Raw genomic sequence first — 56,983 nt, 5'->3', positions numbered from 1 at the left:
GCGAAGTCCCGCACTCACACCGTCGCCGCACGGCGACCGCACAGAATCGACGATTCCTCATGACTTCTGCGCTGCAGAACCCGGCTGTGCCCGATCCGGCTCCAGGCGAGACGTTGCCGCTCGCCAGCCCGGCGAGTCTCCTGACGGCGGCCCAGCGCTGTCCGCGTCCGGCCACCATGGTGGGTAACACGCCGGTGCTCTGGATCACCGAACCGCTCGACGGCGCGACGCGACCGGACGGCCGCGGCTTCTGGGCCAAACTGGAGGGCGCCAACCCCGGCGGGATGAAGGACCGGCCCGCGCTGCACATGGTCGAGCGCGCCATCGCGCGCGGTGACCTCGCACCGGGCGCACCGATCATCGAATCCACCAGCGGCACGCTCGGTTCGGGCCTGGCGCTGGCCGGCATGGTGTACCGCCACCCGGTCACGCTGGTCACCGATCCCGGGATGGAGCCGCTCATGCACCGCATGCTCGCGGCCTACGGCGCGCGGGTGGAACTGGTCACCGAGCCGCACCCGACCGGAGGCTGGCAGCAGGCGCGCCGCGACCGCGTCGCCGAACTGCTGGCGCGCGAACCTCGGGCGTGGTGCCCGGACCAGTACCGCAACCCCGACAACAGCGACGCCTACCAGTCCCTTGCGCTCGAGCTGGTCGCCCAGCTGGGACGGATCGACGTCCTGGTCTGTTCGGTCGGCACGGGCGGCCATTCCGCGGGTATCACGCGCACGCTGCGCCGGTACTTTCCGCACCTGCGCTTGGTCGGCGTCGACACCGTGGCGTCCACGATCTTCGGACAGCCCGCGGGACCGCGGCTGATGCGCGGGCTGGGTTCGAGTATCCATCCGGACAACGTCGACTATTCGGCGTTCGACGAGGTCCACTGGGTCGCGCCCGCGGAGGCGGTGTGGGCCTGCCGCAGGCTCGCGGCGACCCACCACGCCAGCGGCGGCTGGAGCGTCGGCGCGGTCGCCCTGGTCGCGGGCTGGCTGGCCCGCACCGGCGATCCGGCCACGCGGATCGCCGCGGTCTTCCCCGACGGTCCGCTGCGCTACTTCGACACCGTGTACAACGACGACTACTGCCGCGAGCACGGCCTGCTCGGCGTCGCACCGCCCGCCGCACCGCGGCGTATCGCGCATCCCGGCGAGGCCGTCGCGGTCTCGTGGACCCGATGCACGACGGTCGTCGATCCCCGTGGCGCCGCCGGGAAGGAGCGGACGCGATGACCGGCCTGATCACCACCTTCCGCGGCTTCAACCGGCCCAGCCGCATGCTGATGGTCAATCAGTTCGCCATCAACACCGGTTTCTACATGCTGATGCCCTACCTGGCCGGTTACCTGGCCGCCTCGCTCGGACTCGCCGCGTGGGCGGTGGGGCTGGTCCTCGGCATCCGCAACTTCGCCCAGCAGGGCATGTTCCTCGTCGGCGGCACGCTGGCCGACCGGCTCGGCTACAAACCGCTCATCGTGGCCGGATGTCTGTTGCGCACGGCCGGTTTCGCGCTGCTCGCGGTCGCCGACACGCTGCCGGCGCTGCTGGTGGCCTCGGCCGCGACCGGCTTCGCGGGCGCGCTGTTCAACCCCGCGGTCCGCGCGTATCTGGCCGCGGACTCGGGTGAGCGCCGGGTGGAGGCGTTCGCCGTGTTCAACGTCTTCTACCAGGCCGGCATCCTGTTCGGACCGATCGCGGGGCTCGCGCTGATGGCCGTCGACTTCCGCGCGACCGCCACGGGCGCCGCCGTGGTGTTCGGCGTGCTGACCGTGGCCCAGTTACGCGCGCTCCCGCAACACCAGGCGGAGCCGAAAACCACCTCGGTGCTGGACGATTGGCGCGTGGTGCTGGCCAACCGCCCGTTCCTGCTGTTCGCGGGGGCGATGATCAGTTCCTCGATCCTCGCCTTCCAGGTCTATCTGGCGTTACCCGTGCACGCCGCGCGGATCGCGGCCGACTCGGCGACGATGCTGATGACGGCGGTGTTCGTGCTGTCGGGGTTGATCGCGATCGCCGGGCAACTGCGCATCACCCGCTGGTTCGGTCGGCGATGGGGCCGCGCGCACAGCCTCGCGATCGGCATGGCGATACTCGCGTCCGCGTTCGTTCCGCTGGTGTTGATCCCCGGCACCGGTATCGGTGTGTGGCCCGCGATCGGCGCACTGCTGGTGACCGCCGCCGTCCTGGGAATCGGTGCGGCAGCGGTGTTTCCGTTCGAGATGGACACCGTGGTCGCGCTGTCGGGCAACCGCCTGGTGGCGACCCACTACGGCCTGTACAACACTATTGTCGGCGTCGGCATCCTGCTCGGGAATCTCGGCATCGGAACGCTGCTGGACCGCACCAGGGAAGCCGGAATGAGTGCACTGTCGTGGGCCGCGCTCGTCGCCGTCGGCGCCGTCGCGGCGGCGGGGCTGTTCGCGCTCGCCCGGTCCGGACGGCTCGACGCGCCCGTCCCGATCGGCTGAACGCCTCCGGCCGTCCCGGACGCGCGTCATCCGGGTCGGCCGGCCTCAGGCCGGTCCGCTCGCCTGCGCCGAATACAGGCTGACCTCGCCGTCCTCACTGAGAAAGGCGTTGACCAGCATGGTGCGGGTGGTGCGCAACTCCTCCTCGTCCGGCGCGGCGGTGGTGATCGAGATCTGCGGGATGACCGCCCAGTTGACCACGTAGCGCTCCGGCGGACCGTCGTCGTCGGACAGCCGGGCGAGCCGGAACACCGAGACGGTCTTGCGGACGATCAGGTTACGCACGACCTCCGCGATTCGCTCAGGGTCTTCCAGCGCGAACATGAAGCCGAATGTCAGCTCCGGCGATGACACGTAGGCGGGCACGAATACCGAGGCTAGCCGATCGCGCACCGGCGCGCAGCGCTCGCGCCGAATCGGTTGCTGCTCATACGCTCGGCAATTCCGAGAACGCCGGCGCCCGGTTGACCGATCCGTAACGGAACATAACGATTTCCCGGCAGCTTTCGGATTCGCAGACCAGAGTGTTGCGCGGCTTCGGCTACCGCGCTTTCCTGGAAAGTGTCCTGATTTCTCGGACCGTCTTCTCTCGCATCGTCGCGGAATTCCCGGTTTCTCTGCCGTGCCGGTGGAACGTGGGATGGCAGCCGGGTGCGGGACTGCGCCGGAGCCGAGGGGCGCCCCTCCCCGAAATCCCCCTCGGCCCTGGCGTATCCAGGATTCGTCGTGTCGCAGAGGTAGGTCATGCCCACCGAATACGCTCAGCGCAGTTTCGGAGCCGAAGAGCTTCCGCCGCCCGCCGCACTCCTTCGCGCGATTCGCGAACCAGGCGACAACCAGCACCGGCACAGCGTGCTGCACGCGGCGCGGAAACTCGTCGACTGCCATGAGCGACGGCAGCGGGCGCTCGAGCGGGCACACGCCCCGGAGGCATCGAGCACCCGCGTCGCGGCGTGCACCCAGCAAGTGGAGGACATCGACGGCTGCCGCACCGAATGGATCGGGCGGATCGACGCCTGGGTGGCCGCGAACGTGCAGCACCGGGAAGGCGCTTCCCTGCATACCGAGACACTCGGCGCGGTCGTCGACCGAATCGCGGCCAAATGGGTTGCGGCTCGTCACTCTTTGGACGAGGAGATCACGACCGGGCCGCACCCGGCGCAGGCGGGCGGGGAGGCCCACCTGCAGTGGTCCAGGCTGGCCGAGCTGCTCGACGGGTATCAGGATCTGATCACCGACGTCCTCCAGCACCGGCGCAGGCTGCCGGTGTGGTGATCAGCGCGGCTCGTCCACCCCGGGCTCGACCACCTCGGCGTCCAGAAACGCCTCGGTCGCGTCCGCCCGCGGTTTCGGCACCGTGACCTCGGCCTCGTCACCGAGGTCACGATCGAGATCCCGCTGCGCCTGCGCGTCCCTGCGCGCCGCGGCCGCCGCTTCGTTCATCTCGATGGCGTCGGTGATCCACTCACCGATCTCCCTGGTGACCTCGGCGACGGTCCCCGTGATGATGTTGGCGATATTGCCGACGTGCTTGGCGCCGGAGGACGTCAATTCCTGAATGAGATCCTTGCGGCTCTCGAATTTCCCGATCATTCACACGCCCGCTTCGCTCGCCTTTCGCTGACGCATCACGATAACACCGGGGGACGGCTCGCTCTCGACCCAGCGCGGCGGAAGTGCCAGCTTGAAAATCTTCTTCCACACCGAGCCGATCTGCTTACCGAGCGGGCCGGTGTTGTACGGCAAACCGTACTTCTCACACAATGCGCGCACGGTCGGCGCCATCTCCGGATAACGGCTCGCGGGCAGGTCGGGAAACAGATGGTGTTCGATCTGATGCGACAAATTACCGGACATGATGTGGAACAGCTTGCTGCCGGTGATGTTGGCCGAGCCGAGCATCTGCCGGATGTACCACTCGCCGCGGGTCTCGTCCGCGGTCTCCTCCTCGGTGAACGTCTGTACGCCGGCCGGGAAGTGACCGCAGAAGATGATGGCGAAGGCCCACACGTTGCGCACCAGGTTGGCGGTGGCGTTACCGGCCAAGGTGTGGAAGAACAGCGGCCCGGTCAGCGCGGGGAACACCAGGTAGTCCTTGAGCACCTGCTTGCCGGCCTTGCGCCACTGGCCGAGCAGCAGCCGCTTGACCTCCGGCCACTTCTTCTTCCCCGCCAGGATGTTCTCGACCTCGAGGTCGTGGCCCATGACACCCCACTCGAACAGCATCATGAGCACGAAGGCGTACAGCGGCTGACCGAGCCGCAGCACGTTCCACTCCTGCGCCTCGTCCATGCGCAGGATGGAGTAGCCGATGTCGCGGTCCTTGTTGTGGATGTTGGTGTAGGTGTGGTGCAGATAGTTGTGCGAGTGCTTCCACTGGTCGGCCGGGCAGACGGTGTCCCATTCGAAGACACGGGAATTCAGGCCCGGCTCACGCATCCAGTCGTACTGGCCGTGCATCACGTTGTGGCCGATCTCCATGTTGTCCAGGATCTTCGACACACTCAGCGCCGCCACCGCGGCCAGCCAGAAGGGCGGAAGGAAGCCCAGGTACATCAGGCCGCGCCCGGCGATCTCGAATCCGCGCTGCGCCTTGATGATCGAGTACAGGTATTCCCGGTCGCGTTCGCCGAGGTCGGCGACGATCGCGGCGCGCAGCTCGTCGAGTTCGCGGCCGAGCTCTTCGATCTGGTCCGGGCTCAGGACCAGCGGTCCGTTCTCGGTTTCGGTCAGGATGGTCATGATTCGTTCCCCTTCGTGAATCAGATGTCGATGTCGACGTCGCCGACCGGTGCGCTGATGCACAGCTGGATCGGCTGGTCGGGGTCGGTGTCGGTTTCGCCGGTGCGCAGATTGCGCGTGCAGCCCGAGCGGCGCACCGCGGTGCAGGAAAAGCAGATCCCCATGCGGCAGCCGTACTCGGGACTCAGGCCGGCGGCTTCGGCCTGCTCGAGCAGCGTGGCGCCGTTGTTCGGCGCGCTCACGCCGCTGGCCGAGAAGCTGACGGTGCCGTGCGCGTCGGCGGCGTCCACCGGCGCGAGCGACAGTGTGAACTCCTCGGAGTGCAGCCGGTCGGCGAGTTGCTCGGCCTCGTAGATGGTGCGCACCGCGTCCATCAGCGCCGGCGGGCCGCAGACGAAGGTCTGCGCGTCGGCGAACCACGGCGCGACGCGCTCGAGTTCGTCGTAGCCGAAATATCCGTCGCCCTTCGGCTGGGCGAGGTCCACCCACGGCGCATCGGGATCCACCTTCGGCGGCAGGTCCCGCGTGCGGCGCGGGTAGCGCAGTTCGATGCGGAAGTTCGGGTGCCGTCGCGCGATCGCGTCCAGCTCCGCTCGATGCGGCAGCGCGGCGGGCGATTTCGCGTAGTGCAGGAAGACGACCTCGCCCGGATGCTCCTCCGCGGCGAGCGTGCGCAGCATGGACAGCACCGGCGTGATGCCGCTGCCGCCGCTGATCAGCAGCACACGCCGCGGCCGCGGCTCGGGCAGCCGGAACACGCCGTCGGCGGGTGTCAAGTCGACCACCATGCCGGGGGCGGCGTTGCGGTAGAGGTACTGCGACACCAAGCCGTCCGGATGCGCTTTCACGGTCAGCTGGATGCGGCGATCCCGATCGCCTTCCGGGTTCACCGGCGAATAGCACCGCGTGTGCCGCACACCATCGATCACCACGCCGATCTGGACGTACTGTCCGGCGACGTGGCCCTTCCACTGCCGGGTCGGGCGCAGCGTGAGCGTGACCGAACCCGGCGCCGAGCGGCGCACGTGAGTGATTTCGGCCCGCATGTCCCGCACCGTGAGGGTGGGGCGGACCAGCTCCAGATAGCGGTCCAGCGGGTGTGGCGAGGTCAGGGTCTGCACCAGGTTGATGAGATCCACCATTAGTTCTCCGTGCCTCTTGTCGGGCTGACGACGTGCGACCGAATTTCAGTGCACGTCTGTACACTCAACTAGTGTGACCGATGACCGGGGCTAGGTGTCAACCGGCGAAACATGTGACTCGAACTACATCTGGGGATAGGTCGAATGGTGAACGGATGTATGCTCACCGGGATGAATGAGCAGGCAGCGACCCGAGGCGAACGCAAGGAGCGGACCAGGCAGGCACTCCTGGACGGCACCCTCGCGCTGGCCGCCGAGCGCGGATTCGCCGCGCTCAGCCTGCGGGAGATCGCCCGCTCGGCGGGCATCGTGCCCACGGCGTTCTACCGGCACTTCGCGTCGTTGGAGGACCTGGGCGCCACTCTGGTCGACGACGGCGTCACGGCGCTGCGGCTGGCGCTGCGGGAAGTCCGCCGCAACGCCGACGCGGGGCTGTCGGACACGGTGCGCTTCGTCTTCGCGCAAGTGGGCCCCAAACGGGAACTGTTCGGCTTCCTCACCAGGGAGCGCCACGGCGGGTCCGCCGCGCTGCGCACGGCCATCGCCAGGGAGATCCAACTGATCGTGCGCGAACTGGTCGCCGATCTGTCCCGGATCCGGGCCCTTGACTCCTGGACGCCGCGAGACCTGGAGATCGCCGCCGACCTGATGGTCACCACGGTGACCGACGGGATCGCCGCCTACGTGTCGGCCGCACCGCGCGACGAGCAGGCGATCATCGACCGCACCGTCCAGCAGATGCGGTTGATCGCGCTCGGCATGGGCGGCTGGCGGCCACCGAAGCGGCGCTAGCTCACTCGACGGGCCGCGCGTCCTCGACGCCGTCGCGCGCCACGGCGACCGGATCGGGCGACCGCACCGGCAGCAGCACCGCGAGCCCGGCCGCGAGCACCACCAGCAGGCCGACGATGCCCGCCCGGTCCGTGCCGAACAGCCAGACGAACAGTCCGAACAGACTCGGCGCGAGGAAGGACACCGCCCGTCCGGTGGTCGTGTACAAGCCGAAGAGCTGACCTTCGCGGCCCGGCGGCGCGAGGCGGGTCAGGAACGAGCGCGCCGCCGCCTGGGCCGGACCGACGAAGACGGTGAGCAGCAACCCGAAGATCCAGAACATCATCGGCCCCGACACCACGAGCAGCGCCAGCCCGCACACCAGCATGGCGGCCAGGGACACCACGATGACGATCTTGGGCCCGGCCCGGTCGTCGAAGCGCCCCGCGACGATCGCGCCCAGCGCCGCAACGACATTCGCGGCGATGCCGAACAGCAGCACGTCCGAGTCGGCGATCCCGTAGACCCGCACGGCCAGCACCGCGCCGAAGGTGAACACCCCGGCGAGGCCGTCCCGGAAGACGGCGCTGGCCACCAGGAACCCGACCGTGCGCCGGTCGACGCGCCACAGTTCACGCAGGTCGCGCCACAGCACCCGATACGAGCCGAGCAGGCCCGCGCTCGCCGCGCCGGGATCGGCGTCCGTCCGCGGCAGCTCGGGCACCGCGAACAGCACCGGCAGGGCGAAGGCGGCGAACCAGACGGCGGCCAGCACCGCCACCAAGCGGATGTTGAGCCCCTCGTCGGTGGGCACACCGAGCAGCCCGCGGTTGTCGCCCTCGCCTGCGATGAAGCCGAAGTAGCAGATCAGCAGCAGGAAGATGCCGCCGAAATAGCCCATCGCCCAGCCGAACCCGGAGACCCGGCCGACGGTCCGCGGCGTGGAGACCTGTCGCAGCATCGCGTTGTACGGCACGTTCGCCAGTTCGAAGCAGGCCGACGCGAACGCCAGCAGCGCCAAGCCGAACCACAGGTCGTGGTAGTCGTCGTGCACGAAGAACATCAGCGTCATCGCCGCGATGGTCAGCGCGGTCAGAGTACCGAGCGAGCCCTTGCGTTTCGCCGATGCGTCGAAGCGCTGCCCGCTGACCGGCGCGGTCAACGCCACGATCAACCCCGCGATGCCCAGCGCCCACCCCAGCCACGCGCTGGCGGAGACACCGCCGGGCAGATCGTCACCCACCTTGTCGGTGAGATACACCGAGAAGACGAAGGTGAGGATCACGGCGTTGAACGCAGAAGACCCCCAATCCCACAGCCCCCACGCCACCACCTGCCCGCGCCCGGCGGCCTGCCCGACGGTCGCCCTGGCGTTCACCTCGGTCATGCCGCGCAGCTTAATGCGCGCGGCCGTCACGAGTCCGGCCGAAATCGAGACCGGCCGCATTGCTATGCACCCAGTTGCATAGTACCGAGTGTCACGGCTATTCTCACCGCATGGCACTCGAGCATGCGCTGCTGGTATCGCTCACCGAGCGCGCCGGCTCCGGTTACGAGCTGGCGCGCCGGTTCGACAAGTCCATCGGTTACTTCTGGAGTGCCACCCACCAGCAGATCTACCGCGTGCTCAAGCGCATGGAGGAGTCCGGCTGGGTGGACGGCGAGACGGTGGTCCAAGAGGGCAGGCCGGACAAGAAGGTCTACTCGGTGAGCGAGACCGGACGCGCCGAACTCGCGCGCTGGATAGCGGCGCCGAGCGATACCGCCACTCCGCGCAACGAACTCGCCGTGAAGATCCGCGCGGCGGCCTACGGCGATGTCACCGCGTTACGTGCCGAGGTGGCCCGCCACCGCGACCAGCACGCCCAGCGGCTCGAGCTGTACCGGCACATCGAGAAGCGCGACTTCCCCGACCCCGGCCGGCTCGCCGGGACGGCCCTGCACCAGTACCTCGTCCTGCGCGCGGGCGTCCGCGTGGAGGCGGGATTCGTCGAATGGTGCGACGAAGTTCTGCAAGCACTGCACCCGCGCGCGACAGCCCCGCACGCGGACGGAGAAAGGCGACCGCAGCCATGAGTTCGTTCCCCCATTTGCTCGAGCCGCTGGATCTCGGCTTCACCACCCTGCGCAATCGCGTGGTGATGGGGTCGATGCACACCGGGCTGGAGGACCGCGCTTGGGACACCAACAAGCTGGCCGCCTACTTCGCCGAGCGCGCCCGCGGCGGTGTCGGCCTGATCATCACCGGCGGCTACGCGCCCAATCGCGCGGGCTGGCTGCTGCCGTTCGGCGCCAAGCTGACCAACAAGACCGAGGCGTACCGGCACCGGACGATCACCAGGGCGGTGCACCAGCACGGCGGCAAGATCGCCATCCAGATCCTGCACGCCGGTCGCTATTCGTATATGCCCGGCAGCGTGTCGGCGTCGTCCATCAAGGCCCCGATCAACCCGTTCCGGCCGCGCGCGCTGTCGGCGAAAGGCATCGAGCGCACCATCGACGACTACGCCCGCTGCGCGAAACTCGCTCAGTTCGCCGGGTACGACGGCTGCGAGATCATGGGCGGTGAAGGGTATTTCATCAACCAGTTCCTCGCGCCGCGCACCAACAAGCGCACCGACGCGTGGGGCGGCTCCCCGGAGAACCGGCGCCGGATCGCGGTGGAGATCGTGCGCCGCACCCGCGCCGCGGTCGGCCCGGATTTCATCATCGTGTTCCGCCTGTCGATGGCCGAACTGGTGGAGAAGGGGCAGACATTCGACGAGATCGTCGCCCTGGCCACGGAACTGGAAGCCGCCGGGGTGAACATCCTGAACACCGACATCGGCTGGCACGAGGCGCGGGTGCCCACCATCGTGACCTCGGTGCCCCGCGCCGCCTTCGTCGAATTCACCGCGAAGATCTCCGCGCGGGTGAACATCCCGGTGTGCGCGTCCAACCGGATCAACATGCCCGAGGTCGCCGAGGAGATCCTGACCCGCGGTGACGCGCAGTTGATCTCGCTGGCCCGTCCCTTCCTCACCGACCCGGAGTGGGTGAACAAGGCCGCGCAGGATCGCGTCGACGAGATCAACACCTGCATCGCGTGCAACCAGGCCTGCCTCGATCACGCCTTCCAGCACAAGACCGTGTCGTGCCTGCTCAATCCGCGCGCCGGGCACGAGACCGAGCTGAAGCTGCTGCCGACCCGCCGCGGCAAGCGCGTCGCCGTGGTCGGCGCGGGCCCGGCCGGGCTTTCCGCGGCGGTGAACCTCGCCGAACGCGGCCACCGCGTCGAGTTGTTCGAGGCCGACGACAAGATCGGCGGCCAGTTCGACATCGCCCGCCGCATCCCGGGCAAAGAGGAGTTCAGCGAATCGATCCGGTACTACACCCGGATGCTCCAGCTCACCGGCGTCACGGTGCACTTGAACAAACGGGTCGGCGCGGACGAGCTCATCGCTGGCGGCTACGACGAAATCGTGCTGGCCACCGGCGTGCGGCCGCGGATCCCCGACATCCCCGGTATCGACCACCCCATGGTGGTGTCCTACGCCGAGCTGGTGCGGGAGGAGAAGCCGGTCGGCAAGCGCGTCGCCGTGATCGGCGCGGGCGGCATCGGCTACGACGTGAGCGAATTCCTCACCGTGGAAGGGCATCCCACGCTCGAGCTGGACGAGTGGAAGCAGGAGTGGGGCGTCACCTCCGACGACGAGCAGGTCCGCGGACAGCTCACCACGCCTCGGCCCGCGCCGGCGGCGCGCGAAGTCGTTCTGCTGCAACGCAAGTCGACGCCGTTCGGCAAGGATTTGGGCAAGACATCCGGATGGGTGCACCGCGCCGCGCTGAAGGCCAAGGGCGTCGAGCAGATCGGCGGCGTCAACTACGAACGCATCGACGACAACGGCCTGCACATCAGCTTCGGGGAGAAACGACAACGGCCCCAGTTGATCCCGGTCGACAACGTCGTCGTCTGCGCGGGCCAGGAATCCGTGCGTGATCTGGAGGCCCCGCTGCGCGCCGCGGGGATCAGCCCGCACCTCATCGGCGGCGCCGATCTGGCCGCCGAACTGGACGCCAAGCGCGCCATCGACCAGGGCACCCGGCTGGCCGCGCGGCTGTGAGCGGACGGCGGCCGGGCCGCGCGCCGGCCGCCTCGGCCCCGGCACGGATGCCGCGCCGGGGATCGTGCGGCCGGCCACCGCGTCGCGTCGCCTAGGCTGCATCGGGTGAGCCTGCCCTCCCCCACCTCCGAGAACCGCGCGGTCGTCACCGGCGCCTCCTCCGGCATCGGCACCGCGCTCGCCGCCGAACTCGCCGCCCGCGGCTACTCGCTGATCCTCGTCGCCCGCCGCGAGGAACTGCTCACCGAGCTCGCGCAGCGGCTGACCCTGGCCCACGGCATCACCGCCGAGGTGCGCGCGGTCGATCTGGCCGACCGCGACCAGCGCGGTGTGCTGGTGAAAGAACTGGCGACCCGCGAGATCGCCGTCCTGTGCAACAACGCGGGCATCGCGACCTTCGGCGCGATCGCCGAACTCGACCCGGCCTACGAGCGCGCGCAGATGGAGCTCAACGCCGTCGCCGTGCACGATCTGACATTGGCCGTGCTGCCCGGCATGCTCGCCCGCGGCAGCGGCGGCATCCTGATCAGCGGGTCGGCCGCGGGCAACATGCCGATCCCGAACAACGCCACCTACGCGGCGAGCAAAGCGTTCGCCAACACGTTCTCCGAATCGCTGCGCGGCGAGCTGAAAGGCTCCGGGGTGCATGTCACCCTGCTGGCCCCCGGCCCCGTCCGCACCGAGACCCCTGACCCCGCCGAGGCCTCCATCGTCGACCGGATGGTGCCCGACTTCATGTGGGTCTCCTCGGAGTACACCGCCAAGGTGTCCATCGACGCGCTCGCCCGCAACAAGATGCGTGTGGTCCCCGGCCTGATCAGCAAGGGCATGAGCGTGGCGGGACAGTATGCTCCGCGCGCGGTCACCGCCCCCATCGCGGGCGCGTTCTACCGGAAACTCGGCAGCTGAGCCCACCGCGTCAGCGAGCCGTCAAGAAGCGACGCCGGGTGGTCAAGGATCCGCAAACGACGCGCCCACCGGCCCGGTACCCGGCGTAGTCCTGGCATCGGCCCCGCAATTCGAGAAAGCGGGGGCGACCCAGGAGAACATCGTGACGCTGCTCGACATCATCCCGTCCTTGCGCTCGGGATCGTCTTCGCGCCTGGATGCCACGGTCTGGCCGCGAGAAACGCATTACGACGGCGACGGCGGGATCACCCTCGGCGGCGTCGCCCTCGCCGATATCGCCGATCAGTACGGCACGCCCACCTACGTCTTGGACGAGCAGGAGGTGCGGTCGCGCTGCCGGGCCTATCGCAAGGCTTTCCCGGAGGCCGAGATCATCTACGCGGGCAAGGCCCTGACTGTCCGGGCGGTGCTGGATTGGGTTACCCAGGAAGGGCTTTCGGTGGACGTGTGTTCGGCTGGCGAACTGGCCGTCGCGCTGGCGGCCGGGGTGGACCCCGCCCGCATCGTCCTGCACGGCAACGGGAAGTCGTTCGACGAACTGGCCGCCGCCGTGCGCGGCGGGGTCGGCCGGATCGTGATCGACTCGCACACCGAGATCACGCTGCTGTCCGCCCTGACCACGACATCGCAGCAGGTGCTGCTGCGGCTCTCGCCCGGCATCGATGTCCACGGTCACCCGGCCGTGCGCACCGGCGTGCACGACCAGAAATTCGGCTTTCCGCTCGGCGGCGATTCGGCCGCCGAGGCGATCGACCGGGTGCTGCGCAGGCCGAACCTCACCCTGGTCGGCTTCCACTGCCATCTGGGCTCACAGATCCATCAGCCGGACCACTACGGCGAGGCGGTGCGGCGCATGGTCGCGGCGATGGCACAGGTGCGGCAAGACCACGGTGTCGTCTTGACCCAGCTGGATCTGGGCGGCGGCCACGCGGTGGCCTATCGCGGCGGCGACGCCGAAATGAACCTCGCCGAACTCGCCGACATCCTGGAGGACGCCCTCGACGCCGCCTGCGCCCGCCACCATTTCCCGCGCCCGGTGCTCGCGTTGGAACCCGGCCGCGCGATCGTCGCCCGAGCCGGGGTGACGCTGTACCGAGTGCTCTCGATCAAACACGTCGAGGGCGGGCACACCTACGTCACCGTGGACGGCGGGATGAGCGACAACCCGCGCGTCGCGCTGTACGGCGCGCGCTACGACGCGGTGGTCGCCAACCGTCACCCCTGCGGCCCGCAGATGACCGCGACGGTCGCCGGTCGCTTCTGCGAGGCGGGCGACATCCTCGCCGCCGACGTGCGGCTGCCCGCCGATCTGCGTCCCGGCGAAGTGCTGGCGGTGCCGTGTACGGGCGCCTACCACCACAGCTTGGCTTCGTCCTACAACAGTGTCGGGCGTCCTCCGATCATCGCCGTTCGCCACGGCCGCGCCCGCGAACTGATCCGCAGGGAGACGACAACCGACCTGCTCGCCCGTGAGGTCGGGCGCTGATCCGGCCGTCCGCTCAGCGGCGCCTGGTGCCGAACAGGCCGCGGGTGATCTCACGTCCCGCCGCGCTGGCCGCCGAGCGCAGGAAGCCGCGCACCGCGGGATTCCGCATGATCCGCTCGGCGGCGGACTCCTCCTCCACGCGGGTCGCGCTGCGGCCGGGGACGGGCGCCGGTTGCGGCTCCCGCGGCGCCTCGGCGACCTTCGCGGCCAGCAGTTCGTAGGCCGACTCGCGGTCGATGGTCGCGGCGTACTTCGAGGCCAGCGGGCTGGACAGCGCCCGCGAGCGGATCGCGTCCGCGCCGATGGTGTCCATCAGCGACCGCGGCGGCCGCATCCTGGTCCAGGCCACCGGCGCCGGCGCGCCCTGCTCGGAGAGCACCGTCACGATCGCCTCGCCGGTGCCGAGGGAGGTCAGGGCCTGCTCCAGGTCGTAGACACCGGTCGTCGGATAGGTACGGACGGTCTTGGCCAGCGCCTTCTGGTCGTCCGGGGTGAACGCGCGCAGTGCGTGCTGGATGCGCGCGCCGAGCTGGGACAGCACCGGATTCGGGATGTCGGTGGGCAGCTGGGTGCAGAAGAACACACCCACCCCTTTGGACCGGATCAGTTTGACGGTCTGCTCCACCTGATCCAGGAACGCTTTCGAAGCGTCGGAGAACAGCAGGTGCGCCTCGTCGAAGAGGAAGACCAGCACGGGCCGGTCCACGTCGCCGACCTCCGGCAGGGTCTGGAACAGGTCGGCGAGCACCCACATCAGGAAGGTGGAGAACATCACCGGCCGCGCCGCGTCCGCGCCCAGCTCGAAGAGCGTGATCACCCCTTTCCCGTCCACCATCCGCACAAGGTCGGCCGGGTCGAGTTCGGGCTCGCCGAAGAACGTGTCGCCGCCGTCGGCCTCCAGATTCGCCAGTGCGCGCAGGATCACGCCGGCGGTGGCCGCGGAGACACCGCCGATACCTTTCCGGTCGTCCTTGCCCTCCGGGCTGGTCAGGTGGGTGATCACGGCGCGCAGGTCCTTCAGATCCAGCAGCGCGAGACCGTTGCGGTCCGCCCAGTGGAAGATCAGGCCGAGGGTGGATTCCTGCGTCTCGTTCAGTCCGAGCACCTTGCTCAGCAGCACCGGACCGAACGAACTGATCGTCGCGCGGATCGGAAGCCCGGCCCCGGCGGTGCCCAGCGAGACGAACTCGGTGGGGAAGCCGGTCGGCGCCCAGTCCGCGCCCGTCTCGGCGATGCGCGTGGCGAGTCGTTCGCTCATTCGTCCCGGCTCGGCCAACCCCGACAGATCGCCTTTGACATCGGCCAGCACCACCGGAACCCCGGCGCTCGACAGTTGCTCCGCGAGGCTTTGCAGGGTTTTCGTCTTTCCCGTTCCGGTCGCCCCCGCGACCAAGCCGTGCCGGTTCATCATCCGCAACGGGATACGGATGCGCGCGCCGGGATCCACCGTCCCGTCGACCACGACGGTGCCCAGATCCAGCGCATCCCCTTCGAACGCGTAGCCTGCGGCGATCTCCCCTGCGGCGGCCTGGCCCTCGGACGGTTCGTCCCGCCTCTGCGCACCGGCTCCGCCCGCTGTCTGCTCGGCCAGTTCCCGTTCCGCCGCCTCCGCGGCGGCTGCCGCCTCCGCCGCGATCCGCGCCGCCTCGTCGGCCGCTTTACGCGCCGCGGCCGCCTTCTCCTGCGGAGTGGTCATCGCACGTCTCCGTCCTGGCTCGACCCGACTGCTTCACTCACTGTTTGCCGCGGCCCCGAAAACACCTGGTTGCGAACCAGAAGAAACTGTATCTCCGCTGGTCGAGTTCATGGCCACATCGGCGGCTTCGGGGTTGCCGTGCCGTACCGCCTGCACCGGCCCTTCGCCCGGCTAATGTTGCACGGGTGTCCGACAAATACATGGTGTGGATGGATTGCGAGATGACCGGCTTGCGCTTGGACAGCGACAAGCTGATCGAAGTGGCCGCACTCGTGACCGACAGCGATCTCAACATCCTCGGCGAGGGCGTGGACATCGTCATCCACGCCGACGACGACGCGCTGGCCGCGATGCCCGCCGTGGTCGCCGAGATGCACGCGCGGTCCGGGCTGACCGATGAGGTCCGCCGCTCCACCGTCACCCTCGAAGAGGCCGAGCATCGCGTGCTCGACTACATCCGCCAGTACATCCCCACCCCGCGCACCGTGCCGCTGGCCGGCAACTCGATCGCCACCGACCGCGGTTTCATCGCCAGGGACATGCCGCTGCTCGATGCCCATCTGCACTACCGGATGGTCGACGTGAGCTCGATCAAGGAGCTGTGCCGCCGCTGGTACCCGCGTATCTACTTCGGCCAGCCGGAGAAGGGGCTGAGCCATCGCGCCCTGGCCGACATCCAGGAGTCCATCCGCGAGCTGGAGTACTACCGGCGCACCGCGTTCGTCGCACCGCCGGGCCCTTCCACCACCGAAATCGCCGCCGTGGCCGCCGAGGTGGCCGAGAGCGCCACGCAGCGGTCCGAATCGGCGCAGGTCAACGGGTCGCCAGACGCCGATTAGGGCCAGGGCGGGTTGACACGCTAATATCTAGCCCGCCGGTTCTTCACCGGCGATGGTGAGCGTAGTTCAGTTGGTAGAGCACCAGGTTGTGATCCTGGCTGTCGCGGGTTCGAGTCCCGTCGCTCACCCCAGGTGTCGCGGTGTGCGAACCGTCCTCCGGGGCGGTTCGCACACCAGACCAGCCTCTTCCTCTCTGTTCATCCGCCACAGCGGAGGCTTCGCGGAATCCTCCCAGCGTCGGCGACGGCGCGAAATGGTCGTCGGCCTAGCACGACCTGATCGACGGTGTGCGTATGACCGCGGTGCCGAGCGGCTTTCCGAAGTATGTCCTGGCCACGAGCAACGCCCGCCAGCAGGCCGATCGCAGCCGTTTCACCGCAGGCGGCGCTCGCCAGGCAGCCGCCGATGCTGCCGCGGCACCGAGCCACGACGGCTTTCCCACTGCGCCCCAATCCTTTCCACCGCGCGCCCATTCGCCGCGATGTGAAACAAATCCACTCCAGAATCCGCCACTCGTCCGTAGACTGCGGTGCACGTGGGACGGTGTCGCTGGGGCGCCTTCCCGGTTCGACCAGAAAGACACACCTCGTGATGCGTTCCGCGGTAATCGCAGCCTTCGTCGGCGCCACCCTCGTCATCGGATCCAGCGGGACCGCGGTCGCGGGCATCGGACTGCCCACGCTGCCCGACTCCGGCTCGGCGTCGAGCGGATCGGCGGGCGGCCTGGCCACCACCGGTTCCTCCGGCACCGGTTCGGCGGGCAGCAAGCTGCTGTGCGCCGCCACCGGCAGCGCCATCGCGATCCTGGGCGACGCCCAATTAGGGTGCAACATGCTGCCGTGAACGCACCGTGAACGCCGAACGGGCCGCCGGATTCGCTCCGGCGGCCCGTTCGGCTTTCGTTTCGGCTCAGCGGTTGTCCTCGGCGTTACCCGCCTTCCAGACCGGCCACGGGATGTTCCAGTCACCCAAGCCGTCCACACCGGACAGGGTGCCGCCCACGGTGTTCTTCACGATCGTGATGTCACCGCGCTTGGCGTTCTGGAAGACCCACTGCGCGTTCGCCGGGCTGAGGTTCAGGCAGCCGTGACTGGTGTTGCTGTACCCCTGCGCACCCACCGACCACGGCGCGGAGTGGAAGAAGATGCCGCTGTAGGACAGCCGGGTCGCGAAGTCCACCGGCGTCTTGTACCCGTCGGGCGAATTGACCGCGACGCCGTAGGTCGAGGAGTCCATGATGATCTTCTCGTGCCGGTCGGCCACGATGTAGACGCCGTTGTCGGTGGGCGTGCTGTCCTTGCCCATCGAGGTCGGCATGGTGCGGATCACCTGACCGTTCAACTCCACGGTCACCTGCTTGGTGTTGTCGTCGGCGGTGAAGACCATCGCGTCGCCGATGGTGAAGAACGAGTGGATGTTGTCCTGGCCGTACAGACCGTTGCCGAGATCGCGCCCGTAAACGTTCACATCGACGGTGACCTTCGTCCCCGGCGCCCAGAAATGCTCCGGCCGCCAGCGCACCTCACGATTGTTCACCCAATAGAACGCGCCCTCGACGGGCGGCTCCGTGGTGATCTTGATCGCATCCTGCGCGGCCTTCCGGTCGGGAATGTTCTCGTCGAACTGGACGGCCACCGGCTGGCCGATGCCGACGACCTCCGCCTCACCGGGGACGAGGTAGGGCTTGGTCTGGTTACCGGGCGAGCTCGTGGTGAAACTCAGCGTCGCGGAGTTCGCGCCGCCGAGCCCGATCGCGTCCGCCTTCAGCCGGTAGGTCTTGCCGTAGCCGAGCACCTCGGTGGTCTCCCACGACCGGCCGTCGGCGGCGAGCTTGCCCTCCACCGTCTTGCCCTGCGGACTGACCAAGGTCACATTGGTGAACTTGCCGTCCTCGACCTTGAACGCCAGCGGGACGCCGGGCGACACACCGACTTCACCGTCTTTCACCGGCGACATCAGTTTGGGCTTGATCAATTCCGTGATGGGGTTGCGGTCGATGGCCACCTGGGCCGCATCGGCGGCGTCGGACGCCGAACATCCCGTCGATGCCAGCGCGGCGACCGCCACGACGATCACCGGCCCCGCGAACGTGCGTAGCGACCACCGTTTGGCCGGCTTACGCTCGCGCCGACCCAGACCAACACTCATTTCAACCCCGTTTCAAAGTCTCGGTGCTCCAGGACACACCGATGGCTTCGGATGCCGACCGCCACGCCGCTCACCCCGCCGTGTACGCGGGCGGTCGAAACCACAATCGGACATTCTGCCAGTGCGTCACGTCCAGGCCAATGTGAACACCTCGTCCGTCACTGCAGCGTTACCACCCTCTAGATCAACACGCCGCACCCCCGCGTTACCGGCGCGGGAGGACATCACATCCGCGCCGGTCAGGACACGATTTCACTTCTGCGGCCCCAGCCTGTTAAGGTTTGTCCCGCACCGGAACACGGAGCAAGCGCCATTAGCTCAATTGGCAGAGCAGCTGACTCTTAATCAGCGGGTTCGGGGTTCGAGTCCCTGATGGCGCACAATTCGAGAACCGTGCCCTTGTCAGTCATCGGCTGGCAAGGGCACGGTTCTTTCGTCTCCACGGCGTCCCGATTCCCGTGACATCACCGTGACCTGGCCTCTTTCCCAGACGCACCTGCTGTCCCGATTCGGACAGCGATACGCCCGTCGCGGCCCTGAATCCACCTCGGTGGCTGAAAAGTTCTGTGATGTACAGCACAAGAGGTTTAGCAGCAAACTCCCAGCTTGGATAACGATTCGGCAACCGCGCCCTGGGCGTTCCAAGATCGGCAGCACCTGCCATTCATGATCAGTTCACCCTCTGTTAACCATGCGTGACCATTCTGCAATCAGGTCACAAAGCGACCTGAAGTTTGGTCAGCCCGAGGAGTTGTAGACACCGATTCGGTAACGATCACACGGCAGGCACTGCCCGCCACGTGATCGGCGGAGCGGAATCCGGCAACGGACCCGCAATCCCATACTTCCGCCCGTCTCTCCGCATCGAGGATGCGGAGTCTCACGCGACAAGCGGCCGAGCCCCACCGAGGGCGATCCGGTGCCGTACGCACGAAGCGTCGCGTTCCGGGGACATCAGCGTCCCCCACAACAAAACCACACAACAGCACATGGCCGTTTCGGCGAACGCACACGAGCGTACGCCGCAGGATCCGTGCTGCCCAACTGCGGCCGGATCGAGTAAGTCCCCGATCAAGGAACCGATTCGCAATGCCTGACAGACGCCTTTCCGCCCTTCGTCGCCCCTCGCTCCGCGAAACCGTCACCGTCGGATTCGCCGCCGCCGGTGTCGTGGCCGTGGCCGCCTGCTCCGCGGCGTCCGTTGCCGACAACAGCGTCCCGTCTCGCATCGCCATGGTGGCCGAGCAGCAGCCGGAGGCAGTCGCCGCTCCGGTCGCCGCCGAGGTCGCCGCTCCGGCCGCAGAGGCGATCCCCGCACCGATGCCCGCACCCGCGCCCGCCCCGGCTCCCGCGCCCGCTCCCGAGCCTGCCCCGATGCCCGCCCCGGCCCCGCCGGTCTACCCGGACAACCTGGACGGCTGGATCCGCCAGGCGCTGGACATCATGTCGGCGAACGGCATTCCCGGCACCTACAACGGCATCTACCGCAACATCATGCGCGAGTCGACCGGCAACCCCCAGGCCATCAACCTGTGGGACTCCAACGCAGCCATGGGCATCCCGTCCAAGGGCCTGCTCCAGGTGATCGACCCCACCTTCGCCACCTACCACGTCGCGGGCACGCCCTTCGACATCTGGGACCCGGTCGCCAACATCGTCGCCGCCTGCAACTACGCGGCGCACCGCTACGGCTCGATGGACAACGTCAACAGCGCGTACTGAGCCATCCCGCCACGCAGCCTCCCCATCCATAGATGGGGAGGCTGTGGCGCTTTCCGGCCGATCCGCGCCGTCGGCCTGGCGCGTCCCTCCGGCTCCCGGCCGTGCGCCGGGCGATCGACGGGCCGAGCTCCGGCCATAATGGTCGGCACACCTGCGACCACTGGACCTTGCCGTGACCGACTACGCACACAGCGACGCGGCCGCCAAGAGCCGCGCCGAGAAGGCGCGCCGGCTGGCGAGCTACCTCTGGCACCGAGGCATCACCGAACCCGAGGTGCTGGCGATGCCCGCGCCGATTCGGCGCAAACTGGCCAGGGCCGCCGGGACGAATCCGCCGAGCACCGACGAGACCTGGACCGCGGTGGCGCGACTGCTGACCGAGAAGGACGCCTGGGCCGCCCGCCATCCGCGGCATCCCTCGGCGCGGCGGGAGCACACCGACGAGAAGCTGCTCTGGGTGAAGCCGCCGATCACACCATGGACCTGATAATCCGCCAAATATGCTGTGCCGCAACGTTTCTCACGTCTACTACAGGATTACGTAGAGTAGAGTTCATGGACCAGCAGACCCAGCCGTCCCGATGACCGAACGCAAGCCGCCGAAGCAGACCTTCGAATCGTGGGTCGACAAACAGATCCGCGAGGCGGCCGAGCGCGGCGAATTCGACAACCTGGCCGGCACCGGCAAGCCGATTCCCGGAGCCGGCACGACCCCCGACGAGGACTGGTGGTTGCGCGCGTATCTGCGCCGCGAAGGGGTCAGCGGTGACGCGCTGCTTCCTCCGTCGCTGGTGCTGCGACGCGATATCGAGCACCTGCCCGAGACCGTGCGCGACGCGACCGGCGAACGGGAGGTGCGCGCCGCCGTGAGCGAACTCAACAAGCGCATCGTGGACTGGCTGCGGATGCCGCAAGGGCCGTTCGTCCCGATCGCTCCGGTGAACGCGGACGAGATCGTCGAGCAATGGCGGCACGCGCGCGAAGCCGACCGGCCGCGGCGCGCGCAGCCCGGCCGTGCGGCCACCGCGGCCGCCCCGACGCCGGACGAACACATCGCGCCGCGCACGCGCCGCCCGTGGTGGCGTCGATGGCGGCGGCACGGCACCGAAGCCGGATAGCGCCGCAACCGGCGATCAGGCGCCGAGCTCGGTCACCTGTTCCACCTCGGCGATCACCTTCTCCGCCAGCGCGCGCAGCGCCCGCGCCTCACCCGGCGTCATCAGCTCGACGAAGACGCGACGGACCAGATCGACATGATTGGGCGCGGCCCGCTCCAGCGCCACGCGCCCTTCCGGCGTGAGCTGCACGATGATGCCGCGAGCATCCTCCTCGGCGGGCCGCCGCTCGACCAGTCCGCGCGCGTCCATCCTGGCCAGATGCTTGGACAACCGGCTCTTCTCCCAGCACACCTCGGTGGCCAGCTCCTTGGCGCGCAGACACCCGTTGGGGGCCGCCGACAACGCCACCATCAACTCGTAGTCCGCCAGGGACAGGCCGTCCTCGGCCAGCCCGGCGGAAATCGCCCCGTCCAAACGCTGGCGCAGCCGCACGTAGGCCTGCCACGTCGCCTGCTCGTCGTCACTCAACCACCGGACCATGGGAATGAAGTGTAGTCACGGTTGGTTGACATGGACACCAACTCTCGAGGAGGTCCCGATGCCCGCCGTCACCGTTCCCGACATCATGGTCCTGCCACGCCTCCCGCGCACCGACGCCACCCTGCGTGAACGGCCGGTGCGCAGCGTGGTCACCGCGCACAGACAGCGCGAAGGCGCCGGCTTCGAGGTGCGCAGGCCGTTCCCCAGCATGGATCTGCGCACGGCCGATCCCTTCATCCTGCTCGACCAGATGGGTCCGGTCGCCTATGAACCGCACGAGGCCAAGGGCGCGCCGTGGCATCCGCACCGCGGCTTCGAGACGGTCACCTACATGCTCGACGGCACCATGGTGCACCACGATTCACAGGGCGGCGGCGGCGTCATCGGCGAAGGCGACACCCAATGGATGACCGCGGGCTCCGGCATCCTGCACGACGAGGTCCCGCCGGAGGAGATGGTCGCCTCGGGCGGCTGGTTCCACGGCATCCAGCTCTGGGTGAACCTGCCGCGCGCGCTCAAATTCGCCACCCCGCGCTACCAGGACCTGCGCGCTCGCGAACTGACCCTGGTGAGTTCGCACGACGGCGGCGCGCTGGTCCGGCTGATCGCCGGCGAGGTCGGCGGATTCACCGGTCCCGGTTCGACATACACCCCGATCGCCTACGCCCACGCGTCGATCACACCCGGCGGAATCCTGGAAACGCCGTGGCCGCAAGAATTCACCGCGATGGCGTACGTGCTGTCGGGCAGCGGCACGGTCGGCGCGGAGCGCAGGCCACTGGCCGAGGGGCAGCTCGCCGTCTTCGGTCAGGGAGACGCGATCAGCGTGACCGCCGATGCGCGCCAAGACAATCGGACCGGAGCGCTGGAAGTCCTGCTGCTCGGCGGACGTCCGATCCGGGAACCGGTGGTGCAATACGGGCCGTTCGTGATGAACACGCGCGCCGAGATCATCGAAGCCATGGAGGACTACCAGGCCGGACGCATGGGAAACATCCCCGCCGAACACATCCGCGGCGCCGGGACGACCGCCTGAGCGGCCGCACCGGGTGTGATCCCCTAATCCCCTAGTTCCGTCCCCCCGAGGTTGACAACGGAGCGGCCCGTCACAACAGTGGATGCGGCGTCCGGTCGGACGCCCATCCACCGCAGCAACCACATAGAGGAATACATGAACGTTCGCCGGCTCTCCGTCAGCGCGGCCGTCGCGGGATTGACCTTTCTCGCGGCTCCCGCCGCCCTAGCCGCCCCTCCGTCCGGATCCGCCGGAACCGGCTCCTCGGCCGTCGACACCGGCTCCGCCGCGACCGGCTCGGCCGGTCTGTCGCAGACCGGTTCGGCCGGTGGCGCCTTCGCCAACTGCGACGACGCCCGTGCCGCCGGTCGCGCGCCGCTGTTCCGCGGCGAACCCGGCTTCGGCCCGCACCTGGATCCCGACGGCGACGGCTTCGCCTGCCCGACGGTCTGAACCGACCGCGAAACGACGACACCCGGTGGGCAGCTGCCCACCGGGTGTCGTCGTTTCTCCAGCTCAGCGGAAGATCTTGAGCAGCACCAGCCCGACGAAGACGGCGGCGGCGCCGATCAGGCTGTATTTCACCTTCGGCTCGTTCAGCTTCGAAACCACGATCTGCTTGGTGTCGTCCGCGATGCGATGCGGGTCCGCGCGTACCGCGAGTTCGTCGAGCGTGCTCGCCAGCCGAGTGCGGGCGGCCTCGATCTCCTGCTCGATCCGCTCGGTATCCCTTGCCACGTTCCACCCTCCTGTTGTCGATTGCCGCACCCGGTGCAGAATCACGCCGCACGCTCGGCCGTTCGCGCAGTACCCGGGGCTCGCGGACGAGTCTATCCGCCGCCACGCGGCGCGATCCGGCCGTGCGCGGATCTGCGGTCCCGACCTTCGGATACCGTGCTGGAGGTGACCACCAACCAACGACTCTCCCCGGGTGACACCGCCCCCGACTTCACGCTGCCCGACGCCGACGGCAAGAACGTCTCGCTGTCGGACTACCGCGGTCGCAAGGTGATCGTGTACTTCTACCCCGCCGCGAGCACGCCCGGCTGCACCAAGCAAGCCTGCGACTTCCGCGACAACCTGGCCGACCTGGACGGCGCGGGCATCGACGTGGTGGGCATCTCGCCGGACAAGCCCGCCAAGCTGGCCAAGTTCCGCGACGCGGAGGGACTGACCTTTCCCCTGCTGTCGGATCCCGATCGCGCCGTGCTGACCGCCTGGGGCGCGTACGGCGAGAAGACCATGTACGGCAAGACGGTCGTCGGCGTCATCCGCTCGACCTTCCTGGTGGACGAAGCGGGCAAGATCGCCCTCGCGCAGTACAACGTCCGCGCCACCGGTCACGTCGCCAAGCTGCGCCGCGACCTGTCGGTATAGCCCACGGGGCAGCGAAAAGCCCGGCGCCGCAGGGGCGCCGGGCCGGAGTCGGGTGGATCAAGCCTGCAAAACCTGCTGGGCGGCCCATTGCGCCATCAGGCGAAGGTGCTCGTCCCACCAGTCCGCCGCTTCCGGGGTGAACGCCGCGGGCGGTGGAGCCTCACCGGGGAACAGCAACGCGCCGTCGGGCGCGCCCACCTGGCGATCGGACGGGATTCCGGTCCCCGGCACGAGCGGCTCCGGGGCCTCCGGCTCCGGCGCGACAGGGGCATCGGCGGCGACCAGCGGCAACGGACGGTGCCGCGGGGACGATCCCCAGCGCTGGTCCGGAAGCCACACTCCGGTCGTGGTGGCATCGCCACCGTGCGGGCCGTCGAACGACTCGTCCGCCTCGGTACCGGCGGGCCGGACCGGCTCCACCGGATGCGTCGCACCGGCGCCCTCGATCCTGGCGTCGGTCACGACGGTCGGCACCGACCGAGACGAATCGTTCAGCAGGTAGCTCCCGCCGATGACCATTCCGCTGGCCAGCACACCGGCCGCGGCGAACACCGCCACCCCGCCGCGCGGTCGATTCGACTCGCTCACCGGGCCTGCGTAGCTGTCCTGCTCCAGCCGTGCGCTCAACGCCGCGCCCGCGGCGGAGGCGAAAGCGCCTACGGTGCAGGGGATCACCGGAGCCCCGAATTTCTCGACCGCCGTCAGCACGGCCGAACCCGCGCCCGCCGAGCCGATCAGCGCCACCGCGTCCGGCCGCGCGCCGGCCGCGTCCAGCTGATCCCACGCGGCCGTGACGCCCATGCCGAGCGATCGCGGCGTCGCCCGGCCCGCCTGCCCCACCGCGGCGAGCACTCGGCGGCGGCCCCGGTCCACCAAAGTGAACGCGTGGTACCCGGGCACCACCTCACACACCAGCAGGTTGTCGTAGGTGTCCAGCCACGTCATCATGCTCGCCACGCTCAGGTGGGCCGATTTCACCGAGACCATCGAGGCGCTGTGCCACCGGCCCGCCGCCAATCTGGTCACGATGGCGCGCCGCTCCGCGGCGTCGCGATAGGCGACCGCCACACCACCGACTTCCCGCTCCGCGCCCAGGCCCGCGGCCACGGCGTCGAGCGCGGCCTCGACCGCTGCGGCCACGTCCGCCTTGCTGTCGCCGCCGGTTCGCTCGACCCGGCGCAGCAGCACTCGATCGGCCAGCTTCCTGCCGTCGGCCAGCGCCACCGCGTGCACGGCACCGCGTTCGGTCGAAACGCCGAGAGTCACCACAGATTCAGCTACCACTGATCACGCCTTCCCTCTGTGCATTGACCGAGCTCACGGGCTTGCCGAAAGCCATGAGCCCCATGGATTCCCCTGCTCGGAACACACGCCGCGATGCACGCGCGCTCGGTATATGTTCGATGCCGCATCGGTTACGGATGGGTAGCGGAAATCCAGCCGACTGGACGCGAACGGCGGATGCGCGTATCGCACGCTTGCCCCTACCGTTAGCCTGGATGCGTGGAAGTACGCGCGGAGGCCAGGGTGAAGCACCGTCTGGACCCTGCGTTGGAGCTGCAGGCCGACCCACAGGAGCTCATGCCGCGACGCCGGCCGACGCAGGAACGCAGCAAACGAAAGTTCGACGCCTTACTCCAGGCGTCCAGGGAGTTGCTCGTCGAGGTCGGGTTCGAGTCGTTCACCTGTGAAGAGGTGGCGGCACGGGCGGAGGTGCCGATCGGCACGCTGTATCAGTTCTTCGCCAACAAGTACGTCATCGTCTGTGAGCTGAATCGCCAAGACCTGGTTGCCGTTTCCCAGGAGCTGGCCGACTTCCACGGTGAGATTCCCTCCCTGGACTGGTTGCGGCACATGAACCAGTTCGTCGACCACTTGGCCAACCTCTGGATGACCGACCCGTCCCGGCGGGAGGTGTGGCTTGCCATGCAGTCCACGCCGTCCACCCGGGCCACCGGGGCGATCCACGAGAAGCAGTTCGCCGAGGTCGTCTCGCAGATGCTGCGGCCGCTCACGCCGCGCACGCCGAGGGCACGGCGCACCATGATGGCCGAAGTGCTGGTGCACGTGGTCTATTCGATGCTCAATTTCTCCGTGCAGGACGAGCAGAGCAGCGCCGAAGCGGTCGCCGAACTCAAGCGCCTGATGGTGGCCTACCTGCTGGTCGCGGAGAAGGAATCGCGTACCGGCGGCGAAGGATAACGGGTGGTCCCGGCCGCGACCGGGACCACCGCGCTGCTCAGCCCGCGCTGTCGCGGCCTTCGATGAGGTCGGCCAGCTCGCCCGGGTCCTCCAGCACCACCATGGCGGCGGCGGTGTCGCCGTCGTGCGTCAGCGAGAGGTGGACCCGCACCCGGGGCAGGAATTCCGCGGCCAGGCCGTGCAGCTTGATGCTCGGCCTGCCCCACGCGTCGTTGACCACTTCGATCAGCGGATACGGGTTGTCCCCGATCTGCGGGCGGCGGGCGAACCGCGACGACGCCCATGCTTTGAGCACCGCCTCTTTCGCCGCCCACCGCGCCGCGTAGCTGCGCGCCGGGTCGGTCCCTTTGCTCTGGCAGTAACGCCGCTCTCCCGCGGTGAAACTTTCCCTGAGCATGGTCGTTCCGGCGCGTTCGAGCTGTTCGGCGAACTCGGAGATGGTCACCAAGTCCAAGCCGATACCGAGGATCGTCATAGGCGGGCAGCCTACGACGTGCCCGGCGCGCCCGCGCGCGGACCCGGCGCGGCGAGTTGCCCCGCCGCGCTTCCGGTTACGCGCATCCGATGCCCTTCGCGCGGTAGGCCCCGTCCTGGTCCAAGCGCGCCTCCGGCGAGAGCAGCACGTCGGCCTCCAGCTGCCGTGCCCGCTGGGACGGGGTGCCCTCACCGCCGAGCCTGCGATCCGCGGGACGCTCGTACAGCGGAGCGCCACCGCACATCGCCTCCACGAACCGCTGCCGTCCGGCCAGCTGACGCTCCTGCGCCTTGCGCTGGTACTCCTCGCGCCGTCCTGGCTCGATGGCCTGGATGAACGCCTCCGGGTGCACCACCGCGAGCAGACCGTTCACGTGGCCGAAGCCGAGCGAGGTGACCAGACCGGCCTTCAGCGGAAGGCGGCCACCCAGGCGCAGCGGTTCGCGCAGCCACACCAGGTGCGGGAAGGCGAGCATCTTCTCGTCGACGCAGTCGAGGCTGCGGTTCGGCGGGATGACGCCCTGTTCCAGCACCTGGCACAGGCCGATGAGCTGGAAGGCGGCCGCGCCGCCCTTCGCGTGCCCGGTGAGGCTCTTCTGCGAGACGACGAACAGCGGAGCGCCGTCCGAACGTCCGATGGCCGTCGCGAGACGCTCGTGCAGTTCGGACTCGTTCGGGTCGTTGGCGGCGGTGGAGGTGTCGTGCTTGGACACCACCGCGATCTCGTCCGGGGTGACGCCCAGCTTGCGCAGTTCGGTCGCCAGCCTGGACTCCGTACCGCCACGACCGGCGCCCAGCGCGCCCAGACCGGGAGCCGGGATGGAGGTGTGCACGCCGTCGGCGAAGGACTGCGCGTAGGCCACCACGCCCAGCACCGGCAGACCCATCTCCAGCGCGACGCTGCCGCGCGCCAGCAGGATGGTGCCGCCGCCCTGGGATTCGACGAATCCGCCGCGGCGGCGGTCGTTGGCGCGGGAGAAGTACCGGTCGCTGATGCCCTTGGCGCTCATGGCCGCGGAATCCGCGGTGGCCGACATGTCGCCGAAGCCGACGATGCCCTCGATGCCGAGATCGTCGTAACCGCCGGCCACGACCAGGTCGGCCTTGCCGAGCCGGATCTTGTCGACGCCCTCCTCGACCGACACCGCGGCGGTGGCGCAGGCCGCCACCGGGTGCACCATCGCGCCGTAGCTGCCGACGTAGGACTGCACCACGTGCGCCAGCGCCACGTTGGGCAGCGCCTCCTGCAGGATGTCGTTCGGGCGCGACTCACCCAGCAGGTTGTCGATGTACAGCGAGCGCATCGAGGACATGCCGCCCATGCCGGTGCCCTGCGTGTTGGCGACCAGCGAGGGGTGCACCCAGCTCATCAGCTCCGCGGGGCTGAATCCGGAGCCGATGAACGCGTCCACCGTGCAGACGATGTTCCACAGCGCGACCCGGTCCACCGAAGCGGCCATGTCGGGCGAGATACCCCAGATGGTGGGGTCCCAGCCGGTCGGGATCTGGCCGCCGACGGTGCGCGAGAGCTTGGCCCGGCGCGGCACGCGGATCTCGGTGCCCGCCTTGCGCGTCACCGTCCAGTCGCCGGAGCCCTCGACCGGCGTGATCACCGTGTGCTCCGGGTCGGCGGCGTAGAAGGCGCGGGCCTCGGCCTCGCCGCCCACCGTGAACGACAGGTCCTGGTCGAGGAAGACCGAGGTCATCAGCGGCGCCGAGTTGTCGGTCATGGCGCCGTCGTCCTCGTAGCGGCGCACACCGCACCGGGCGACGACGGCATCGTGGTAACGCTCGGCCAGCTCGTGCTCGGGCACGTAGTCACCGGACGCGGCGTCGTACCAGCCGGGCTTCGGGTCGTTCTCCCAGGTGACCATGCCGGTGGTCCAGGCGAGTTCCAGCACGCCCGCCGCCGACAGCTCGTCGGAGACCTCCATCTCGAAGCGGGTGCGCGCCGAGCCGTACGGGCCGAGCTCGCCCGCGCCGACGATGACCACCATGTCGGCCGGGTCCGCGGTCACCTCGCCCCACTCGGGGACCGGCAGCGCGGAGGTCACGGTCGGCGGCGCGGGCAGCGCCGCGATCGTGCGGCCGGAGTCCGCGTCGGTCTCCGCCTCCGTCTGCTCCGCGGCCTGCTTGGCCAGCGCGGGCAGGTCCAGCTTGGCCCTGGCCAGCCCGCCGGTCAGGTCGATCTGCTGCGGGCCGCTCGCGGTCACCTGACGGGCCCGCGAGGTGCACCACTTGAGCAGCTCGTCGGCCATCTCGGTGGTGGACCAGGTCTGCACGCCCGCCTTTTCGACCGCCTCGACCATCGGGTCGTTGTGGCCCATCAGGCCGGTGCCGCGCACCCAGCCGATCAGGGCGTGCACCAGGGTGACCCGGCTCGACCACGACTTCTCGGCCCGCCACTTGGCGACCACCGCGTCCAGCGCAGCCTTCGACTCGCCGTAGGCTCCGTCGCCGCCGAACATGCCCCGGTTGGGCGAACCCGGCAGCACCACGTGCAGTTTCGCGTCCACGTCGTGATCGGCGCCCAACTTGGACAGCCCGCCGATCAGCCGTTCGACCGACCACAGCAGCACGCGCATCTCCATCTCGGCGCGCGCGCCCGCGTCGGCGAGGTCACCGGCCACCCGCGGCGCCGCGAACGGCAGCAGCAGGGTGGGCGTCATCGCGTCCTTGATCTTGATCTTCGCGCCGCCCGCGCTGTCGACCTGCTCGGTGCCGATCCAGTCGATCAGGGCATCGACGTCCTGGTAGGACGCCATGTTGGCGGGAACGACCCACAGTGCCGCGCCGTGACGGGCGTTGTCGCGGTAGAGCTTCCGGTAGAAGGCGAGACGTTCGTCGTTGAGCGACGAGGTGGTGACCACCACCGTGGCGCCACCGCTGAGCAACCTTCCGGTCGCCGCCGCGGCGATGGATCCCTTGCTCGCGCCGGTGATCACCGCGATGTCGGAGGACCACAGACCGGGCTCCTCCGTGCTCAGGGCCGCCTCGGCGATGCGCTCGTACAGTCCGGCCAGCACCGAACGCGCCTCGTGCATCGCCCGCTGCCGCCACCAGTTGGCTTGGGCCGCAACGGCTTCACCCGCGCCGATGAACCCGGTGACCGGCTGGTCGGCACTGTCGGAGTCGTCGGCGAGCCACAGTCGGGCCAGATCCTCGCGCGCGGTGGCCCACCGGTCGTCCAGCAGCACCGCCTTGCGGGCGTCGAACGCAGGCGCGACCAGACGCGGCCAGTCCGAACCGAGTTCGGCCGACACCAGATCGACCAGGGAGTCCTCGGTGGCTTCCGGCGCGGACACGCGCTCGGACAAACCGAGCTGTTCGAGCACGACGCGCGCGGCCGTGGCCAGCACGCCGTCGCGGCCGGTGATCTGCTCGGTGAATTCGCCCAGCGCGGCGGCGTCGACGGTCGCACCGCCACCCCCGCCCGCCGAAGGCAGCGACACCGCGACACCGCGGCGGGCCGCGACGGCCTGCACGGCCGCGTCGATGGCCGCGTCGACCGAGGCGGCGTCGCCGAGCGCGCCGGAGACCAGCCCGCCCAGGTCGCCACCGCGCACGCTGGTGCCTTCCCTGGTGCCGAGCGACACCTCTGCGGTCACGTGGCTGGCCCAGCCGTCGCCGAGTTCCCAGACCTTCTTGACCCGGTCCGCGATGGCGGCCGGACGCTTGCCGGACGGGCCGAAGACCTTGCGCAGATGGTCGCCGATGGCGTCGGTGAGCACCGTGCCGAACGGACGGTAGGTGCGGGCGAGCCGCTCCACCGTCGCCGACAGCGCGCCCATGTCGGCGTCGGCGGCGCCGTCGATCGCGCCGAGCGACAGCTCGGAGCCGAGGTCGACCAGCAGCTGGTTACGCCGGGAGGACACGCCGTCGCACAGGCCCTCGATGGTGTCCACCGGGCCGATCTGGTCCAGCCGCAGCTTGGTCCACAGCGCGATCAGCACGCGCGTCGCGTCGGCGGCGGTGAAGGCGATGTCGTCCGGACGCGGCCCGCCCGAACTCGGCGCGGGCGCGGCCACGGGGGCGGCGGCGACCGCTGCCGGAGCCGCGGCGGCGGCCGGCTCGTCCACCGGCTCGTCGACCGGGGCGGGATCGGTGTCGGTCGCGTAGACGATCGCCGCCTCGCGCTCGATGTTGAGCACCTCCACCTTGGCTCCGCCGAAGGCGGGCAGCTTCAACGTCTGGCTGGCCAAGTTGGCCACCGTCGGCGTGGCGCCGAGACCGATCTCGACGAACCGCTCCACTCCGAGCCCACCCTGCGCGGGGTCGGTGAACAGCAGGTCCTGGGTCTCGATCCAGCGCACCGGGCTGGCGAACTGCCAGGCGAGCAATTCGATCAGCACCACGCGGCACAGGTCGACCGGCCGCGCCGCCCAGCTGTCGAAGTCGGCCAGCACCTCGGTGAGCGGCTCGGACGGCACCAGGTCCGCGATCTCCTGCACGAACGCCCGCTCCAGCGAGAACAGCCTCGGCACCAGGTTCGGGATGTAGCGGCCGACCAGGGTCGCCGGGTCCAGGTCCACCGGCAGCAGCTGTTCGAGCTTCTGCCGGAACTCCGGAACGCCCTTGCGCAGCACCGTCGAGTGGAACGGCACATCGATGCCAGGGACCAGGATGAAGGCGCGCTTGCCGCCGAATTCCGCACGGCGGCGGTCGATCTCCTGCTCCAGCGCGTCCAGCCCGGCCACCGTGCCCGCGATCGCGTACTGCGAACCGCGCAGGTTCAGGTTGACCACCTCGAGGAACTCCCCGACCCGATCGCCGACTTCCTTGACGAAGCCGACGACCTCCGCGTCGGGCAGTCCGATCTGCGAGGGCCGGATCGCGGCCATCCGGTAGTCGCTGCGTCCCTGCGCGTCCCGCGGCACCAGCTCGTGCATCGCCGAACCCCGTTGGAACACCACCTCGAGCACCGCCTCCAGCGGCAGCACTCCGGCGACGGCGGCGAGCGCGTTGTACTCGCCCACCGAGTGGCCCGCGAGCAGCGCACCCTCGACGAACGCACCGGACTCGCGCAGTTCCGCCATCTGGGCGACACCGAGGGTGGCCATGGCGACCTGCGTGAACTGCGTCAGGTGCAGCACGCCGTCCGGGTGCCGGTGCTCGACGCCGCGCGCCTTCAGGTAGGTCGGGTTGTCCCGCACAACGGCGAGAATCGAGAAGCCCAGCGCCGCACGGGTGTGCTTGTCGGCGCGGTCCCAGACCTCCTTGGCCGCCTTCGACCGGGAGCGGGCGTCCAGACCCATCCCCTTGCGCTGGATGCCCTGGCCGGGGAAGGCGTAGACGGTCTTCGGCGCCGCGGTGCGACCGGTCGCGGTCATCACCAGCTCGCCTTCGGCGCGGCAGGAGACCTCGACGATCTCGCTGCCCGCGTCGAGCGCGACGCGCTCGACGCGCACATCGATCTGCGCGCCGGGGCGGACCATGCCGAGGAACCGGGTAGTCCATGCGGTCAGCGTCCGCGCGGGCGCCGAACTCGACGGATCCACCGCCGACACGACGTGCTGCGCGGCCGCCGACAACCACATGCCGTGCACGATCGGGCTGCCGAGCCCGGCGAGCTTGGCGGCGGCATCGCTGGTGTGGATCGGGTTGTGATCACCGGACACGGCGGCGAAGGCGTGCATGGTGCGCGGAGCGACGATCGTGACGTCGCGGCGACGCCTGCGCGGGGTGTCGGTGGCCGCGTCGGACACCGTGCCCGCCGCGCGCGGCGGATCGGCGAGCTCGCCCGCTCCGGTGCGTCCGCGGATGGCGAACCGTTCGGTGAGGGTGGCCAGCACCGGCATCGACATCCCGGTCTCGGGCTTGTCCAGCATGGCGGTGATCCGCACGTGCACCTCGACCACGCGGCCGAGGTCGGTGTCGACGGTCTCCCCCGCCTCCGCGCGCACCGCAAGCACGCTGGTCTCGGCGGGCAGCGCACCGGCGAGATGCACTTGGTGGTCCAGGTGGACCAGGTCGAGCATGCCCTCGATGACGCTCTCGCCCCGCGCGGTGCGGGTCGCGCCGAGCACCGCGAACACGGCGGGCCAGCACGCGCCGACCAGCACGTCGGGCACGGTACGGCCGAGCGTGCTCAGCGTGGCGGGCAGGCCGGAGCCGGTGACCCCGGCGTGATCGGCGATCAGGTCCGGCGTCCAGGCCAGGTTCACGTGGGCGACCTTGCCCTTGACCTCGGGCAGGTCCTGGCCCGCCGCGACCGCGAGCAGCGCGGACATGGCCTCGTCGGCGTCGGCCTCGGTGACGACCGGGGCGCCGCCGTTGTAGACCGAGGTCGGCACGGTGATCCGGATGCGGACCGCGTTGCCCGCCAGCAGCGGGACGGTCAGCTCAACGTAGGCGTGCTCCGGCTCCGGACCGGTGGTCTCGACCAGCGTCGCGCCGCTGGGCGGATGCACCGCGCCCTTTCCGTCGACGACCCACTCGGACAGGTCGCCGAGCCGGTGCACCGGGCTGATCGCGGTGCGCCCGGCCCACTGCACGTCGGGGGCGGCGAGCACGGCGTCGATCGGGCCGCCGGTGACGCCCGCCGTGCGGCGCGCGTCCACGGGGACCGGGGCCACGCCCGCGCGCACCAGGGAGTACGCGGTGTCCTGTTCGAAGCGGTCGAGCAACTCGCCCACCGGCTCGTCGACCCGGGTGATGCCCGCGACCGAGACCGTGCCGGGGATGACGCACACCTGATCGGCCGAGTAGCGCGGATCGTGCGCCTGCCACAGCGAATCCGAGCGCCACCAGCGGCGCACGTCGCCGTCCACGACCGGAACGAAGTTCACCGGCTTGCCGGGGGTCTTGCACAACGCGATGAAGAACGGGACGTCGGCCGGGTGCAGCAGCGTCTGCGCCGTAGCGGGGTAGGCGTCCTTCAGCGCGCACAGGGCGCCGACCGGGTCCTCGAAGTCCTCGTCACTGGCGAACAGGGTGGGGATCTCGCCGCGGTCGGCCGGGTGCAGCCGAGACTCGGTGCGGCGCACCATCTCCGCGAACCGGTCGCGCCAGGTGATGTCCAGCCACACCGAACGGGTGGCCTCCGCGATCGCGTCGCCCAGGTCGCTGCCGCAGTCGAAGTCCTTGCGGCGGTCCAGCCCGACGGCGAGCTCGACGTAGCGCTCCAGCCACTCCTGGTAGGTCATGGTGGACAGGTCGCCGAAGTACGGCTTGGCGGTGGCGTTCAGCGCCGCGATGATCTCGTCCCGGCGCGCCGCGACCGCGTCGGCGTCACCCGCCACCTCGTCCAGCAGCCGGCCGGTGCGCGAAGCGGCGTTGTCGATCTCGTGGATGTCGGCGCCCAGCTGGCTGCGGCCCGAGGCCATGCCGCCGGACGCGGTGCCCGCACCGACCCAGTCCGGGGTGCCGGGGGTGTCCACGAGCAGTTGCTTGACCTCAGGCGCCGTGGTGGCTTCCAGCGTGGCCATGGCCGCGGTACCGACCAGAACGCCGTCCAGCGGCATCACCGGGTAGCCGTGCCGCACCGCCCACTGGCCGGTGAGGTACTCCGTGGCGCGCTCGGGCGTTCCGATGCCGCCGCCGACGCACACCACCACGTTGGCGCGGTTGCGCAGCTCGGCGTAGGTCTCCAGCAGCAGGTCGTCCAGGTCCTCCCAGGAGTGGTGACCGCCGGCCTTGCCGCCCTCGATGTGCATGATCACCGGGTAGTCCGGCACCTCGTCGGCGATGCGAAGCACGGCCCTGATCTGGGCGACGGTGCCCGGCTTGAACGCGACGTGGCTGATCCCGACCTCGGTGAGCTCCTGGATCAGCGCGACGGCTTCCTCCAGCTCCGGAATGCCCGCGGTCACGATGACGCCGTCGAACGGGGCGCCCGCCGAACGGGCCCGCTGCACCAACCGCTTGCCGCCCAGCTGCAGCTTCCACAGGTAGGGATCGAGGAACAAGGAGTTGAACTGCACCGAACGCCCCGGATGCAGCAGCTTCTTCAGCTCGGCAACCCGGTCGGCGAAAATCTGCTCGGTGACCTGTCCGCCACCGGCCAGCTCCGCCCAGTGGCCGGCGTTCGCCGCGGCCGCGACGATCTTCGCGTCGACTGTCGTGGGGGTCATGCCGGCGAGCAGGATCGGCGAGCGTCCGGTCAGCTTGGTGAAGGCGGTCTCGACCACGATGCGCCCGTTGGGCAGCCGCACCGGCTGCGGCGCGAACGCCGACCAGGGGGTCGCAGGCTCCGGCGCGGCGCCCGGGGTGAGCAGGCTGCGCTGTCCGGCGCGGGTGGCGGCGGCGACGATGCCGAGGCCGGTGCCCTTCAGCGTGCCGCCCGTGACGCGGGAGAGCAGGTCGCCGGGGCCGAGGTCCAGAATCCACTCCGCGCCTGCGGAGATCACGCCTTCGACGACCTCCACCCAGTCGATCGGATCGACCAGGATCTGCCGCGCCAGCTCGCCCGCCAGTTCCGCGTCCAGGCCGCACTGGGTGGCCCAGCTGCTCACCAAGTCCACCGTGTCGGCCAGCGCCGGGTGGTGGAACGCCACGTCGACGGCCACGTCCTCGAAGACCGGAGCGAACACCGAGCCACCGCGCACCTTGGCGTCGCGTTCGCGCGCCTGCTCGTCGTGGAGCTGCGCACACCGCTGCCGCACCCGCTCCAACTGCGCGGGCGGCCCGGACAGCACCGCGCGGCGGCGTCCGTTGCGGATCGAGACCACCACGGCGGCGGCGGGATCGGCTCCCGCGCACACCTCGGCCACCACGGCGCGCAGCTGCTCGGGATCGACGTTGGACACCGCGACCATCGGCGAGCGCTCGCCCACCGGCATCAGCCCGCGCCGACGCGCCACCAAACCCGCTGCGGCGCCGATCATCTGGGCCACCGCGAGCAGCTCCGCGTCGCGGGCGCCACCGGCTTCCACCGCCGCGGCGGCGAGCAGGCCCTGCGAGTGCCCGACGATCGCGACCGGCGCGTGCTCGGCCGGATCCAGACCCTGCAGGCGCAGCGCCCGCACGGCCGCCACCTGGGTCAGCAGCACACCGGGCATGGACACCGCCGCCGAGCGCAGCACCGCCTCGGACGGGGCCGCGGACGCCTCGCCCTCGTCGCCGTCGGCGAGCTCGTTCTCGAGCATCCACCCGATGGGATCGAAGCCGACGGGACGGACCACCAGCAACTGCGCCGCGACCGGCTCGAGCAGCGTCGCCGCCTCGTTGACCAGTGCGGTCAGCTCCGGCTCCAGCGCGCTGTCGCGCCCGATCTCCTCCAGTTCACGCAGCCACTGCGCGCCCTGCCCACCGAAGGCGAGCGCGTACGGCACGCCGCCGAGCAGACGATCCAACAGCGGCGACCGCGCCCCGCCCGACGCGGCCTTCCCGGCGGCGCCGGCCACCTTCGTGCTCTGTCCGGACTCGGTCTTGGTGCTCTCGTTGATCGTCAAGACGCTTCGACTTCCTTCTCCATGCGACATGCCTCGGCGACACGCCGGTCCCTACCGGTTCACGAGTGATCGCGGGTGATCGGCCTGATAGGGGCGAGGATGGCACAAAATCATGAGGAAATCCTCACGTTTGCCTCCGGGCGTGCCCGCTACTTAGGAGTATTTCAGTACGTACGTACCAGAATAGTCGTGAACATGACTCCGCCTCATGTTTGAACTCCCTGGTCCATCGGGTTACCAACGCGTACGAAACATGAGTGCCCCTCATATTGAGGTTCATCAAATCGTTATAATCCCAGGTGGGGTTACTGACCAGTACGCCACGCCAACCCAATGCTTCGCTATGACCGATTGGCCCGGTAGAGTTTGGACGGTCGTACCATCAAGCGCGAGTGGCGAAATTGGCAGACGCGCCAGATTTAGGTTCTGGTGTCCACGGACGTAGGGGTTCAAGTCCCCTCTCGCGCACAGATTCACGTCAGTCGTGACGCTCGCCCGAGCCGCGTGCTGGAGGGCCCTTTCCCGCACGAAGGCGCCCCCGGAAAACCGCTCTGACCTGTTCCGATTCCTGGCCCATCTGCCGGACCGCCCCACACTTGATCCCTGCGAGATGTTCGCTGGCACAGGCGGTCGGCGTTGATCGCGCCGGTCATCCGGCCGCAGGCGCCGTTGCAGATATTCGTTTACGTACCGCAGGTCACGAACCGCGTGGTTCGTACCGGCGACGGCGATGTCCCCTCTCTGTCCACCGGCGGCGACGAAAATCGCGTCCTCGACAAGCACACCGGCACCGCGTTCGAGTGGCGACCGGGCACCCGACTGGAGCGGACCCGACTCGATGGCGGAGTAGTGCTGGCCCGAAGGTCACCGGACGGACACGCTGTCATCGCATTGCCCGCCCGCGGAGTCATCGGCGTCGAGGCGGAGCCCGAGGCGACTTACGACGTGGCGGCTGTGGATGCGGCGGCGATGATCCAGTTGCCGAATTCCACGGCCAGGTGCCATCGGTGCTCGCGGATGAACCGGGCGGGCAGACTCGCCGGGAACTGCACGGTCAGCAGGGCTTCCATCGTTCCGCGGCGGTCGAGGAATTGGTGTCGTACGCCGCCGATCACGAGGCCGTCGTCGAGCAGGGCCTGGCCCGCGATCTGCTGGGGGTAGCGGGGGTCGGCAGGGATGGTGAGTGCTTCGGTTCTGCCGTAGTCGACGAGAAATCGGGTGGCCAGGGGTGACCCGCCGGTGGCTTCGACGACTTCCTGGCGGCCGTCGGGAAGTCCGCGCAGGAGGTAGTGGTCGGGGCAGGCGGCGACCATATCGGTCTCGGCGTTGGTGGCGGTGAGGTCGGAGAACCAGGCGGCGAATCGTTCGGCGCTGTAACCGGGAACCTCCAGGCGGGTGACGGCGTGCCCGGTGCGGCCCCGGCTGAGCGCCACCCCGGTGCGCGTCATCCGCTCGGAGATCTCGAGGTCACGCTTGAGTGCGGCGTACACGCCCGCGTGACCCAGGCGGGTCTTCATCGAGGTCAACGCGGATCGTTGCGCGTCGAGCGGAGCGCCGAGCAGGTCGTCCAAACGCTTTCCCGGCGCGAGTTCGGCGAAGGCTCGCGCTCCCAGACGGCGGGCGAGTTTGGTCAGCACCACTTCGGCGCGGCGGGCTTCCCATGCCCGTACTCGTTCCCGCGAGATTTGTTCGCCGCCAACGTACGTCCGAATCGCGATGGACTCGCCCATGAGCCTCGCCTTCCTCTCCGCTTTCCGTCCCGGCCACTTCCGTCGACGGGGATGAACCAACGTCCGCCCGCTCGGGAAGCGCGGTTGGCTGACCACGAGGCAGACCAGCGTCAACGTAATCCCACACCTTCACAAACGCAAGTGTTCCTAGCTTTAAGCGCCCGACGAGAGGAATCGGTCGATCCTGACCACGCGGGTGATCTTCCCTGCGGCTCTTGCACATCGCCGAACACCAGTGGCATCTGGCCTGCGAGTTCGGCAACCGGATCACCGCGTATCCGCGCTGACCGAACCGCTCGCGGCCCGGTCCGCCGGTCGCCGGCTCGCGCATCGAGTAGAACAGGGGCATGGACCGGCGCGGACGCGACGCGAGCATCGAGGAACTGTCACCGCCCCCGGCCCCGCGCAAGCGGACCGGGGGACGGTCGGCGCGCGTACGCGAGGCGGTACTGACCGCGACGCTGGAACAGGTGGCCGAACACGGGATCGAGGGGTTGACCATCGGCGATGTCGCGGCCAGGGCGGGCGTGGCGGAAACGACGATCTACCGGCGCTGGGGCACGCGCACGGCCTTGATCGCCGAGACCGTCACCGAATTGGCGGCGGCGGGCAATCCCGCTCCCGATACCGGGACGTTGCGCGGCGATCTCCGGCAACTCGCCGAACAGATCTCCCACCTGCTCTCGCGCCCCGGCATCGCGCGGCTACTGGGCACGACCATCGCCCTGTCGGCCGACCCCGAGGTCGCCGAGGCGCGCCGACGCTTCTGGGTCGACCGCTTCGACCGAACCGCGCACGTCATCGGCAGGGCCGTCGATCGCGGCGAGCTGCCATCGGACGTCGATGCCCGCGAAGTGCTCGAAACCCTCTCCGCCCCGATATATTTCCGTCTCCTGGTGGTGGATGGTCCGCTCGACGACGAATTCATCGCGCGCTGCATCGAGCACACGCTCATCCTGCATGGGGTGCCCCGCTGAGGGTCCGCGCCTTCGACGACTGTGCTCACCCCGAGCGGCGAGGGCCGCTCAAACCTTCCCGTGCGGCGTGACCTCCGTGTCGTGTTCGCCGGACGGCGCGCCGACCGCTCCGAGCAGGCTCAGCACGTCGACGGCTTCAGCGACCCGCCGGGACCCTGCGCTGCGGCCTCGGCCGGTTGTGCGGCGACCCAGATCCGCGATGGGCCTGCATCGTGGCGACCGGAGACGAACCACACTCCGGTCGCCGGTTCGATGTGGTAGGCGGCTTCCCGGACTCCGACCGTGAGGAAGGTTTCGGTCACGATCTGCGCCCACGGCTCGATGCCGCGGGCGCGCAGTTCCGTAGTTCGGGGTGGCCGACCATGTCGATGTCGTCGGGAGGGGGTCGCTGGTCCAACTGAGTTGTGCCGGCATGGAGTTCGCGCCGTCGGTGGCCCAACTGCGTTCACCTGGCCGACGACCCGGCCTACCGCCGGGGCCTGTCGGTGCGGCCGTGCCCGGTCGATCTCGACCCGCTGGTGCAGGCCATGTGGTGGCATCCGGCCTACGACAGCGAACCGGAACACCAGTTGTTGCGTGAGGTGGTCCGCGCCGTCGTCCGGGACGTATTCCCTCCCGGCGACAACCTCGACCCATGAGGGTCGCCCCGGCGAGCGCTCCGCCGGATTCGTCCGTCGCCCGAGCTGCCGGATGGTCTCGGACCGGATGCCAGGCGGCGCGACCGACCGGTCAGGAATCGAGAAGCGGCGCGCGCCGCGGGGCGCCTAGCGTTGGGGGCATGAACCTCACCACTGATCAGGCCGCGATCGATTCCGTCGTGCTCGAGGTGCCGGACCCGGACGCCGCCGAAGCCTTCTACGCTGCCGCGTTCGGACTCGGCGACAAGGTGCGCTTGCGCGCCTCCGACGCTGCGACCACCGGTTTTCGGGGTTACGTGCTGTCGCTTGTGGTGTCGCAGCCGAGCACCGTCGACAGCCTCGTCGGTACCGCCGTCGACGCGGGAGCGACGACGTTGAAGCCGGTCAAGAAGAGCTTCTGGGGCTACGGCGGCGTGGTGCAGGCTCCGGACGGGGCGATCTGGAAGGTGGCGACGTCGGCGAAGAAGAACACCGGGCCTGCCACCCGGGAAGTCGACAGTTTCGTAGTGCTCCTCGGGGTCGACGATGTCAAAGCGACCAAGCAGTTCTACGTCGACCGCGGCCTGGCCGTGGCGAAGAGCTTCGGCAGCAAATATGTAGAGTTCGCCACCCCGGCCGATGCGGTCAAACTCGCGCTCTACGGGCGGCGCGCCGCGGCCAAAGACGCGGGCATCGCACCAGAGGGCTCCGGGGCGCACCGATTCGCCATCCGCGGCACTATCGGCCCGTTCGTGGACCCGGACGGTTTCGCCTGGGAGACCGCCGACTGAGCGGTTCGACCGCCGGCCCGCCCCACCGCAGGGTGCGCACCCCGACGGATTCCCGGACGAGACTGCTGAGGCAGGATAGCGCCGTGACCGAATCCTCTCAGCGCCCATGGGGCAGCTACACCATCCTCACCGAAGGCGACGGCTTCAAGGTCAAGACCATCGAGGTACACCCCGGCCGGCGCCTCAGCTACCAAAAACATGCGCGCCGCGCCGAGCATTGGTTCGTGGTAGCCGGAGAAGGGCTGGTCACGCTCGACGGCGACACCGTCGAAGTGCGCACCGGAGAGGCCATCGATATCCCGCTGGGCGCCGCTCACCGCATTCACAACACCGGTCCGACCCCACTGGTTTTCGTGGAGGTACAGCACGGCGACTATTTCGGAGAGGACGACATCGTCCGCCTCGAAGACGACTACGGGCGGTCGGAGACGAATCAGCCTGCGAAGCAGTCGGTCTGACCGAATCGCCGTCAACAGGCGGTCGTCCCGGTCACATGGGTGTGCCCATCGAGCGAGGGACCAGGTCGCTCGATGGGCACTTCGCCGTGGCGCGGACCGTCAGAGTGAGCCGCCGCCGCCCAGCAGCCACGGGTTGAACGTGCACTCCAGATTCGGGTGACCAGCCGGATCGAGAGCCCGCAGCGCGATCGACAACGCGCGCGGCGAATACATCATCGTCAGATGATCCGACACGTCTTGCTCGCACCCGTCCTGCAGCGTGATGTTCTGCACCGCCACCCCCGGCGCCGCCTTCAGGAACGTCAGGTCATACGGATTGGTGATCTCGTCGTACCGCGTGCCGACGATCGTGTAATCCACCCCCGTGATCGTGTCGCCGTGCTCGTTCAGCTTGTTGACGAAATCCGAGCCGATCGTCTGCTGGATTCCCGCGTGCCCGACGAAGATCTCCACGAAACCGAGCACATCGATACCGAAGTTGTTGATCGCCCGCCCGAGCGCGCCGATGCCGTCCAAACTAGTCCCGTGGTGCGTGGCGCCGAAAGTGACCAGATTCTTCACCTTCGCCGCACCGCCCTCGAACTTCGTGTACCAGTTCGACATCGATCCACCCTGGGAATGCGCCACGATATCGACTTCCGAAGCGCCGGTCGCCGCCAGCACCCGGTCCACGAACACCGCCAGCTGTTTGGCCGAATCCTGGATGTAACCGGTGCCCATCACCCCGGGCAGCACCGATCCCAGGCCCCCGCCTTCCAGGAGATTCGACCGCCCATAGTTGAACGTGAACGTGCAGAATCCGGCGTCTTTGATCGGCTGGCCCATGAACGCGAATCCGTTGTACGCGTTCATCCACGTTCCGTGCACCAGAACCACCGGACGCGGATGCTCGGCCGTCGGTTTACACGCCCAGTCGTTCGTCCCCGGCGGCGCCACGTCCGGATGCGTCAATCCGTATCCGAACGCCGCCAGCCACGACGTCATCGGCGGACCGAAACCCACAGTGTCGCTGGCGTAACCGCCCGAGGATCCCGAACTGCTGCCCGACCCTCCGTAACAGTCACCGGAGCCGTTACCCGACCCGGCCCCACTCCCCGACGTACACGCAGAACCCGACCCCGCGCTTCCCGAATCCGCCACCGGCGCCGCCTTACGGCCCGCCGCGATGTAATCGGCCAGCTGCTGCTCCGTCGGTCCTGCCTCGGGCGCCGCGTGCCCGGTCAGCACGCTCAACCCCATCGTCATGGTCGCGGTTACGGTGAATACGGCGGTACGCAGTATTCGCCGACTGACGCTTGATCTCATCGAATGCCTTTCCGTATCTCGACATCGTTGTCCTTGCCGGCAGGCGCGCCTCGCAATGTCGAACGGCAGCAACGATAGGACGCCGATCAGTGGAAAATGCTGGTCAGCGCGGGACTCTGGGCGGCTCACTGCGAAGTTGCGGGCTCATATATGAGCGGCCACAGAACGGCGGAACACGAGCTACACCTGGCGAGGACGGGCGGCCGGTGAGAAACCGCGCCACCTCCCCTTTCCGGCAGGCGATCGGAAAGAAGCGGTAGCGGGTGTCACAAACTGTCCCGCCATTTCGCGATGGCGCGCCCGACCTCGGTGACGGGAGGCTCGTGGTAGAGCCACTCCCTTGCCAGCCGGTGCCAATTGTTGGTGACCCGCAACTGACCGAGCACGGCGAAGGTGAACAGATCCGCACGCCGGGAGAACACGTGCTCCGGCGGAAGCAACTGCTGCCGCATACCTTTGAACTCGGCGGCACGAGGATCGACAGCGAGAATCACCGCGCCGGTGGCGATCTCGGGGGTGATCGTTATCCGCTCGTCGAGCAAATGCCACCCCGCCGCCGCCCAGACGTATTCCAAACACTCCTCCGCGGCGACACCCGCGTCCGGGTCGATGATGCCGCGTCCGACCCAGGCCTCGTAGAGGTCTCCGGCGCGGTGTTCTCCGGCCGCCCGCAGACACGCGCGCTCGAAATCGACATGCGCGGGGTCCATCCGGTCGTAGAGCCCGAAATCGACGAACGCGAGCCGGCCGTCGGCCGCGAGGAGGATATTTCCCGGATGCGGGTCGCCGCAGAATTCGTTGTCCTGGAACAGCGAACTGATGTAAAAGCGGTAGATCAGCTCACCGAAGCGATCGCGTTCGGCGTCGGGCAGCGTCCGGAGCTGCTGAAAATTCTCTCCTGCGACGAATTCCGTTACGAGAACTCTTCGGACGCAATATTCCTCGATACTGTCCGGCACCGTGATGAAAGGATGGCCGCGATACCGCATCGCGACGCGATGCTGGGTCCTGGCTTCCCGCGGATAGTCGAGTTCGTTGCCGATGTTGCGCGCGATCTCGTCCAGCACGGCACTGTCGGCGGCGCTGGGCAGCATGGATCTCCACAGCTTGCTGAGCGTTTCGAGATTGCGCATGTCCGCGTGGACGGCCTCGTCTACGCCGGGATACTGCACTTTCACCGCGACGGCGCGCCCGTCGTGCAGCAGCGCCCGATAGACCTGGCCGATGGATGCCGCGGCGATCGGCGTCTCGTCGAAATCGGCGAAGACGCGCGCGAGCGGCCCGAGATCGTCCTCGATGACCTTCGACATCGCCGCGAACGGTACGGCGGGCGCTTGATCGCGGAGTTCGGCCAGCTTGCCGCGGAAGAGTTCCCGATGCGATTCCGGAACGAAGTCGGCGTCGAGGACCGACAACATCTGGCCCAGCTTCATCGCCGCGCCTTTCATGCTGCCGAGCACGGTGACGACCTGCTGCGCGGTCGCGAGCGTGGAACGCTCGGCCAGCACTCGCCGGGCCTCTTCGGTCCGGCCGATCATCGACAACCGGGTGCCGACCCCGCGCACGGCTTGACCCGCGGCCAGTCTGCCCAACCGACCGCTCCTGGCCAGACGTCCTCCGGGCACTCGATCGGCCACGGCATGCACCTCCATGAGCATCCGCGCGGCGTGCGTCGCACGTCCGGATATTCTTCGCACCCGGACCGCGAATTGTCGAGGGCGCGACGCAGCGCCGTGGCCGGAATGCCGGTCTACCGTGAGCCGGCCATGCGCCGGGCACCGGCCGGTATCCGCCGGGTGCCGTCCTCGGTCCAGACGATCAGCGCCGAACGCAGGTACCACAGTCCCCTGGGGTCGGCGGGGTCGAGACCGGTGAGCTGGGCGATCCGGCGGAGCCGGTAGTCGACGGTGTTGGGATGCACATGGAGGTGCCGGGCGGTGCGCTGGCGGTTGAGGTCGTTGTCGATGTGAATCCGCAATGTCTCCAGGAGGTCCGGGTGCTCCATCAGCGGCGCGACCTGGGTGCTCAGGACATCGCGGCCGATGCCGGGGCGGGTGAGCTGGTATTGCAGCGCCAGTTCGGTGAATCGGTACAAGCCGGGCCCGTGTCCGAGTTGCTCGACGGTGTCGAGCAGTTCGTGGGCTTGGGCAGCGGCGGCGGAGACCTGCCTCGGCCCCGCGGTCACGACGGCGGCGGTGATCGGCACACGCGCCGCCGCGGCGAGCTTGTCCACCACGCTGTCGAGATCCAGCGCGCTGACCTGGGTGGTGGGAATGAGGATCGTTCCTCCGTCGACCGACAGCAGCGACAGCGCGCGGCCGTCGAACAGGTCGGCGAGACCGGACTGGAGCCGGCGGAGCTTACGCCGGGCGACGACTCGGCTGTCGAGCTGGGGAAGACGCTCGTCGGGATGCGCCGGTAACGCGACCGCGAGCACGAAATACTCCTCGGCGACCGGTATCCCGCATTCCCGAGCCATCATCGAGGTCGCGTGACCGCCGAGCAGCGCCGAAGTCAGGGTGTGCATCGCGGTGTGGCCCTCCGCCGCTACGGCTTTGCACTCTCGCACATAGGCTTTGCTGACCGTCGCGGTGATCAGATTCAGCAGCTCGAGCGTGACGGCGGTGCCGGTGACGAGGTGGGCGCGGTCCGTCGCGCCTTTGTCGGCCAGCAGCATGCCCAGACCGAATTTGAACCCGGCATGGATCGCGTGGAGGATGCCGTCGATCGGGATGCCTTTCCTGGCCCATCCCGCCGCGGCGGTCCGCAGAATCTCGGTCCGTCCGGTCGAATCCTGCCCGTTCAAGCGCTGCACGGCCCAGTCCAAGCACATCCGCACCACGACAGCGACTTCCGCTTCGGCCGTGCCGCCGGGCAGAGCGGCGGAATCGATGAGGTGCGCGACGACCTTCGCGGCCGTGCGCTGGGCTTTCGGGGAAAGCGGCACGGTCTGCCGTGCCTGGTTCGATCCGGGGTTGGCGATGCTTTCGATCGTCACTGGTGACCTCCTTGTCGCCGTGGAGCCGAGGCCGCGCCGGATGTGCGCTGGATGCGACCGTGACCACCTCGCGATGTCCGCGGCGCTACCTGCCGTTCGGTCTGTGGAAAAACGGTAAACCGCAGGCCGACTCAGTTGCTACTCCGCTTCGGCCGCCCGGGACCGAAACGGAAAAAGTCGGTTTGACCAGGCAAGATCATGAACGGCCACCCGCTTTCGGAAGCCCATCCGCAGCACATACATGGTCAGGTACTCACTTTTTGCGCGGCGCGCCGCTGCTACTCAAACGGCGGCGCGCGCCGCGACCTCGGCGTCGGCCCATGCGCCGATCATCCGCGCCGTCATGTCGATCGCCTCCGCGCGCACCGGATCGTCGACCTCGAGGGCGGACGCGCGCAGCACCGCCGCGAAACCGGTGTTGATCACGACGAATGTCATCACGTCGTACTCGTGATCGTCACCGGGACCGAGCGTCTGGATCAGCATCACCTTCACCAGCAGGCGCAGCCGCGGTTCGAACTCGGGGATGCCACTGCTGTAGAACTGGACGCCGGCGACGAGCGCGCGCACCAACTTCGCGTTGGCCACCAACTCTTCGGTGATCACTCCCAGGATGTCGGCGGCGACCTGCTGCATCGTTTTCCCCGACACGTCGAAGACGCGCTGGGTGAAGCGCCGTTCCACCGTCTCGAGCAGCCGTTCGAGCAGTTCTTCGACCAGGACGCCGCGATCGGCGAAGTACCGGTAGACCGTGCCGATGCTCACGCCCGCTTCGGCCGCGATCCGGTTGGTCGAGGTGTTGGCGATACCGCGCTCACCGAACAGCCGCGCCGCCGTATCCAGAATGTGCTCCCTGGTCGCCTTGGCTCGTGCCTGAGCGGGACGACGACGTTGACCCACAGCCTTCGGCGGCATGACTTCCTCCCGCCCGTTCACTGAAAATGAGCGTTGCTCATCTTAACCACAGCAAGCGGCGTCGCGCCCGAACTCGAGTGCTCTGACGCGCACTCAACGCTTCCGCACCGACCGGACCGACGGTCGGCGAGCGGACGAATCCGCAGCTCATGCCGCGACGTCGAAAAGAGTGAGCTCGCCCGCGGATTGGGCGCGCAGCTCGGCGCGCTCACGGATCGCGCAAGTCGGGCCGATTCCTTGTGCGACCGATTGCGGCGACAGCAGCCAACCGTGACAGCGACGGCAATGCGCGACCAGTCGCACCATGGGGCGGTCATCAATCTCGGCCAATTCGTTCTCCTCTGGCCAGGTGACTACGCCGCCAGTGTGGCATGAGGCACCGACAAACTCCCCGGCTCGGCGTTGTCCACCGCAGCCGCATGAGATCTCGCACACGCGTTGAGGAAAGATGTGGCCCATGACCGCTTCTCGACTGATTCGTTCGTTGGTGGGTACCGCACCCGCGGTGCTCGCCGTCCTCAGCTTCACCGCGGCCGGAGGGGTCGCGACCGCCCAAGCCGCGCCCGGCATTCCCTCGGTTCCCGGCGTCGTGCAGCGCCTGCAGATCGCTCCCGGCCACAACAGCATCGAGGCCAGCGGCAACGTCGCGCAGGGCAAGGCCGACAGCTACTCCATCGCCACGGCGCCGGGGCAGCGCCTGAGCTTCGACGTCGCGGGTAATGCCCGCGTCTCGGTGGCCCCGCTGATCGGCCCGCAGGTCGCCAACGAGGTTCCGCACGCCGATCTCGTCGCCGACGGCAACGACTACCAGATCGTCGTCTCCTCCGCCGACGGCTCGGCGGCCGGCTACACCCTCAAGGTCACCATCGTCTGACGTACGCCTTCCGCCCGCCGGCCCGATGAGTCGTGGCACGACCTCCGGGACGGCGGGCGAAGTCCGTGCCCAGCCCGCTCCCGGCCGGCGAGCAAGGACGCCTGCTCGTCTCCGAGCAGACAGTGCCGTTGGGCACACCCGAGGCAAACATCCGCGTGCGGCGGATCGCCTAGCACTATGGTGAGGCGGTGCTGCTCGAACCAGGTGACCAGTTCGCGGGCTTCGTCGTGCGGGCCCCACTGGGACACGGCGGCAGCAGTCAGGTGTACCTGGCCGAGGATCCGGAGTGGTCGCGGCCGGTGTCGTTGAAGATTCTCGGACCCGAGGACAGCCGGTCGCCAGAGGCGCGCGCTCGATTCGTGCACGAGTTCGACATCTTGTCGGCGCTGCGGCACCCCGACATCGTGCGGATGTACACCCACGGGGAAACCGATGGCAGGTTGTGGTCGGCTCACGAGTACGTCGCGGGCGCGACGGGTTCGACGTTGGTGCGATCGCCGCGCCGGTACCCGGACTTGCGGCAGGTGCTCCACGTGCTGACGCACGTCGCGGCGGGATTGGACTTCGCACACGCCAACGGAGTGGTCCATCTCGACGTGAAACCGGCGAACGTGCTGGTCGGGACGGACGAGCCCGCGACGGTGAAGATCTCGGATTTCGATTCGGCCCGATGGCTGGACCGCCCGGAGCCGCCGCTGGCCACCGACGGGTTCGTCGTCGTCTCGGTGCCGTATGCCGCACCGGAACTGCTGCGAGCGGACACAGTGTCACCGGCGACCGACCAGTACGCCTTGGCCTGTTCCGCCGTCGAACTGCTCACCGGGCACACGCCGTTCGCTCGCGGCAACCTCATGGCCACCGCCGAAGCGCAGCTGAACGAACCGCCTCCCACGCTATCCACACGCCACCGCTGGATCCCGCCCGAGGTCGACGCGATCCTGCACCGGGCACTCGCCAAGGCCCCCGGCGAGCGCTACGACTCCTGCGCCGAACCCGTCCGCCTGCTCACCGAGACGCTCGCCGACGTCGATCCCCGCCCGCTCGCCCCCATCCTGAACCGTCTGAAGGTGTCGGTCACCCGCTCGCCACTGCTGAATGCCACCCTCGGACGGCTCGGCAATCGGCTCGTGCTGCGGTTCCGGCCGCCCTTTGCGTCCGCTCTCGAGTACGCCCCGGTGTAGCCCTTGATTTGCCGGTTTCCTTGCGATGAGCCGGTACTGCGGTCACGCTGAAAGGTATGCGGACCCGCGATATCGAGGTCGGGTGCACCTATATGGTGCTGGTCCCGCAGCGCCTGCCGCGCAGTCGATACCCCGACTGCGACCAGCCGGGTTCGCTCACTTGGGCGTGGTCGTGGCTGCGCGGTGGCCGGTTCCGGCTCACCGTCACCGACATCGACCACACCAGCGATCCGACCACCGTCGAAGGGCTGCGGATCACCGCGAACTCCCGCATCGCCGTGGTGCTGACCGGTGAGCAAGCCAATGAACTCGGGCTGCCGGTCGGCGTGTTCCGAGTGCGCGGGACCTTGTTCGACGGCGAGGACCGGCCCGTGCGGCTGCCCGAGGTCGAACCGCTGCGAGTCCCCGCTCGCTGGCTGCGGCCGGTCGAGCAGCCCTGCTTGACGCACCGCGATATCGATTGCTTCCCTTACCTGTGAGGTTTCGCGGGAACCTGCGCCCACTGTGATCATCCGGCCGGTCCGGTCGCGCCGCTCAGGGCGTGTGAGGCGCGATGAGCTGCTCCACGGCCGCCCAGAGTTCGGCTTCGCGCCGCGGATCGTAGGACTCCTCCGACGAGCGGGCGACCCGGCCACGGTCGACGTAGGATCCGGTCGGCGCGGCCGTGGCGCCGAGGACCACGTCCGCGAGCTGGCGCCCGGCGGCAGCACGGCTGTTCGCGAACGGCGTGCGGGTCAGCGCGGGCAGGATGCGGCGCATCGCGAACCGGGAGACCGGGCCCGCGTTGCGAGCGAGATCGGTGCCGGGGACGAAGCCGGGGTTGAAGCCGATGACATCGATCCCTGTCGGCAGACGGCGGGCGTACTCGTGCACCAGATAGATGGCGGCGAGTTTGCTCGTCGAGTACGCGGTGCGGCCGGCGGCGGTGGTGCGCGGCGCGGAGAACGCGCCGGGGCGGGCCAGGACGTCCGGGGATCGCCAAGCCGGGCCCGGCACCATACCCATGTTGTGCCGGAAGTCGCCGAAGTGGGTGTCGCTCACGGTGATCACGACGCGGCCAGGGGCGCGCAAGCGATCCTCGAGCAGGCGCACGAACAGATGGTTGGCGAGCACGTTGACGGTGAAGGTGGACTCCAGCCCGTCGGGCCCCGCGGTGAGCGCGTTCGTGTACTGGATTCCCGCGTTGCCCACGAAACCGTGCAGCGGCGGCAGCTCGCCGCGGTCGAGCCTGCCGCGGATTTCGTCCGCCGCCGACCGCACGCTGTCCAGTACGCCGAGGTCCACCGGGACGTGCGACACCATCCCCCCGCCGGCGCCGAGTTCGGCCGCCAGCCGTGCGCCGGTGGCCTCGCGCGCGGCGACGACGAGATGCGTCTGCGGCGCCGCGTGCACGATGCGCTCCGCGGCGACGCGGCCGATGCCGCGACTCGCCCCGGTCATCACGATGGTCGACGGCATGGCGGCTCCTTCACTGCGTGATCTGCGCGTCGCGAACGGTCGCGCGGCGGGCACGCCGCCATGAACGCACGCCGTCCGGGCCGGCCGGATCAGTGCACGAGCTGGTCGGCCCATGCCCGTGGCAGCGCCGCACTCGACACATCGGCGATCTCGTGCAAACGCTGTGCGGAAAATCCCTGACGGCTGAGCTGGATCAGGCCCTGGGCGACCAGCACCACATTGGCGCTGACCGCCGAGAGCACGGCTTCGTCGTCGTCTCCCGCGGCGTGCATCGCCGACCGCAGCCGGTCGGCCACGCCCCGCTCCATCTCGGTGGTGGTCCGGCGGCCGATGGTGGCGACTTCGGGGATGCGGGTACCGAGATGGGCGATGCTGTTGATCATCAGGCAGCCGCGCCGGTTCGGCTGCGCGGCACAGTCTTCGATGATCGCCTGGTACAGCGCGCGCACCGCGGAGCGTGCCGAACCGCCCGCCGAACCGATGGCCTCGCGCACCAGACGCGCGCGGCGCTCGCAATAGCGTTCGAACGCCGCCAGGAACAATCCCCGCTTGCTGCCGTAGGCGGCGTAGATGCTCCCGTTGCCGACGCCGGTCGCGAGCGAGACGTCTTCCACCGAGGTGCTGTCGAAACCTTGCGACCAGAACAGCTCCGTCGCGGCGTCGAGCAGACTCGACTCGTCGAATCGCCGCGGCCGTCCCATGTGCTCACCGTACCAATCGGCGTGCGAGGTGGCGCACACCGCTTGTTCTGGAGGCACCACTCCATAATAATGATGACATGTCCAACACTTTCGCCGCCTCGCCCAGCAAACGGGTGGGCATCCTGGTCTTCGACGGCGTGAAGATGCTCGACTTCGTCGGGCCGGCGGAGGTGTTCGTCGAGGCGAACCAGTCGGTGGCGGGTTACGAGGTGGTCTTGATCTCGGCCGACGGCAAAGACGCGCAGACCTCGATCGGCGCCCGGGTGGAGGTGAGCTGCGCGGCGGCGGACGCGGGCCGTTTCGACACCGTGGTGATCCCGGGCAGCGAGCTGCCGCCGGGCAAATTCATGACACCCGAGGTGATGGCCGCCGCGCGGCATCTGTCCTGCAGCACCCGGCGGCTGGCCTCCATTTGCAGCGGCGCGTTCGTGCTGGCGGATCTGGGCCTGTTCGACGGCCGGCGCGCGACCACGCACTGGAAATTCGCGAACGAACTCGCGCGGCGCTACCCGGCGATCGACGTGGACCCGGATGCGATCTTCGTGCGAGACGGCAACCTGTACAGCTCGGCCGGGGTCGCCGCGGGCGTCGATCTCGCGCTGGCGCTGGTGGAAGAGGACCACGGCGCCGACGTCGCGCGGCGCGTGGCGCAGGCGCTCGTGGTCCCCATGCAGCGCGCGGGCGGCCAGTCGCAGTTCTCCGCGTCGCTGAGCGGACCAGCGCCGCGCAGTCCGCTGGTACGCAGAGTGGTGGACTTGATCTGTGCCGACCCGGCGTACCCGCACACGGTTCAGACGTTGGCCGCGCACGCGCGGGTCAGCGTCCGGCATCTGACCCGGCTGTTCCGCGCGGAACTCGAACGCTCGCCCGCGGAATACGTCGCGTTCATCCGTTTCGGCACCGCCAGGGACATGCTGCACGCCGGATACAGCGTGACGGAGGCCGCCATGGCCGCGGGGTACGGCACCAGCGAGGCGTTGCGCCGGGCGTTCGTGGCGCGCGTGGGCATCTCCCCGCGCAAGTACCAGCAGCGTTTCCGGTCGACCGTCAGGACCGATCCGGCGCTGGAGCAGGCCGTGTCCTGATTGGAGGCTTTTGTGGCCCGTGGGGAGGGGCGCGCGGCGGGGGCCGCGGCCGAGACTGAGTCGGCCACAGCGCCGCTGATCGAGCGCTGAAGAGAGGAAACATATGTCCGCCCCGGCTGATCCGACCATCGTTCTGGTGCACGGCGCTTTCGCCGACGCTTCGAGCTGGTCTCCCGTCACCGCACGGCTGCTCGACCAGGGCCATCGCGTCCTGGTTCCCCCGGTGTTCAATCGCAGCCTCTCGGCGGACGCGGCTTACATCAAGTCGTTCGTGGAGCGGATCGACGGCCCGGTCCTGCTGGCCGGGCATTCCTACGGCGGCGCCGTCATCACCGTCGCCGGCGTCGCCGACAACGTGGTCGGCCTGGTCTACGTGTCCGGCTACGCGCTGGAAGAAGGCGAAAGCCTGGGGCAGCTGCAGGGCGGGTTCCCGGATTCCGATCTGGCGGCCAACCTCGTCTACGCGCCGTACCCGATCGAGGGCGCCGAGCCGGGCACGGACGTCTCGGTCGCCGTCGCGGCCTTCCCCGAGGTCTTCGCCGCGGGCCTGGATCCGGCGAAGGCCGCGGTCCTCGCGGTCTCGCAACGGCCGCTGTCGGCTTTCGCGTTCACCGAGCCCGCCTCGGCGGCCGCGTGGAAGACGAAACCGGCCTGGGGCATCGTCTCCAGCGCCGACCGCACCATCAATCCCGACGTCGAGCGGTTCGGCTACCAGCGCGCCGGAGTGCGCGCGGCCGTCGAGATCGACGGGCCACACCTGGTGATGCAGACCCACCCCGACGAAGTCGTGGCCGTCATCGTCGACGCGATCGCGCAATCCGCCTGAGTTCCAGTAGTTCCACCCCCTTCCAGAGAGGCACGACCATGTCAGGTAACCCGCACGGCATCTCGCTCGAACCGGCGGCGCAGGAGTTCGTCGACGCGACCTCGCAGCCGCCGTTCCTGTACCAGCTCCCGCCCGAGGAGGGGCGCAAGGCGGTGGACTCGGTGCAGGACGCGCCGATCTTCAAGCCGGAGATCGACGAGGAGTGGATCACCGTCGACGGCGGCCCGACCGGCTCGGTGCGGGTCCGGATCGTCAAGCCGCAGGGGGTCACCGAAACGCTGCCGGTGATCATCTACACCCACGGCGCGGGGTGGGTGTTCGGCGACGCGCACACCCACGACCGCTTGGTGCGCGACCTGGCCGTCGGCACGCACGCCGCCGTGGTGTTCCCCGAGTACGACCGGTCGCCCGATGTGCGGTACCCGGTGGCCAACGAGCAGTCCTACCGGGTGGCGCAGTGGGTCACCGCGGAGGGCGCGCAGAAGGGCCTCGACTCGTCCCGCATCGCGATCGCGGGTGACTCGGTCGGTGGCAACATGGCCATCGCGCTGACGCTGATGGCCAAGGAGCGCGGCGATGTCTCCTTCGTTCAGCAGGTGCTGTTCTACCCGGTGACCGACGCCAACTTCGACACCGGCTCCTACGAGCGGTTCGCCGAGGGCTACTTCCTCACGCGCGAGGGCATGAAGTGGTTCTGGGATCAGTACACCACCAGCGCGGAGGATCGCGCCCGGATCACCGCGTCACCGCTGCGGGCGACCACCGAGCAGCTGGCCGGGTTGCCGCCTGCGCTGGTGATCACCGCCGAAGCCGATGTGCTGCGCGACGAGGGCGAGGCCTTCGCGGGCAAGTTGCGCGCCGCGGGCGTGCCGGTCACCCAGGTGCGCTACGGCGGGATCGTGCACGACTTCGTGATGGTCAACTCGCTGCACGACACCCACGCCGCCAAAGCCGCGGTGGCGCAGGCCGTCGCGGCGCTGCGGTCCGCTCTGTACACCGACTGAACGATTCGAAGGAACCACATTCGTGAGCACCGAGCCCACCAATCCTTCCGCGCCGACCATCGTGCTGGTCCACGGCGCGTTCGCCGACTCATCCAGCTGGAACGGAGTCGTCGAGCGTCTGCGCGCCCGAGGACATTCCGTGATCGCGGCCGCGAACCCGCTGCGCGGCCTCGACAGTGACGCGGCCTATGTAGCGTCGGTCCTCGATTCCGTGGCAGGGCCGAGCATTCTGGTCGGCCATTCCTACGGCGGAAGCGTCATCACGGTCGCCGCCGCAGGAAGAACCGATGTCGAAGCGCTCGTCTATATCGCCGCGTTCATTCCGGACGAGGGCGAGAGCGCGCTGCAATTGACCGACAAGTTCCCCGGATCGACGCTCGGGCCCACCACCCGGGCGGCGTCCTATCCACTGCCCGACGGGGGCGCCGGCACCGAGCTCTACATCCGGCAGGAGGAATTCCACCGGCAGTTCGCCGCCGACGTGCCCGCCGCCACCGCCGAGCTGATGGCCGCGACCCAGCGGCCGGTCGCCCTCGACGCGTTGCAACAGCCGGCGACCGCCGCCGCCTGGCGGGGCATCCGGTCGTTCGCGCTGGTCACCGGCGAGGACATGAACATCCCGGTGGAAGCGCAGCGGTTCATGGCCGAACGCGCAGGCGCCGAAGTCGTCGAGGTCTCGGCCTCGCACGCGGTCTCGGTGTCGGCTCCCGACGTGGTAGCTGAGCTCATCGCCCGAGCCGCCGCCGGTTAGGAATCCGCGGTCACGCGACGCGGCCCGCGCGGCAGGAGAGTCTTCCGTGCGGGCCGCGACGACCCAGCTGGATGGCGCGGATTTCCGCCTGCGCGGCTACCGCACTCGGCCGGAGTATCCGGTGCGCCGCATCGGATACCGAGCCTGGCATGTGCGTCCCTTTCCTCGGCCCACCGATCAGCGGCGGGTCCGCGCCGCCCGATCCAGGCCGTAGTGGCGCAGGATCGGGCGTCGTCAGCCGCAGACGGCCCCGCCGGAAGCGGAGCCCACCAGCTTGGTGTACTTGGCCAGGACGCCGCGGGTGTAGCGGGGCGGCAAGGGTTTCCAGTCGGTGCGGCGGGCAGCGAGTTCGTCGGCGTCGACCAGCAGGTCCAGCGTGCCCGCCGCGACGTCGAGGCGGATGCGGTCACCGTCGCGCACGAACGCGATCGGGCCGCCGTCCACGGCCTCCGGCGCGACGTGCCCGACGCACAGGCCCGTCGTGCCCCCGGAGAAGCGCCCGTCGGTGAGCAACAGCACGTCCTTGCCCAGGCCCGCGCCTTTGATGGCCGCGGTGATGGCCAGCATCTCCCGCATCCCCGGACCGCCCTTCGGACCCTCGTACCGGATGACGACCACGTCGCCCGCCGCGATGGTGCCGTCTTCGAGCGCGTCCATCGCGGCCCGTTCCCGATCGAAAACCCGTGCCGTGCCGGTGAACACGTCGGAATCGAAGCCCGCCGACTTGACCACGGCGCCATCCGGTGCCAGAGATCCGGACAGGATGGTGATGCCGCCGGTCGGATGGATCGGCGCAGCCATCGCACGGATCACCTTGCCGTCCGGGTCCGGCGGGGTGATGTCGGCCAGGTTCTCCGCCACTGTCCGTCCGGTCACGGTGAGACAGTCACCGTTCAGCAACCCGGCGTCGAGCAGGGCTTTCATCATGACCGGCACGCCCCCGATCCGGTCCACATCGGTCATGACATGGTTGCCGAAGGGTTTGACGTCCGCCAGGTGCGGCACCCGGCGACCGATCCGGGCGAAGTCGTCCAGCGACAGATCGACATTCGCCTCGTGCGCGATGGCCAGCAGGTGCAGCACGGCATTGGTGGAGCCGCCGAACGCCATGACGACCGCGATCGCGTTCTCGAACGCCGGTTTGGTGAGGATGTCCGACGGGGTGATGCCCTGGCGGATCAACTCGACCACGGCCTCGCCGCTGCGGCGGGCGTAACCGTCGCGGCGCCGGTCGGTCGCCGGCGGCGCGGCGCTGCCTGGCAGCGACATGCCGAGCGCCTCGGCCGCGCTGGCCATGGTGTTCGCGGTGTACATGCCGCCGCAGGCGCCCTCGCCGGGGCAGATGGCCCGCTCGATCGCGGCGACGTCGTCCCGGCTCATCAACCCTCGGGCACAGGCGCCGACCGCCTCGAAGGCGTCGATGATCGTCACTTCGCGCTCGCTGCCGTCGGAGAGCTTCGCGATCCCCGGCAGGATCGACCCCGCGTAGAGGAACACGCTCGCCAGATTCAGCCGGGCCGCGGCCATCAGCATTCCCGGCAGCGATTTGTCGCAGCCGGCCAGCAGCACCGAACCGTCGAGCCGCTCGGCTTGCATCACCGTCTCGACGCTGTCGGCGATCACCTCGCGCGAGACCAAGGAGAAGTGCATCCCCTCGTGTCCCATCGAGATGCCGTCCGACACCGAGATGGTGCCGAACTGCATGGGGAAGCCGCCGCCGGAGAAGACGCCGTCCTTGCAACCCCGGGCGAGCCGCTCCAGGGACAGATTGCACGGCGTGATCTCGTTCCACGAGGAGGCCACGCCGATCTGCGGCTTCTCCCAGTCGTCATCGCCCATGCCGACCGCGCGCAACATCCCGCGGGCGGCGGTCCGCTCCAGGCCGTCGGTGACGTCGCGGCTGCGTGGCTTCAAATCGGGGACTTTCGAATTCTCGGGCACGGTTTCCCATCATGCTCGCCTCCGCACCGATTGCGGCGGCGACCACGCCGAATCCACGCCGACCCGCCGCTCGTCCGCCCTGAGCGTAATGCCGGGCGGACCCGCGCCCGCGGACCTTACGCTCAGTTCATGAGCGAGCACCCGAGACTGCACTCGATTCCCGGTGGACGCGACGACCGTCCCCGCCAACCGGACTCGCGGACGCTTCCGGAACCCCTGTGGCGCGAGGTGCTCGGCGAACAGTTGCGCACCCTGCGGCTGGACCGGAACGAGACGCTGGTCGAGACGGCCCGGCGGGCCGGCATCTCCCCGCAGTATCTGTCGGAGGTCGAGCGGGGCCGCAAGGAGCCGTCGAGCGAGATGATCGCCGCCCTGGCCGGGTCGCTCGGCACCACGCTGGGCGAGCTCACCGGCCAGGTGGCCGACGACCTGCGCGCGCGCCGCCAGATCGCCCTGCTGCCGCGCTCGGCGCCGCGTTCCGGCACCGGGCCCACGCTCATGGCGCTGGCGGCCTGATCAGTCGCGTCGCCCCAGCACCTGATCGACGAGGCCGTACTCGATCGCGGCCGACGCCGTGAAGACCCGGTCGCGGTCGGTGTCGTGCCGCAGCCGCTCCACCGACTGCCCGGTGTGCCGGGACAGGATCGACTCGATCTCCGCCCGCAGCCGCACCAGCTCGTCGGCCTGCAGGATCAGGTCGGGAATCGCGCCCTGTCCGCGCGCGGCGGGTTGGTGCAGCACCACCCTGGCGTGCGGGAGCATGGCACGACGCCCCGGCTCGCCACCGGCCAGCAACACCGCGCCCACCGCGATCGCCTGGCCGACGCAAGTGGTCTGGACAGGCGATCGAATGTGCTGCATGGTGTCGTACACGGCGAGCATGGAGGACAGGTCGCCGCCCTCACAGTTGATGTAGAGGTTGATCTCCTGCTCCGGGCTCTCCGACTCCAGGTGCAGCAACTGTGCGATGAGCGCGTTGGCGACGCCCGAGTCGATCGGCGTGCCGAGGTAGACGATGCGCTCGGCGAGCAGGTGGGAGTAGATGTCGGTGATCCGCTCGCCGCCCCGCGGATGCTGCGCGATCACATTGGGGATGGTGTAAGTGCTCATGCTGTTTCCTTCACGCTGCGCTGCCGCCTCCGGGCCTGACCGTTCATGCTCCGCCTGATTCCGGCATGAACGGGGCCCTCCGTGGTCACGCTGCGCTGCCGCCTCCGGGCCTGACCGTTCATGCTCCGCCTGATTCCGGCATGAACGGGGCCCTCCGTGGTCACGCTGCGCTGCCGCCTCC

General features: G+C 69.1%; 52 protein-coding genes and 3 tRNA genes. 32 read left to right on the top strand and 23 right to left on the bottom strand.

Features of this window, described 5'->3' with window-relative positions; all coding sequences use genetic code 11:
• The first annotated feature begins 176 nt into the window (after positions 1-176).
• Together ACWDMM_RS03320 and ACWDMM_RS03315 are read left to right on the top strand one after the other, a co-directional pair.
• Positions 177-1,229, top strand: a complete 1,053-nt coding sequence (locus ACWDMM_RS03320) for a PLP-dependent cysteine synthase family protein (protein WP_323123957.1) — start codon at positions 177-179, stop codon at positions 1,227-1,229.
• Positions 1,226-2,464 (top strand): MFS transporter, encoded by a 1,239-nt coding sequence (locus ACWDMM_RS03315; protein WP_449935735.1) that lies wholly within the window; start codon positions 1,226-1,228, stop codon positions 2,462-2,464. The genes ACWDMM_RS03320 and ACWDMM_RS03315 overlap by 4 nt, the downstream gene beginning before the upstream one ends.
• Before the next feature lie 45 nt (positions 2,465-2,509).
• On the opposite strand, the gene ACWDMM_RS03310 is transcribed toward ACWDMM_RS03315, so the two are convergent.
• A complete protein-coding gene (locus tag ACWDMM_RS03310) occupies positions 2,510-2,830 on the bottom strand; it encodes a hypothetical protein (RefSeq protein WP_195077456.1) in 321 nt (106 codons plus the stop codon).
• Positions 2,831-3,208: 378 nt separating this feature from the next.
• Between ACWDMM_RS03310 and ACWDMM_RS03305 the strand changes: the two genes are divergently transcribed.
• Positions 3,209-3,739, top strand: coding sequence for a DUF4254 domain-containing protein (locus ACWDMM_RS03305; RefSeq protein WP_195077455.1), 531 nt, complete (start codon positions 3,209-3,211; stop codon positions 3,737-3,739).
• On the opposite strand, the gene ACWDMM_RS03300 is transcribed toward ACWDMM_RS03305, so the two are convergent.
• From ACWDMM_RS03300 to ACWDMM_RS03290, 3 genes are read right to left on the bottom strand one after another with little or no spacing between them, the layout of a single operon-like run.
• Positions 3,740-4,057 carry a hypothetical protein gene (locus ACWDMM_RS03300; RefSeq protein ID WP_195077454.1) on the bottom strand — a complete coding sequence of 106 codons (318 nt, stop codon included), beginning with the start codon at positions 4,055-4,057 and terminating at the stop codon, positions 3,740-3,742.
• The gene (locus ACWDMM_RS03295; protein WP_357104378.1) at positions 4,058-5,206 is read right to left on the bottom strand and encodes a fatty acid desaturase family protein; all 1,149 of its coding nucleotides are present in this window, start codon (positions 5,204-5,206) and stop codon (positions 4,058-4,060) included.
• 20 nt (positions 5,207-5,226) lie between these two features.
• On the bottom strand, positions 5,227-6,348 hold the full coding sequence (locus ACWDMM_RS03290) for a ferredoxin reductase (RefSeq protein ID WP_357104375.1): 1,122 nt from the start codon (positions 6,346-6,348) through the stop codon (positions 5,227-5,229).
• A gap of 171 nt (positions 6,349-6,519) precedes the next feature.
• Here ACWDMM_RS03290 and ACWDMM_RS03285 point away from each other — a divergent pair, with 171 nt between their 5' ends.
• Positions 6,520-7,140, top strand: coding sequence for a TetR family transcriptional regulator (locus tag ACWDMM_RS03285; RefSeq protein WP_323123932.1), 621 nt, complete (start codon positions 6,520-6,522; stop codon positions 7,138-7,140).
• Between the two features lies 1 nt (position 7,141).
• On the opposite strand, the gene ACWDMM_RS03280 is transcribed toward ACWDMM_RS03285, so the two are convergent.
• Positions 7,142-8,506 carry an MFS transporter gene (locus ACWDMM_RS03280; RefSeq protein ID WP_195077450.1) on the bottom strand — a complete coding sequence of 455 codons (1,365 nt, stop codon included), beginning with the start codon at positions 8,504-8,506 and terminating at the stop codon, positions 7,142-7,144.
• Between the two features lie 110 nt (positions 8,507-8,616).
• On the opposite strand from ACWDMM_RS03280, the gene ACWDMM_RS03275 reads away from it, so the two are divergent.
• The 4 genes from ACWDMM_RS03275 to lysA all read left to right on the top strand — a co-directional run bounded on the left by ACWDMM_RS03275 (position 8,617) and on the right by lysA (position 13,617).
• Positions 8,617-9,195, top strand: a complete 579-nt coding sequence (locus ACWDMM_RS03275; RefSeq protein ID WP_195077449.1) for a PadR family transcriptional regulator — start codon at positions 8,617-8,619, stop codon at positions 9,193-9,195.
• Positions 9,192-11,222 (top strand): FAD-dependent oxidoreductase, encoded by a 2,031-nt coding sequence (locus tag ACWDMM_RS03270; RefSeq protein WP_449935730.1) that lies wholly within the window; start codon positions 9,192-9,194, stop codon positions 11,220-11,222. The genes ACWDMM_RS03275 and ACWDMM_RS03270 overlap by 4 nt, the downstream gene beginning before the upstream one ends.
• A gap of 105 nt (positions 11,223-11,327) precedes the next feature.
• Positions 11,328-12,131, top strand: coding sequence for a mycolate reductase (cmrA, locus tag ACWDMM_RS03265; protein WP_195077447.1), 804 nt, complete (start codon positions 11,328-11,330; stop codon positions 12,129-12,131).
• 142 nt (positions 12,132-12,273) lie between these two features.
• Positions 12,274-13,617 (top strand): diaminopimelate decarboxylase, encoded by a 1,344-nt coding sequence (gene lysA / locus ACWDMM_RS03260; RefSeq protein WP_195077446.1) that lies wholly within the window; start codon positions 12,274-12,276, stop codon positions 13,615-13,617.
• Between the two features lie 13 nt (positions 13,618-13,630).
• Here the strand turns inward: lysA and ACWDMM_RS03255 are convergent, their stop codons facing one another.
• Complete coding sequence (locus ACWDMM_RS03255; RefSeq protein ID WP_449935728.1) at positions 13,631-15,313, bottom strand: helicase HerA-like domain-containing protein; 1,683 nt, start codon at positions 15,311-15,313, stop codon at positions 13,631-13,633.
• A 200-nt stretch (positions 15,314-15,513) separates the two neighbouring features.
• Between ACWDMM_RS03255 and orn the strand changes: the two genes are divergently transcribed.
• The 3 genes from orn (at position 15,514) to ACWDMM_RS03240 (ending at position 16,995) form a co-directional block, all read left to right on the top strand.
• The gene (orn, locus tag ACWDMM_RS03250) at positions 15,514-16,152 is read left to right on the top strand and encodes an oligoribonuclease (RefSeq protein WP_397070126.1); all 639 of its coding nucleotides are present in this window, start codon (positions 15,514-15,516) and stop codon (positions 16,150-16,152) included.
• 55 nt (positions 16,153-16,207) lie between these two features.
• A tRNA-His gene (locus tag ACWDMM_RS03245) sits at positions 16,208-16,283 on the top strand.
• A gap of 460 nt (positions 16,284-16,743) precedes the next feature.
• Complete coding sequence (locus ACWDMM_RS03240; protein ID WP_195077443.1) at positions 16,744-16,995, top strand: hypothetical protein; 252 nt, start codon at positions 16,744-16,746, stop codon at positions 16,993-16,995.
• A 66-nt stretch (positions 16,996-17,061) separates the two neighbouring features.
• Here the strand turns inward: ACWDMM_RS03240 and ACWDMM_RS03235 are convergent, their stop codons facing one another.
• Entirely contained in the window at positions 17,062-18,300 is a 1,239-nt protein-coding gene (locus tag ACWDMM_RS03235; RefSeq protein ID WP_195077442.1) for a L,D-transpeptidase, read from the bottom strand.
• A gap of 307 nt (positions 18,301-18,607) precedes the next feature.
• Between ACWDMM_RS03235 and ACWDMM_RS03230 the strand changes: the two genes are divergently transcribed.
• From ACWDMM_RS03230 to ACWDMM_RS03215, 4 genes are all read left to right on the top strand, one after another.
• Positions 18,608-18,680: transfer RNA gene (locus ACWDMM_RS03230), tRNA-Lys, on the top strand.
• Between the two features lie 709 nt (positions 18,681-19,389).
• Positions 19,390-20,022 carry a transglycosylase SLT domain-containing protein gene (locus ACWDMM_RS03225; protein WP_195077441.1) on the top strand — a complete coding sequence of 211 codons (633 nt, stop codon included), beginning with the start codon at positions 19,390-19,392 and terminating at the stop codon, positions 20,020-20,022.
• 172 nt (positions 20,023-20,194) lie between these two features.
• On the top strand, positions 20,195-20,509 hold the full coding sequence (locus tag ACWDMM_RS03220; protein ID WP_195077440.1) for a hypothetical protein: 315 nt from the start codon (positions 20,195-20,197) through the stop codon (positions 20,507-20,509).
• Positions 20,510-20,603: 94 nt separating this feature from the next.
• A complete protein-coding gene (locus tag ACWDMM_RS03215; protein ID WP_449935725.1) occupies positions 20,604-21,140 on the top strand; it encodes a DnaJ family domain-containing protein in 537 nt (178 codons plus the stop codon).
• A 15-nt stretch (positions 21,141-21,155) separates the two neighbouring features.
• Here the strand turns inward: ACWDMM_RS03215 and ACWDMM_RS03210 are convergent, their stop codons facing one another.
• Positions 21,156-21,608: a MarR family winged helix-turn-helix transcriptional regulator gene (locus tag ACWDMM_RS03210; RefSeq protein ID WP_324722340.1), complete on the bottom strand. Its 453-nt coding sequence runs from the start codon at positions 21,606-21,608 to the stop codon at positions 21,156-21,158.
• A gap of 70 nt (positions 21,609-21,678) precedes the next feature.
• On the opposite strand from ACWDMM_RS03210, the gene ACWDMM_RS03205 reads away from it, so the two are divergent.
• Together ACWDMM_RS03205 and ACWDMM_RS03200 are read left to right on the top strand one after the other, a co-directional pair.
• Complete coding sequence (locus ACWDMM_RS03205) at positions 21,679-22,656, top strand: pirin family protein (RefSeq protein ID WP_195077437.1); 978 nt, start codon at positions 21,679-21,681, stop codon at positions 22,654-22,656.
• 135 nt (positions 22,657-22,791) lie between these two features.
• On the top strand, positions 22,792-23,088 hold the full coding sequence (locus tag ACWDMM_RS03200; protein WP_195077436.1) for an excalibur calcium-binding domain-containing protein: 297 nt from the start codon (positions 22,792-22,794) through the stop codon (positions 23,086-23,088).
• 63 nt (positions 23,089-23,151) lie between these two features.
• Here ACWDMM_RS03200 and ACWDMM_RS03195 read toward each other — a convergent pair whose 3' ends face one another.
• Positions 23,152-23,373 (bottom strand): DUF3618 domain-containing protein, encoded by a 222-nt coding sequence (locus tag ACWDMM_RS03195; protein WP_195077435.1) that lies wholly within the window; start codon positions 23,371-23,373, stop codon positions 23,152-23,154.
• 165 nt (positions 23,374-23,538) lie between these two features.
• Here ACWDMM_RS03195 and bcp point away from each other — a divergent pair, with 165 nt between their 5' ends.
• Positions 23,539-24,012 (top strand): thioredoxin-dependent thiol peroxidase, encoded by a 474-nt coding sequence (bcp, locus tag ACWDMM_RS03190; protein ID WP_195043242.1) that lies wholly within the window; start codon positions 23,539-23,541, stop codon positions 24,010-24,012.
• A gap of 57 nt (positions 24,013-24,069) precedes the next feature.
• Here the strand turns inward: bcp and ACWDMM_RS03185 are convergent, their stop codons facing one another.
• Complete coding sequence (locus ACWDMM_RS03185; protein ID WP_449935723.1) at positions 24,070-25,296, bottom strand: hypothetical protein; 1,227 nt, start codon at positions 25,294-25,296, stop codon at positions 24,070-24,072.
• 297 nt (positions 25,297-25,593) lie between these two features.
• Between ACWDMM_RS03185 and ACWDMM_RS03180 the strand changes: the two genes are divergently transcribed.
• Positions 25,594-26,214, top strand: a complete 621-nt coding sequence (locus tag ACWDMM_RS03180; RefSeq protein WP_323123958.1) for a TetR/AcrR family transcriptional regulator — start codon at positions 25,594-25,596, stop codon at positions 26,212-26,214.
• A 37-nt stretch (positions 26,215-26,251) separates the two neighbouring features.
• Here ACWDMM_RS03180 and acpS read toward each other — a convergent pair whose 3' ends face one another.
• Together acpS and ACWDMM_RS03170 are read right to left on the bottom strand one after the other, a co-directional pair.
• Positions 26,252-26,689, bottom strand: coding sequence for a holo-ACP synthase AcpS (gene acpS / locus ACWDMM_RS03175; protein WP_043721202.1), 438 nt, complete (start codon positions 26,687-26,689; stop codon positions 26,252-26,254).
• A gap of 76 nt (positions 26,690-26,765) precedes the next feature.
• A complete protein-coding gene (locus ACWDMM_RS03170; protein ID WP_449935719.1) occupies positions 26,766-36,080 on the bottom strand; it encodes a fatty acid synthase subunit beta domain-containing protein in 9,315 nt (3,104 codons plus the stop codon).
• A 386-nt stretch (positions 36,081-36,466) separates the two neighbouring features.
• Here ACWDMM_RS03170 and ACWDMM_RS03165 point away from each other — a divergent pair.
• Positions 36,467-36,548: transfer RNA gene (locus ACWDMM_RS03165), tRNA-Leu, on the top strand.
• Positions 36,549-37,018: 470 nt separating this feature from the next.
• Here the strand turns inward: ACWDMM_RS03165 and ACWDMM_RS03160 are convergent.
• Complete coding sequence (locus ACWDMM_RS03160; protein ID WP_357104341.1) at positions 37,019-37,810, bottom strand: hypothetical protein; 792 nt, start codon at positions 37,808-37,810, stop codon at positions 37,019-37,021.
• 347 nt (positions 37,811-38,157) lie between these two features.
• Here ACWDMM_RS03160 and ACWDMM_RS03155 point away from each other — a divergent pair, with 347 nt between their 5' ends.
• Positions 38,158-38,787, top strand: coding sequence for a TetR/AcrR family transcriptional regulator (locus tag ACWDMM_RS03155; protein WP_195077431.1), 630 nt, complete (start codon positions 38,158-38,160; stop codon positions 38,785-38,787).
• A 119-nt stretch (positions 38,788-38,906) separates the two neighbouring features.
• Here the strand turns inward: ACWDMM_RS03155 and ACWDMM_RS03150 are convergent, their stop codons facing one another.
• Positions 38,907-39,089 (bottom strand): hypothetical protein, encoded by a 183-nt coding sequence (locus ACWDMM_RS03150; protein ID WP_357104335.1) that lies wholly within the window; start codon positions 39,087-39,089, stop codon positions 38,907-38,909.
• A gap of 102 nt (positions 39,090-39,191) precedes the next feature.
• Here ACWDMM_RS03150 and ACWDMM_RS03145 point away from each other — a divergent pair, with 102 nt between their 5' ends.
• From ACWDMM_RS03145 to ACWDMM_RS03135, 3 genes are all read left to right on the top strand, one after another.
• Positions 39,192-39,425 (top strand): type 2 periplasmic-binding domain-containing protein, encoded by a 234-nt coding sequence (locus ACWDMM_RS03145; protein ID WP_195077430.1) that lies wholly within the window; start codon positions 39,192-39,194, stop codon positions 39,423-39,425.
• Positions 39,426-39,565: 140 nt separating this feature from the next.
• Positions 39,566-40,195 (top strand): VOC family protein, encoded by a 630-nt coding sequence (locus tag ACWDMM_RS03140; RefSeq protein ID WP_195077429.1) that lies wholly within the window; start codon positions 39,566-39,568, stop codon positions 40,193-40,195.
• 83 nt (positions 40,196-40,278) lie between these two features.
• Entirely contained in the window at positions 40,279-40,653 is a 375-nt protein-coding gene (locus ACWDMM_RS03135; protein WP_195077428.1) for a phosphomannose isomerase type II C-terminal cupin domain, read from the top strand.
• A gap of 99 nt (positions 40,654-40,752) precedes the next feature.
• On the opposite strand, the gene ACWDMM_RS03130 is transcribed toward ACWDMM_RS03135, so the two are convergent.
• The 5 genes from ACWDMM_RS03130 to ACWDMM_RS03110 all read right to left on the bottom strand — a co-directional run bounded on the left by ACWDMM_RS03130 (position 40,753) and on the right by ACWDMM_RS03110 (position 46,201).
• The gene (locus ACWDMM_RS03130) at positions 40,753-41,898 is read right to left on the bottom strand and encodes an esterase/lipase family protein (RefSeq protein WP_323123934.1); all 1,146 of its coding nucleotides are present in this window, start codon (positions 41,896-41,898) and stop codon (positions 40,753-40,755) included.
• 326 nt (positions 41,899-42,224) lie between these two features.
• Positions 42,225-43,595, bottom strand: coding sequence for an ABC1 kinase family protein (locus tag ACWDMM_RS03125; protein ID WP_195077426.1), 1,371 nt, complete (start codon positions 43,593-43,595; stop codon positions 42,225-42,227).
• A gap of 113 nt (positions 43,596-43,708) precedes the next feature.
• Positions 43,709-44,956: a PucR family transcriptional regulator gene (locus tag ACWDMM_RS03120; protein ID WP_323123935.1), complete on the bottom strand. Its 1,248-nt coding sequence runs from the start codon at positions 44,954-44,956 to the stop codon at positions 43,709-43,711.
• A gap of 282 nt (positions 44,957-45,238) precedes the next feature.
• On the bottom strand, positions 45,239-45,871 hold the full coding sequence (locus tag ACWDMM_RS03115; protein ID WP_449935714.1) for a TetR/AcrR family transcriptional regulator: 633 nt from the start codon (positions 45,869-45,871) through the stop codon (positions 45,239-45,241).
• A 147-nt stretch (positions 45,872-46,018) separates the two neighbouring features.
• Positions 46,019-46,201 (bottom strand): DUF6011 domain-containing protein, encoded by a 183-nt coding sequence (locus ACWDMM_RS03110; RefSeq protein ID WP_195077424.1) that lies wholly within the window; start codon positions 46,199-46,201, stop codon positions 46,019-46,021.
• A gap of 127 nt (positions 46,202-46,328) precedes the next feature.
• On the opposite strand from ACWDMM_RS03110, the gene ACWDMM_RS03105 reads away from it, so the two are divergent.
• The 3 genes from ACWDMM_RS03105 to ACWDMM_RS03095 all read left to right on the top strand — a co-directional run bounded on the left by ACWDMM_RS03105 (position 46,329) and on the right by ACWDMM_RS03095 (position 48,405).
• The gene (locus ACWDMM_RS03105; RefSeq protein ID WP_195077423.1) at positions 46,329-46,745 is read left to right on the top strand and encodes a hypothetical protein; all 417 of its coding nucleotides are present in this window, start codon (positions 46,329-46,331) and stop codon (positions 46,743-46,745) included.
• Between the two features lie 188 nt (positions 46,746-46,933).
• Positions 46,934-47,926 (top strand): serine/threonine-protein kinase, encoded by a 993-nt coding sequence (locus ACWDMM_RS03100; RefSeq protein ID WP_357104321.1) that lies wholly within the window; start codon positions 46,934-46,936, stop codon positions 47,924-47,926.
• Positions 47,927-47,982: 56 nt separating this feature from the next.
• Positions 47,983-48,405: a hypothetical protein gene (locus ACWDMM_RS03095; protein ID WP_195077421.1), complete on the top strand. Its 423-nt coding sequence runs from the start codon at positions 47,983-47,985 to the stop codon at positions 48,403-48,405.
• 55 nt (positions 48,406-48,460) lie between these two features.
• Here ACWDMM_RS03095 and ACWDMM_RS03090 read toward each other — a convergent pair whose 3' ends face one another.
• Both ACWDMM_RS03090 and ACWDMM_RS03085 read right to left on the bottom strand, forming a co-directional pair.
• On the bottom strand, positions 48,461-49,384 hold the full coding sequence (locus tag ACWDMM_RS03090; protein ID WP_357104318.1) for an SDR family NAD(P)-dependent oxidoreductase: 924 nt from the start codon (positions 49,382-49,384) through the stop codon (positions 48,461-48,463).
• Between the two features lie 89 nt (positions 49,385-49,473).
• Positions 49,474-50,142, bottom strand: a complete 669-nt coding sequence (locus tag ACWDMM_RS03085) for a TetR/AcrR family transcriptional regulator (protein WP_323123936.1) — start codon at positions 50,140-50,142, stop codon at positions 49,474-49,476.
• Positions 50,143-50,162: 20 nt separating this feature from the next.
• On the opposite strand from ACWDMM_RS03085, the gene ACWDMM_RS03080 reads away from it, so the two are divergent.
• From ACWDMM_RS03080 to ACWDMM_RS03065, 4 genes are all read left to right on the top strand, one after another.
• Positions 50,163-51,170 (top strand): GlxA family transcriptional regulator, encoded by a 1,008-nt coding sequence (locus ACWDMM_RS03080; protein ID WP_195077419.1) that lies wholly within the window; start codon positions 50,163-50,165, stop codon positions 51,168-51,170.
• A gap of 103 nt (positions 51,171-51,273) precedes the next feature.
• Complete coding sequence (locus tag ACWDMM_RS03075) at positions 51,274-51,996, top strand: alpha/beta fold hydrolase (RefSeq protein ID WP_195077418.1); 723 nt, start codon at positions 51,274-51,276, stop codon at positions 51,994-51,996.
• A gap of 38 nt (positions 51,997-52,034) precedes the next feature.
• A complete protein-coding gene (locus tag ACWDMM_RS03070) occupies positions 52,035-53,000 on the top strand; it encodes an alpha/beta hydrolase (RefSeq protein ID WP_195077417.1) in 966 nt (321 codons plus the stop codon).
• 22 nt (positions 53,001-53,022) lie between these two features.
• On the top strand, positions 53,023-53,751 hold the full coding sequence (locus ACWDMM_RS03065; RefSeq protein ID WP_357204932.1) for an alpha/beta fold hydrolase: 729 nt from the start codon (positions 53,023-53,025) through the stop codon (positions 53,749-53,751).
• A 234-nt stretch (positions 53,752-53,985) separates the two neighbouring features.
• Here ACWDMM_RS03065 and ilvD read toward each other — a convergent pair whose 3' ends face one another.
• Positions 53,986-55,692, bottom strand: a complete 1,707-nt coding sequence (ilvD, locus tag ACWDMM_RS03060; protein WP_195077415.1) for a dihydroxy-acid dehydratase — start codon at positions 55,690-55,692, stop codon at positions 53,986-53,988.
• Positions 55,693-55,821: 129 nt separating this feature from the next.
• Between ilvD and ACWDMM_RS03055 the strand changes: the two genes are divergently transcribed.
• Entirely contained in the window at positions 55,822-56,208 is a 387-nt protein-coding gene (locus ACWDMM_RS03055; protein ID WP_195077414.1) for a helix-turn-helix domain-containing protein, read from the top strand.
• Here the strand turns inward: ACWDMM_RS03055 and ACWDMM_RS03050 are convergent, their stop codons facing one another.
• The gene (locus ACWDMM_RS03050) at positions 56,209-56,802 is read right to left on the bottom strand and encodes a ClpP family protease (RefSeq protein WP_039799894.1); all 594 of its coding nucleotides are present in this window, start codon (positions 56,800-56,802) and stop codon (positions 56,209-56,211) included.
• Positions 56,803-56,983: the final 181 nt, after the last annotated feature.

This window comes from Nocardia sp. NPDC003726 (genome assembly GCF_053586955.1).
The sequence above is the reverse complement of the archived record's forward strand: the minus strand, read 5'-3'. Positions and strand labels throughout refer to the sequence as shown.

Bases quoted from the DNA above. Each gene is read 5' to 3' on its own strand.
- ACWDMM_RS03320 (WP_323123957.1), top strand. From the start codon at position 177: ATGGTGGGTAACACGCCGGTGCTCTGGATCACCGAACCGCTCGACGGC.
- ACWDMM_RS03315 (WP_449935735.1), top strand. From the start codon at position 1,226: ATGACCGGCCTGATCACCACCTTCCGCGGCTTCAACCGGCCCAGCCGC.
- ACWDMM_RS03305 (WP_195077455.1), top strand. From the start codon at position 3,209: ATGCCCACCGAATACGCTCAGCGCAGTTTCGGAGCCGAAGAGCTTCCG.
- ACWDMM_RS03300 (WP_195077454.1), bottom strand. From the start codon at position 4,057: ATGATCGGGAAATTCGAGAGCCGCAAGGATCTCATTCAGGAATTGACG.
- ACWDMM_RS03295 (WP_357104378.1), bottom strand. From the start codon at position 5,206: ATGACCATCCTGACCGAAACCGAGAACGGACCGCTGGTCCTGAGCCCG.
- ACWDMM_RS03290 (WP_357104375.1), bottom strand. From the start codon at position 6,348: ATGGTGGATCTCATCAACCTGGTGCAGACCCTGACCTCGCCACACCCG.
- ACWDMM_RS03285 (WP_323123932.1), top strand. From the start codon at position 6,520: ATGAATGAGCAGGCAGCGACCCGAGGCGAACGCAAGGAGCGGACCAGG.
- ACWDMM_RS03280 (WP_195077450.1), bottom strand. From the start codon at position 8,506: ATGACCGAGGTGAACGCCAGGGCGACCGTCGGGCAGGCCGCCGGGCGC.
- ACWDMM_RS03275 (WP_195077449.1), top strand. From the start codon at position 8,617: ATGGCACTCGAGCATGCGCTGCTGGTATCGCTCACCGAGCGCGCCGGC.
- ACWDMM_RS03270 (WP_449935730.1), top strand. From the start codon at position 9,192: ATGAGTTCGTTCCCCCATTTGCTCGAGCCGCTGGATCTCGGCTTCACC.
- ACWDMM_RS03255 (WP_449935728.1), bottom strand. From the start codon at position 15,313: ATGACCACTCCGCAGGAGAAGGCGGCCGCGGCGCGTAAAGCGGCCGAC.
- orn (WP_397070126.1), top strand. From the start codon at position 15,514: ATGGTGTGGATGGATTGCGAGATGACCGGCTTGCGCTTGGACAGCGAC.
- ACWDMM_RS03240 (WP_195077443.1), top strand. From the start codon at position 16,744: ATGCGTTCCGCGGTAATCGCAGCCTTCGTCGGCGCCACCCTCGTCATC.
- ACWDMM_RS03235 (WP_195077442.1), bottom strand. From the start codon at position 18,300: ATGAGTGTTGGTCTGGGTCGGCGCGAGCGTAAGCCGGCCAAACGGTGG.
- ACWDMM_RS03225 (WP_195077441.1), top strand. From the start codon at position 19,390: ATGCCTGACAGACGCCTTTCCGCCCTTCGTCGCCCCTCGCTCCGCGAA.
- ACWDMM_RS03215 (WP_449935725.1), top strand. From the start codon at position 20,604: ATGACCGAACGCAAGCCGCCGAAGCAGACCTTCGAATCGTGGGTCGAC.
- ACWDMM_RS03205 (WP_195077437.1), top strand. From the start codon at position 21,679: ATGCCCGCCGTCACCGTTCCCGACATCATGGTCCTGCCACGCCTCCCG.
- ACWDMM_RS03200 (WP_195077436.1), top strand. From the start codon at position 22,792: ATGAACGTTCGCCGGCTCTCCGTCAGCGCGGCCGTCGCGGGATTGACC.
- ACWDMM_RS03180 (WP_323123958.1), top strand. From the start codon at position 25,594: ATGCCGCGACGCCGGCCGACGCAGGAACGCAGCAAACGAAAGTTCGAC.
- acpS (WP_043721202.1), bottom strand. From the start codon at position 26,689: ATGACGATCCTCGGTATCGGCTTGGACTTGGTGACCATCTCCGAGTTC.
- ACWDMM_RS03160 (WP_357104341.1), bottom strand. From the start codon at position 37,810: ATGGGCGAGTCCATCGCGATTCGGACGTACGTTGGCGGCGAACAAATC.
- ACWDMM_RS03155 (WP_195077431.1), top strand. From the start codon at position 38,158: ATGGACCGGCGCGGACGCGACGCGAGCATCGAGGAACTGTCACCGCCC.
- ACWDMM_RS03140 (WP_195077429.1), top strand. From the start codon at position 39,566: ATGAACCTCACCACTGATCAGGCCGCGATCGATTCCGTCGTGCTCGAG.
- ACWDMM_RS03130 (WP_323123934.1), bottom strand. From the start codon at position 41,898: ATGACGATGGGGTTGAGCGTGCTGACCGGGCACGCGGCGCCCGAGGCA.
- ACWDMM_RS03115 (WP_449935714.1), bottom strand. From the start codon at position 45,871: ATGCCGCCGAAGGCTGTGGGTCAACGTCGTCGTCCCGCTCAGGCACGA.
- ACWDMM_RS03105 (WP_195077423.1), top strand. From the start codon at position 46,329: ATGACCGCTTCTCGACTGATTCGTTCGTTGGTGGGTACCGCACCCGCG.
- ACWDMM_RS03095 (WP_195077421.1), top strand. From the start codon at position 47,983: ATGCGGACCCGCGATATCGAGGTCGGGTGCACCTATATGGTGCTGGTC.
- ACWDMM_RS03090 (WP_357104318.1), bottom strand. From the start codon at position 49,384: ATGCCGTCGACCATCGTGATGACCGGGGCGAGTCGCGGCATCGGCCGC.
- ACWDMM_RS03080 (WP_195077419.1), top strand. From the start codon at position 50,163: ATGTCCAACACTTTCGCCGCCTCGCCCAGCAAACGGGTGGGCATCCTG.
- ACWDMM_RS03075 (WP_195077418.1), top strand. From the start codon at position 51,274: ATGTCCGCCCCGGCTGATCCGACCATCGTTCTGGTGCACGGCGCTTTC.
- ACWDMM_RS03070 (WP_195077417.1), top strand. From the start codon at position 52,035: ATGTCAGGTAACCCGCACGGCATCTCGCTCGAACCGGCGGCGCAGGAG.
- ACWDMM_RS03055 (WP_195077414.1), top strand. From the start codon at position 55,822: ATGAGCGAGCACCCGAGACTGCACTCGATTCCCGGTGGACGCGACGAC.
- ACWDMM_RS03050 (WP_039799894.1), bottom strand. From the start codon at position 56,802: ATGAGCACTTACACCATCCCCAATGTGATCGCGCAGCATCCGCGGGGC.